Genomic DNA, 57671 nt, shown 5'->3' on the forward strand with positions numbered 1-57671 from the left:
CGGCGCGCCGGTGGGCTCGGTGCTCGTCGGGCCCGGCGCGCTGATCGCCAAGGGGCGGCGCCTGCGTAAGCTGCTGGGCGGCGCGATGCGTCAGGCAGGCGTGCTCGCCGCCGCGGGGCTTTATGCACTCGAACACAATATCGCGCGGCTCGCCCTCGATCATGCGAACGCCAAGACGCTCGCACGCGGCCTGGCCGCATTCCCCGGAATCTCGGTTGTCGATCCGCACACGAACATCGTCTTCGTCGAAGTCGACCCTCGATATGCCGCGGCATTTTCGGCACATCTGGCGGCTCATGGCATCGGCATCACCTCGGCGTACGGCGCAACGCGGCAGCGCTGGGCGACGCATCTCGACGTCGACGGCACGGCGGTCGAACGCGCACTCGCGGTTGCGGCCGATTTCTTCGCCCACCACGCCTGAACGAACGCACGGAGCGCGCCATGCTCGCCGACAATTTTTCGCTTCGCGCGTACCTCGCGCGCATCGGCTACGACGGCCCGCTCGATCCGACGATCGACACCGTGCGGGCGATAATGCGCCGGCAGTTGCGCAGCGTACCGTTCGAGAACCTCGACGTGCAGGCTGGCAAGGTCGTCTCGCTCGTGGCGGAGGATATCGTCGAGAAGATCGTCGAGCGTCGCCGCGGCGGCTACTGCTATGAAGTGAACGGCATCTTCGCGATGGCCCTGCAGGCGCTCGGCGTGACTTATCGTTTCGTCGCAGCCCGGCCGATGACCTATCCGCAACGGCGGCCGCGCACGCACATGGCGCTCGTGGTGACGCTCGGCGACGAACGCTGGCTCTGCGATCTCGGCTTCGGCAGCCATGGCATCCGCGCACCGATGAACTTCTCGGCACTCGACACCGGGATCGCTCAGGATACCGAACGATATTCGCTCGCGCGCATCGGCCCGGACGTCTATCTGCTGCGCACGATGATCGATGGCAATTGGGCGAATCAATACGAATTCGATCTTTCCGCGCAGGAGTGGGTCGACTTCATACCGGCCAACTACCTCAATTCGACGCATCCGGACTCGATTTTCGTCAAGAACCTGATCGTCGTGCAGCAGACCGACGCCGGGCGCAAGATTCTGTTCGCCGATACCTTCAAGGTCATCGCCCACGGCCGCACCGAGCAGCACCGGCTCAAGCCGCCCGAGCTCGGCGCATTGATCGAACGCGAATTCGGTCTGACGATGCCACGATAGGCGAAGGCTGTCACAAACCGCGCGGCTCGGCCGTCTTGGGACGTCGTCACCCCGCTTTCGATTCGCCGAGGCCCGCCATCATGAATGCCGATTCGCCCCACCCGTCGTCCACTGTCGCGTCTGCCTCCTCGTCCGATCGGACTGACCCGCTCACCGCGTTCGGTGCGGTTCGCCCGCGCCTTTTCGCCATCGCATACCGCATGCTCGGCACGCGCGCCGATGCCGACGACGTGCTCCAGGACGCCTGGCTGCGGTGGCACCAGACCGACCGCGCCGTCGTGCAATCGGCCGAGGCGTGGCTCGTGACCATCGTCACCCGCCTCGCGATCGACCGGCTGCGGGCGGCCAAGACCGAGCGCGAACATTACGTCGGCTGGTGGCTGCCCGAGCCGCTCGTCGAAGCGGACGAGCGTACGCCCGAATCAGCCGCGGAACTCGCAAGCGAGTTGTCGATCGCGTTGCTCTGGGTGCTGGAAAGGCTCGCGCCCGAAGAGCGGGCCGCTTTTCTGATGCGTCAGGCTTTCGACTGCGATTACGACGAAATAGCGACGCTGCTCGGCAAGAGCGAGGCAGCCTGCCGGCAGATGGTCCACCGCGCCACCGAGCGCGTGCGGGAGCAACGTGTGCGTTTCGACGTCTCGAAGGATGCGCACCGGCGCGTCGTCGAACGCTTCCTGAAGGCGGCGCAAAGCGGCGCCCGCAACGAAATTCAGGCGCTCTTCGCCGACGACATCGAACTCGTCAGCGACGGCGGCGGCAAGGTGCCTTCGATCGCGAAGATCCTGCACGGCGCCTATCGCATCGCCAATCTTTATTGGGCGACGTACCGGCGCCTGGGCGCACGGGCTGTCTACCGGCCTGCCCGCGTGAACGGCGAGGCAGGGCTGCTGCGATACGTCGACGGCCAGCTCGAATCCGCGCAGGCTTTCGTGACGGACGGCGAACGCATCGTCGCGATCTACAGCGTGCGCAACCCCGACAAGCTCGCGCGTATCCCGGCTCTACTCCGTTGAACCGAGCCGGCGCTGTCACAACATCGGTGGCCGCGCCGTCTTGATGGCATGGAGGCCGCATGGGGCGGCGCTCCGTTTCTACCGAAGGACCATGCCATGACACAGACCGCTCGCGTCGATTTTCCCAAACTTGCGCCGAAGGCATACCAGAACCTGCGGCAACTCTCCACGGGGCTGCGCCGGGACCTGCTGAGCCCGCGGCTCATCGAACTCGTGTTCCTGCGCGTCTCGCAGATCAACGGCTGCGCGTTCTGCATGGACATGCACTGGCGCGATTTGATGAAGCTGGAGATGGATCCGCGGCACGCAAATGCCGTGGCGGGCTGGCGCGAAGCGCCGTTTTTCGACGAGCGAGAGCGCGCGGCGCTCGAATGGGCCGAGATCGTCACCGCGATTCCGGCCAGCCACCCGGGCGACGAAGCATTCGCCCGCCTGCATGCGCGGTTCAGTGACGAGGAAATCGCCGAGCTGGCATTCGTCATTTCGACGATCAACGCATGGAACCTGATCTGCGTCAGCTTGCGCAATCCGATTCCGGCGAAAGCTTGAATCGGATTCGATCGGATTTCGACCGGGCCGAGCGCTTTCGCACCCGGCCCGGGCATGGCGCCTCGACGCTTATTCCGTTGCCGATGCGTCAGCCTGATGGTGGTGGGTCATGCCGGGATCATGCACCGCCATCGCATCGTGACCATGATCGGACAGCTGGGCGTCGAACCATTCGTGCAGGGCGGAGACAAGACGAGGATTATGCGTGCTGTAGGCAATTTCTCCGCCATTCGGCAGATCGCGATAGCGGATCTCCAGTTCGCCCGGATGAGCGGCACGCAGCGACGCAAGACCGGGCATGTCCTTGCCATGAATCCGCTCCGGGGCCCCGAAATCCCCCTCCGAGAATCGGTGAGCGATTTCGGCCAAATGTTTGCGGATCAGCGCGACCTGCTTCGGGTCGCGATGCTTGGCGACGACCTGCTGAATGCCGCCGGCCGTCGTCTTTGTAAAGACGTGGGTGGTAGCGGCAAGAGAGAACGGCATCACGTCCGTACCTCGACGCGCTACCTCCGTCTGGCGCGCCGTTGTTGCATCGGCGCCCCCGGGGGCGCCGAGCACGATCGCGGCGAACGTGGCAACCGAGGCGAAGGTTGAAAAGCGACTCATGAGCGACTCCAATCGAGCAAGCGCTCGCAGTCTAACGCCGGAGACTTTTCGGCGCCACGAGCGCAATCTTCGTAGCTGCAGGTTCTCAACGCGCCGATTCGCGCCACATCACGACGAGCGCCGTCATCAGCGACGGCCCGATGAAAAGCCCGATGAAGCCGAAGGTCTGCGCCCCGCCGAGAATGCCGAACAACACGAGCAGGAACGGCAGGCGCGCGGCACTGCCGATCAGCAGCGGTCGGACGAAATGCTCCGCGACGAACACGACGATCGAGCCCGTCGCGAGCACCGCGACGGCGCCGCCCGTGTCTCCTTGCGCAAAGAGCCATAGCCCCGCGGCGCCGAACACCACGGGCGCGCAAAACGGCACCATCGCCGCCACCGCGGTTAGCAGACCAAGCGCCGCCGCATGCGGCACGCCCGTCAGCACATAGACGATGCCGATCAGCACGCCTTCGCCGAGCCCCACGACGACGAGCCCCGTCACCGTACCGCGCACCGCGGCCGCCATGCGCACGGCCAATTGCTCGCCCGAGCTGCCGAACATGCGCCGCACGCCTTTGCGCGACTGATCGGCGAGCCGTGGCCCCGCCTTCAGGAGTACGAACAATGTCAACAGCATGAAGCCGAAGTGCAGCAGGCTGTGCAGAGCGACCAGTCCGAAGCGCCGGCTCACCTTCACGACGTTGGCGGGGCCATGCAGTTCTTCCACGGCGGGGGAGCCTCGCAGCCCATGTGCGAGATTCGTATCCCACCACTGCGCGATCTGCTCCCCGAACGGCACATGCGCCAGAAACCCCGGCACCGCGATGCCGCTCGCCTCCGCCTGCTTGATCCAGGCAATCAGGTCGTGCGCCTCGCGCACGGTCTGCGCGAATACGAACAAGATCGGCAATGCGACGAAAAGCCCGACGCCCAGCGTCAGCAAGAGCGCAATAGCGGCGGCGCCGGCCGGGCTGTGCCGCGGGCTGGCCACGCGCAGCAGCAACGGCCACAAGGCAATCGTAATCACACCGGCCCAGACGATCGGCACGAGGAAATCGCGTATGACCCAGAGGGCCAGCACGATCAACGCACTATTGAGGGCAAACCAGGCGATGCGCTGCGCCCTTTTGGCGTCGGGGACCGGCGGCGGCGAAGGAACGGGGTGACGGGTTGGCATAGGCTTGCATGAACGGCACTGGCGTGCCCTCATGGTAGCCCATCGCGCGAGGCGCACGGCCGGATTCGCGATTGACTTCGCGGGCCGCATTGCGAAGAATCGAGCGCATCGCCTCCGAGGCATTGCCACCGATCAGATTCATGCCCACTCGCCCTTCTCTCTTTTCGTCGATCTCGAGGCCGCGCTTCGCTTGCGGGATATCGTCCACCACATCGGCCGCGGTGCTGAGCACCGCCATCGCATTGACGGCATTGACGGCACTGACCGCGATGCCGACTGCCGCGCTGGCTGAAGAGGAAACGCCGGAGCACGCGAGCGGCGTACCCGCGGACGACCCTCACGCGTCGCTGTCCGCACCATCGTCGGGCGCCGCCGCCGCGCAGGGCGCATCCGCTTCCGTGGCTGTGGCTGTGCCGCCCGAAACCTCGTCCACCACCGAGCATGCCGTACGCGTGGGCGGCCGACGCATCGCGTACACGGCAACGGCGGGCACATTGCTGCTGCGCGACGGCAAAGGCAAAGCCGATGCAAGCGTGTTCTACGTCGCCTATACGGCGCACGCGAACGATCCGTCCCGCCGCCCGATCACGTTTCTGTTCAACGGCGGCCCGGGTGCGGGCAGCATCTTCCTGCTCATGGGCTCGGTAGGCCCGAAGCGCGTGAACACGTCGAGCCCCGCGCCAACACCGCCTGCCCCCTATGCGCTGCGCGACAACCCCGACAGTCTCATCGACAAGACCGACCTGGTGTTCGTGGACGCGGTGGGCACGGGTTTCTCGCGGCCGCTCGATGCGGCAGCGGCCAAGCGGTTCTATGGCGTGGACGGCGACCTCGACGCGTTCGGGCGTTTCATCGACCGCTATCTGACGGTGAATCAGCGCTGGAACTCGCCGAAGTTCCTCTTCGGCGAATCGTACGGCACCACCCGGGCGGCGATGCTGGCCTACAGCCTGGGCCAGCGTCACATCGCGATCAACGGTGTCGTGCTGCTTTCCTCGGTACTGAACGCGAACGTGCATGCCCCGGGCTACGACCTCATGGACGTGCGTTTTTTGCCCTCGTATGCCGCCGTGGCCTGGTATCACCACAAGATCCCGGACGTGCCCGCGGGCGGCCTGCCGGCACTGCTCGACGAGGCGCGCGCATTCGCGGCCGGGCCCTACGCCACGGCGCTTGCCAAGGGCGACGCGCTGCCCGACGCCGAGCGCGACGCCGTCGCGGAGCAGCTCGCGCGCTACACGGGACTCGGCAAGCGCTTCGTGATCGAGGCGCGGCTACGCATCCCGCCGTCGCTCTTCAGGAAAGAACTGCTTCGCGGCGAAACGCGCAGCGTGGGCCGCTACGATGGCCGATTCGAGGGCATCGAGGCTAACGATGCATACGACTCCCCCGACTACGATGCCTCGGAGAAATATGTGACGAGTGCATTCAACGCCGCCTTCCACGATCACCTCGCGCGCGATCTGCATTACACGGCGCAGTCGCCATACCGCATTTTCAACGATGCGGTGCTCAGCGCATGGAACTGGAAGCATCACGCATGGTGGGGCGAATCGCTCGAACTGCCTTACGCCGCTGGCGATCTGGCCGAAGCGATACGCCGCAACCCTCGCCTGCGGGTGTTCTCCGCCAATGGTTACTTCGATCTCGCCACCCCGTTCTTCTCGACGGAGTACGATCTCGCCCACATGGGCCTCGAACCGTCGCTGCGCGGGAACCTGACGATCGCCTATTATTCGAGCGGCCACATGGTTTATCTCGACAATGCGGCTTTGCACGCGCTCAAAGCCGACCTCGCGCGCTTTTACGATGCAGCAGGCGCCTCGATGAGCGAATAGCTCCGATCCCAACGCCGACGCGGCATGGCGGCGGAACCGGCACAGCCGGCATTGTCGGCGTCGCGCGGCCCCGCTTGCGTGCGCGCCCGTCCGGGTCGAGCGATCCGCACCCGGCACATGCCCCTTCTCCATGCGCACGAAAGACCGCCCGCCGAGTCGCATACGATCGCTCCCGGCAGGCCGATGCCGAAAGCACAATGACACAATAGGAAATTCGCATTCCGGCATATTTCCGCGTTCAAATATTTTCGACCTCGGACGTTTAGTAGCTATACGCGCTGTTTTTTGTCTTATACGTTGAACCCGGCCCATTACCGATACGGGCAATGTGATTGAGCGGAACGACAACAACGGCTCAAAAGACGGCAGGACGGCGCGCCGGCGTGCGCTACGGCCATTTTCCGGCTGACGCCATTCTTCCCGCATATTCATCAGGAGGTCGAATGAAGTCGAGAACGATTTTTAAGTTCAAACCCCAACCGCCGGAAAAAATCCGGAATTCATTACTGAATCGGCATAAACAGGTCATTTTTCTTTTTCCCTTGCTCGCAACGCTCGCGCCGGCCATAGCCGGCGCAACCGCGGCCGCCGCTACGAAATGGGTTGCCACGGAAACGAAAGCATTCGTTCCGCCCCCCCGCGCGCACGCGCTCGCGGCACCGCAAATGGAGGTTGCGTCGGGCGAAGTCATGCATATCGTCGTGAGCATGAAGATTCGCGATTTCGGCAAGCTGCGCGACCTTGCCAATACGGTGACGCGGCACGGCCACCCCAACTATCACCGATTCCTCACGCCCGAGACGTTTCTCGAGCGGCATGCGCCCACGCCACGGCAAATCGAGCGTGTTACGGCGTACCTGCGGCAAAACGGCTTCGTCAACATCACCGTTTCGCCGAACCGTCTGCTGGTTTCGGCCGACGGCACGGCCGGGACGGTCAAGGCAGCCTTCAATACCCCGCTCGTTCATTTCCAGAGCAACGGCCGCACCGTCTATGCAAACAGCGCGCCTGCACAGGTGCCCGAAGCACTCGGCCACTCGGTGCTGTCGGTACTCGGCTTGCAAAACGTCGCGCGCGCTCGGCCGCTCGCACGCATCGGCCCACGCACGAACGCGTCGTCCACAGCCGTCGATATCGTCATGGGCCATTACCCGCATGAATTCCCGGCGCTGTACGGCGCAAGCGGGCTTGCGACGGCTTCGCAAACCGACATCGGCATCGTCACCCTCGGCGGCACCCGGCAGGCCACCGCCGATTTGAAGGACTTCATCCAGTACAACGCGCTGCCGGACGTCGCGGTCTCGACCATACCGACCGGCACGGCAAACGGAGATTACAGCGACGACCTGGAAACGCAACTCGAATGGGACCTCGATAGCCAAAGCATCGTCGGCGCAGCCGGAGGCCGCGTCAAATCGCTGACGTTTTACGCGGCCGATCTGGCGGCCCCAGGCAATACGGGCCTCACGCAGGCGCTCAACAAGGTCGTCACCGACAACGTGGCGCAGGTCATCAACGTGTCGCTCGGTTGGTGCGAAGCAGACGCATACGCGGACGGCACGCTCGCCGCCGAGGAACAGATCTTCACGACGGCCGCGGCGCAAGGTCAGACGTTTTCGGTCGCGTCGGGCGACGAAGGCGTGTACGAATGCAGCAACCGTGGCTATCCGGCCGGCAATCGCTACTCGCTGTCGTGGCCCGCATCGTCGTCCTACGTCATTGCCGTGGGCGGCACCACGCTTCATACGCACCCCGACGGCAGCTACGCGCGCGAAACCGTCTGGAACGAAGGGCTGGACAGCGACGGCAAGCTCTGGGCATCGACCGGCGGATTCAGTGCCTTCGTGCCGGCCCCCGAATGGCAACGCGCATTGGGAGTGAGCCCCACACCCACCGGCCGCGCCGTTCCCGACATCGCTTTCGACGGCGCACAAAGCACGGGAGCGCTCATTCTCGTGGCGGGCAATTGGTTTCAGGTCGGCGGCACGAGCCTGTCCGCACCGCTTTTCGCCGGCTTCTGGGCGCGTCTGCAATCGACGCATGGGAATGCGCTGGGCCTGCCCGCACCGAGCATTTATCGTGCGGCCGCCGCCGACCCACGGCTCGTGCGCGACGTGACCGCCGGCAAGAATGGCTATGGCGGCTACGGCTACCGTGCAACCAAGGGCTGGGACTACCCGACCGGCTGGGGTAGTCTGGACATGGCCCGGCTCGCAGCCTACGCGAGCCGGGTGCCATTCGCGAGGTAACGCCCGAGTAGATAGCGATTCGTTGCATGCGCAACCGGTTCCAGGCGAGCGGTTGCGCACACACCCGCGGAATTGAGCGCATAATCTGCGTTTTAGGCTCGCCGCCGCAGCGCCGCTTGTCCATGCCGCTCGCCATCCACGCATTCATTTCGCCGCTGATCGTCGCCTGTGCGCTGTTCATGGAAAGCGCGGATGCCAACATCATCGTTACCGCCCTGCCCTCGATGGCACGCGATTTCGGCAGCGATCCAGTGGCGCTGAAAGTCGCGATCACGAGCTATGTCGTGAGCCTCGGCGTGTTCATTCCGATCTGCGGCTGGCTCGCCGACCGCTTCGGCGCCCGCACCGTCTTTCGCACGGCGATCGGCATTTTCATTGCAGGCTCGCTGCTGTGCGCCGCCTCCCGCTCGCTGCATCTATTCACGTTCGCGCGTTTCGTGCAGGGAATCGGCGGCGCCATGATGGTCCCGGTCGGGCGGATCATCATTTTCCGTTCTGTGCCGAAAAGCGAGTTCGTCCGGGCGATGAACTACCTGAGCCTGCCCGCCATGTTCGCGCCGGCGGCCGCGCCGATGCTCGGCGGCTTCATCACGACCTACCTGCACTGGCGCCTCATTTTCTTCATCAATGTGCCGATCGGCATACTCGGCGTCTATTTGACCAACCGGTACATCGCAAACACACACGAGCCGCATCCCGGCCCGCTCGACTGGACCGGCTTCGTCCTTTCCGGGCTCGGCGCCTCGCTCGTCCTACTCGGGCTCTCGCTCGTAGGTGACGACATCGTGTCCGATCGCACGGCCTACGAGATGTGCATCGGCGGCGCGTTGCTGCTCGCGCTCTATGTGCTCTACGCGCAACGGGCCGCCCGGCCCGTGCTCGATTTGCGCTTCCTGCGCATTCCCACTTTTCGCGCGAGCGTGCTCGGCGGCTCGCTCTTTCGCATAGGCCTCGGCGCCGTGCCGTTTCTGCTTCCGCTCGCGCTGCAAGAAGGCCTCGGCATGTCGGCGTTCCAGTCGGGGCTGATCACCTGCGCCTCGGCGTTCGGCAGCATGTTCATGCGCTCGCTCACGTCGTATGTGCTGCGCAAGTTCGGCTTCAGGACCGTGCTGATCTATAACGCCGTTTTCGCCGGTATCGCGATCGCCGCATACGGCACGTTCACGCCGCAAACGCCGGTTTGGCTCATCTGGGTCATCGTACTTTTCGGCGGTTTTTTTCCCGCGCTGCAATTCACGAGCCTCAATTCGATGATCTACGCCGATATCGCCGGCACCGACGTGGGCCGGGCCACAAGCCTCGGCAGCGTCGTGCAGCAGATGTCGCTCGGCCTCGGCGTAACGGTCGGCGGCATCGTGCTGCAAATCGCGCGTGCGGCGCACGGGCATCCACAGATCATGTGGTCCGACTTCTGGCCAGCGTTTCTCGTGGTGGGCATGTTCTCGCTCGGCTCGATACCGGTTACCCGGCGCCTTGGCCCGCACGCCGGCGATGAAATCGCGCGAGGCACTCGCGGCTGAGCGCTTCGGCCCGCGCATCGGATCCGACGGCCATCGCGCTTCTGCGCAAAGCGTTTCATCCACGGGCACGGGCGCATCGATGCACGACGCGCATCCGCAGTATTTCAGCCGCCGCCGCGCGCTACGGGTTTACGTTCTCTTGGCGTTCGCGCTGCAAGTTCTATTACTGAGTCACCACACGATCTTTCAGAATGCTTTCTTAATTCTGAGGAATCGCTTCATTCGCGCCGACACAACGAAGCGGAGGCTCCCGTGACTGAATCAGCGAACCAGGCGATCGAAGAACTGAAAGGGATGCTACGCGGGCAAGTACTGCAATCGGGCGATGCCGGATACGAGGCTGCGCGCCAGGTCTGGAATGCGATGATCGACCGGCATCCGGCCTTGATCGTGCGTTGTGCCGGCGTGGCCGATGTCCGGCACGCCGTGCGGTTCGCGCGAGAACATCGGCTCGTACCCGCGGTACGCGGCGGAGCCCACAATATCGCGGGCAGCGCCGTATGCGATGGCGGGCTCGTCATCGATCTTTCGCCGATGAAGTCGGTCCGCGTCGATCCGCGCGCGGCGCGCGCCTACGTGGAGCCCGGCGTGACCTTGGGCGAATTCGACCATGAGGCTCAGTCCTTCGGGTTGGCCACGCCGCTCGGCATCAACTCGACGACCGGTGTATCAGGGCTCACGCTCGGCGGCGGATTCGGATGGCTGAGCCGCAAGCATGGCATGTCGGTCGACAACCTGTTGTCAGCCGATATCGTCACGGCCGACAGCGAACTGCTTCATGTGGACGCACAAACGCACGACGATCTTTTCTGGGCCATTCGCGGCGGCGGCGGCAATTTCGGCGTCGTGACGATGTTCGAATTCGCACTGCATCGTGTCGGCCCGCAGATCTTCGGCGGGCTCGTGGTCGTGCCGATGGAGCAGGCGCGCGAGGCCTTCGCGCGGTATCGCACCGCAGCCGAGAGCATGCCCGACGAGCTTTCGGTATGGGCGGTATTCAGACTCGCCCCGCCCTTGCCGTTCCTGCCGGCGCAAGTGCACGGCAAGCCCGTGTTGATCTTCGCCGTTTGCCATGTCGGCGAACCGGAGCGCGGTGAACGCGCGGCCGAGACTGTACGCGCATTCGCCCGGCCCTATGGCGAACATCTCGGGCCGATGCCGTACGCGATGTGGCAGCGGGCATTCGATCCGCTGCTTGCGCCCGGCGCACGCAACTATTGGAAATCGCACAACTACGACGAACTGCCGGACGATCTGATCGAAACGGTGCTCGCCGCGATGGAAAAGCTGCCCTCGCCCCACTGCGAGATCTTTTTCGGGCAGGTAGGCGGCAGAACGTGCGATATCCCGATCGACGCCACGGCGTATTGCGGCCGCGACGCGAAGTACGTCATGAACGTGCACGCTCGCTGGACCGATGCGAGCGACGACGCCTCGTGCATCGAATGGGCCCGTGCGTTCTTCGCCGCTTCCGCCCCATTCGCGCTCGGCAGCGTCTACGTCAATTTCCTGACTCAGGAAGAGGGCGCGCGCATAGGCGAGGCTTATGGGCCCAACTACAGACGGCTCGCCGCGATCAAAGCCCGCTACGATCCGCACAACCTCTTTTGCCACAACCAGAACATCCAGCCGTCGGCGTGAGCATATCCGCGCCCGACGACGGCCTTCAAGTGAGGAGCGATGCCATGACCCGCAAATACATCGACTGCCGCGAGTTTCCGAGCGACATGAACTGCACCGTCGCGCTCTCGGCGGATTCCGAACAGGAACTCATCGAAGCGGCCGTACAGCACGCGGTGAGCGTTCACCAGCATGTGGATTCGCCCGAATTGCGCGCGCAACTCGCGACGCTGTTTCATGAAGGCACGCCGCCCGTGGAGGCACCGCGGCGCTCGTGAAGCGCACTGAAGAAGAAAAGCCGCCGGTCGTGCCGGCCATGCGCCGCTGTCATTGCGGGGCCTGCACGCGCGCAGGCATCGCACCTGTGCTTCGCCATGCGCATCCCCGCATGCGCCCAGCATGCATCACGCCGCTTTGCCGAGGGGCTGCGCTTGAGCTCGTACCGCATCGAGCATGATCGACGCCAACTGCTCGACGGGCGCAGCCGCCCCGTTCGCCGCATGCACGAGCATGAGCGAGACGCTTGCCAGTGCCGGCAGGCCCCAAGTCTTGGGCTCGAGCGCGTGCACGCTCGCAGGCAGCCCGTAGTGCGTACGAACCGTCACGCCAAGCCCCGCCGCAGCGGCAGCCCACAGACCTGCCAGACTCGGGCTCGTCAGCGCGATGCGCCATGCAATGCCCGCTCGATCGAGCGCCGCGGTGGCCATCGCGCAAAGCATGCAATGGCCGTCGAACACCACGAGCGGCAGCGGCTCGCCGCAATGAGGGTCCCACTGCAACGCATCGGAGCCGATCCAGCGCACGCGCGGCTGATCGACTTTCAGACACAGCCCTGACGCACGGCGCGCCTGCAGCGCCAGGCGCGTATCGTCCCAAACGAGCGCAAGGTCGAGTTCGCCCTCGTCGAGCCGCTCGAGCAGCTCGATATTGCGGGCGACGCGCGCTTCGATGCGCACCTTCGGATGCGCACGCGCGAATCGTCCCAAGACACCGGGCAACAGCGCTTCGCCGAAGTCCTCCTGCAATCCGAGCCGCACCCGGCCTTCGAGGCCCGCACCGCGCGCCGCCGATATCGCCTCGTCGTTCAACTCGACGAGGCGCCGCGCGTAACGCAGCAGCGAATCGCCCGCGTCGGTGAGCGCGAGCCCCCGCCCCGCGCGGCGAAAGATCGGCGTACCGGTTTGCTCTTCGAGCTTGCGGATCTGCGCGCTGACCGCGGAAGTCGAACGCCCCACCTTGTCGGCAGCCTTGGCGAAGCTGCCCAGGTCCATGCCCAGCACGAAGCTGCGCAACGCCGCCACGTCGAAATTGATTTGGCTCATGGCTCCGTGAACATCCTATTTTTCAGGACAGTTACCCACAAATTATTTGATTTTCCGAATGATCATAGAGTGCGAGACTGGCGACGTCAAACCTCGGGAGAACGTCAATGGATATCGAATGTCTCGTGCGCGGGGGACTGGCCGCTCAGCCGCTTGCGGCGTCGCGCCACCGCTGGAAAGTACTCGCCGTCGGCGTCATGGCCAACGCGAGCTTTTCGGCCGCCGCCGCAGGCATCCCGACAACGGCCGTGTGGATGCGCGCCGATTACCGGCTCGATAACGCCAGCCTCGGGTGGGTGCTCGGTTGCATGGGGCTGGGTCTCGCCTTATCGGAGCTGCCGTGGGGCGTAGCCACCGATCGGCTCGGCGACAGGCCTGTGCTGCTGACTGGCCTGCTCGCAACCGCGCTTGCGCTCTTTGCGATGGCGTTCGTCGTCGTGCCGACCGGTGCCTTCGTTCCGGCTGTGGCGGTACTTGCCGCTGCGATGTGCGCAGTCGGCCTGCTGGGTGGCAGCGTGAACGGATCGAGCGGGCGCGCCGTGATGAGCTGGTTCGGGCCGAGCGAGCACGGCCTTGCAATGAGTATCCGGCAAACCGCCGTGCCGCTGGGCGGTGGCCTCGGCGCGGCTTTGCTGCCATGGCTCGCATCGGCGCACGGCTTTGCCGCCGTTTTCGCCACGCTGGCCTTCATGTGCGCCGCATCTGCATGCTTCGCGTGGTACTGGCTTAAGGCGCCGCCCCTTACCGATGCCGCCTTCACGCGCGCGCACGCCGTGGCGCCCGCTTGCGGACCACTCGCCGATCTCACGATCTGGCGCGTGGCATTTGGCATCGGCTCTCTGTGCATCCCGCAATTCGCCGTCCTGACTTTTGCGTCCGTGTTCCTGCATGACTTCGGCCGTCTCGGCACCGCCGGCATCAGTGCGACGATGGCCGCGATCCAGATCGGCGCAATGGGCATGCGCGTATGGAGCGGACGGCACACGGACCGGCACGGCAATCGCCGCGCTTATCTGCGCGCGTCGACGCTCGTGGCCGCCGCATCGTTCGCGGGGCTCGCATTCGTCGTAGCGGCGGTACACCCCGCACCCACCGGCTTGCTCGTGGCGATGATCATAGCGGCCGGCATCTGCATATCGGCGTGGCACGGCGTGGCTTACGCGGAACTCGCGACGCTTGCAGGCGCGCAGCGCGCCGGAACCGCGCTGGGCATGGCCAATACCATCGTCTATGCGGGACTGTTCGTGGCGCCTTCGGCCATTCCGCCTCTGCTCGACGCTGGATCGTGGGGCACCGTATGGTTGTCCGCGGGCATCGTGGCGTTGGCCGCTCGTCCGCTCTTTCCCCGCTAGCAACACGGGCCGCATGCCCCGGCATTCCGATGCATGCGGCCCGCGCGAGGGTGTGCGTGCGTGCAAGCCGATATCGGCCCCTATCAGACCATCTCAGCCCATGTCAGCCCATTACGGCTTCCATCGATACATCAGCACCTTGGCCCGCGCGTCTTCCTCGGCGAGCAGCACATACTCGCCCGTGGGCAGCAGGGCTGCGCTGATGCCCATCTGGGTATCGATCCAGCCGCTCGTATTGCCCACGGTGGCATCGGGCGCGATCGCACCGACCTGCTGCCCCGTACGCGCATCGTAGACGTCGAGCCTGGCGGTCGGCGCCTCGCCGACGAACACGTAGTTGCCCGCCTGCGCAACGGCGACCGGAAACAGCGCCGGGCTGGACGCCGGATTGAACGGCAGCGGGACGACATACTGCAGCGCGGGCGCGCCGGAACTCCAATTGTCGTAGCGCGCGAGCACGCGGCCGACCGATTTCCAATAGCTGGAGTTGTACGGCGCCGTGCTCGTATAACCCGTGACGTACATGACGTCGTGCGCCGAATCGTAGACGATGCGCGCGATCTTCGTGAACGGCTGCGGCATCGGGTACATCTTCGACGAGCTGTAGGAGTAGATCGGATTGCCGAACGAGTCGAGGCCCTGCAACGGCATCTCGCGAATACCGCTATTGCCTGTCGCAAGCCAAACGTTCGCGGCATCGTCGACCCACCAATAGGCGTTGTAGACCGAGTTGCCCGTCGAGGAATTCGAGGTGATTTCGGCCGCCTGCACGGCACCGTCACCGCTCACGTCGCGCCACATCCACTCACCGTAGGTCGGTTGCCCCGACGGCCAGGTGCCCGGAATCGGGTTTTGCGAGATCAACCCTGAGGGAACGGCAACTTCGCCGTCCGTGCTCGAATTGAAGCGATAAATGCTGAGGTAGTGCGAGTACATGTCCTGGGTGAACATGAACCGCGCGCCGTTGATGCGGCGAACGAGCGGCTGGCCGCGCACATTGCGGGTGGTGTGCAGTGCAGGATCGTCCGGATAACGGAACCGGTTGAGCGTGAAGCCCGCATAGGTCCAGTCCTGTCCGGCCGACGCCGAGTAGTTCATCTTGAAGTGCTTCGAGCCGCTGAAGACGTCGGTCGGCGAAGCGGGATCGATGGCGGCTCCGTCGACGAACAGCAGCCCCTGCACACGCCAGTTCAGCGCCTTCGAGTACCAGTTGTAGCTCTCGATGACCGTGCCCTCGCCCGTATAGCCCGAGCCGAACGGACGCGGCCCAGCGCCGTTCTGCGCGACATAGAAGTTGCCGCTCTTGTCGAAGCCGATGCCGGTCGTGCCATTGAAGCGCCAGTTGCCGGGCACGCCCACGGTCGGCGCGAAAATGCCGTAACGCGCGCCGATACCCGTCACCGGTGTAACGGTGCCCGAGGCATCCCGGCTGTAGACGAGAATCTGCTGCGAAGGGCCGCCGTCGGCAATGAACAATTGCCCCGAGGGCGAGAGTGTGATGTCGACAGGAATCGCACCGCGCGGCAGCGAAACCGTGCCGGGCAACGCCGCGCCCTTCGCGGAGTAATGCGCGATCGTGCGGCCGGACGCCGAAGTCAGGTTCTGGATCACCCACAGCGATCCATCCGTATCGACGAGAATGCGGCCCGGCGACGGCGCGCTCCACGAACGCAGCGGCGCCATCGTGTTCGCATCGAACACCTGGATCTGGTTCGTATAGGTGTTCGCGACATAGAGTTCGGTGCTCGTGGCTGCGAGCCCCCGCACGCCGGCATCGGTGCCCGTCGGTACCACGTTCAGGGTGAGGAAGCTGTTCTTGGCCGGATTGTTCAGATTGCCGACGCCGGTCGCGAACGGCGCACCCTGCGTAATGTTCGCGATGTTGCGGCGCGTGATGCCGAACCAGACCGACCCGTTCGGCGGATACCCGCTGCCCACGAGCTTGCCGCTTTCATTGCCGATGGAAGCCGCTGCGTACAGGTAAGAACCGTTCACGGCCACCGCGTCGCCGCCCGTGTTCCCCCATCCGTGCGTCTGCCCCGCATAGGCGGTCTTGTTGCCCGCCTTATAGGCGCTGATTTCGCTGCCGCTCTCGTCCCACGGCGAATTGGTGTACACCGTGCCGTCCAGCCCGACCGCGATCGCTTCCACGTCGAGCTGCACCCATTTGCCGTCGCCGAAGCCGAACGTGTTGCCGATCCAGGTGGTCTTGTACGAGAGAGTGGTTGTTTGGGCCATCGATGCGGCAGGCACCAAGGCCGCAAGCATGAGTGCCGAGGCGCATGCCCTGCGCGCCTTTTGGACAAAAGCGTCCCCGCGCCGCGCTTTTGCGTGGCGAATATTGTCTTTCATGGTCTTCCCGCGTAACCGGCGTCCCGCGCATCCAATTGCTTAGGACTGCCAAACGTTTGCTCTTTGTCTTGACCCGTTCTCGATCGGCAACGACGAATCGAAGCCGAGCACCGGCCCGATCCATGGGCTCGAGCAACGATCGAAGTTGAGCTTGAAACCGTGAACGCGCCGGTGGAGATCACCGGAAGAGCACGCCCGTCGCGAGGATCCACTGGGCCAGTGGTGAGACGACGGTTTGGCGTATCGGATACAGCTTGGACGCGAAGCCCGGTAAAGCTTACAACCGAGAGCGGATCATCCCTTTCGGTAACAGAGAGTATTACCTGTTAGTTTGTGTAACAGAATCGGCACGGGCCGCAACGTCACGTCAGATAAGGCAACGTTCGGTAGGATTTATCTGACATAACCGATGCAATCGGTCATTGTTGCACGCATGGCGCGGCAAGGCTTGCACCCGCCGCGAACGGCGGGATGTGCTTGCGGCAGGTGCAATAGAGAGGCGTTCAGCCGAGCGGTTTCACGCCGATCAGCCAGCCGTGAAGCAGGAATGCGAAGGCGGCCCATGCGAGCAGGCCAATCACCACCGTGCGGACATCGGCGGACATGGTTCCAACGGGATAGCGGACGCCCGCGACGCGGTCACGACGCCGCCAGACCAGATAGCCGGCGGCCGCCCAGACGAGAAAAGCGCCGAACAGCACGACAGCCTGTGCGGCCCCATTCGCGAGCAGATGACCGAAAGCCCACACGGCAACGCCCGCGTACATCGGATGGCCGACCATCTGCTTGATCCGATTGCGCGGTATATACGCGGCCGCGATGAGAATGAACGCAACGAGCACCAGCAACGCCGTCAGGTGACGCACACCGGGCGGCGGCACCCAAAGCCAATGCGGGCTGTGGCGTGCGATGCCGTACCCCCAAACGATCAGCGCGAAACCGATTGCGGACGAAAGGGAGTAAATGCCTTTCCAACGCTGCTCGCCGAGGCGTGCAAACTGCGCATCGCGCCAGGGAGCGGCCACGAGCCGCACCGAATGCGTACCGAGGAATATCAGCAACCCGAGAATCATCGTCCCCACGTCGGCTCCTTTTTTTCGTTCTACCCGCCGCTCTTCAGGCAGTCGGCGGGGCATACGGTATCGTGTACGACGATTTCGGGCAAGGCTCAAGGCGCCGCAGCAATCACCTGTGCCATTGCTGCCGTGAGTCGCTTCGCGAACGGCACGTGCAAAAACTCGTTCGGCCCGTGCGCGTTCGATTTCGGGCCGAGTACGCCGCACACGACAAATTGCGACTCCGGAAATCCGGCCTGCAAAACGTTCATGAGCGGAATCGTCCCGCCCTGGCCGATGAAGGCGCACGATGCACCGAAGTGCGCCTGCGACGCATGCTCGAGCGCATCGGCAAGCCATGGCGCCAGTTCCGGCGCATTCCAGCCGTTGGCCGCGCTCGCATCGGGCTTGAACGTCACCTTGGCGTTGTACGGCGGATCGAGTTCGAGCAGCGCCTTCAACTCGCCAACGGCCGATGCCGCATCGACGAGCGGCGGCAGCCGCAGGGAGAGCTTGAACGCCGTGCGCGGCCGCAAGACGTTGCCGGCATTCGCGAGCGAAGGCAGGCCCTGTGCGCCGGTGACCGAAAGCGAGGGGCGCCATGTCGCGTTCAGCAGCGCCTCGCGCGGGTCGGCCGTGACGGGCAGCACCGGCTTGCCGTCCTGCCCGCACGCCCAGGGCGCCGGCTTCCAGACGCTTTCGCCGAGAATGCGCGCCGTCACGTCCGTCTCGCGCAGCCGTTCGGCGGGAATCGGGCAGTGGAACGCGGCAGGCAACAGGCGGCCCGAGCCGGCATCCTCCAGACGCTCGAAAAGCTGCCGCATGATGCGGAAACTCGACGGTACGATGCCGCCGTATGAGCCGGAATGCACTCCCTCGTCGAGCACTTCCACCTCGAGCGCACCGGCCACCAGCCCACGCAGCGACGTCGTGAGCCACAACTGATCGTAATTGCCGGCCCCCGAGTCGAGGCAGACGACGAGGCTCACGTTACCGAGCCTGTCACGCAGTGCGTCGACGTAAGGCAGGAGGTCGCCACTGCCCGACTCCTCGGAAGTCTCGATCAGCCCCACGCAGCGTGGCCGCTCGATTCCCTGGGCGTCGAGCGCCGCCAATGCGCACACGCTCGCGTAGACGGCATAGCCGTCGTCGGCCCCACCGCGGCCGTAAAGCTTGCCGTCCTCGTATTTCGGCTGCCAGGGGCCCAGGTCGCTACGCCAGCCCTCGAACTCCGGCTGCTTGTCGAGGTGGCCGTAAAGTACGATCGTGTCGCCGCTGCCGGCGCGCGTGGCCGGCGTTTCGAAAAAGATCACCGGTGTGCGGCCCGGCAGTTTCACGATTTCGACTTTCAGGCCTTGCACGCGCTGAGTTTCGGCCCAACGAGCCGCATCGGCCACAACGCGATCGAGATAACCATGCCGGGCCCAGTCGGCATCGAACGCAGGACTCTTGGCGGGAATGGCGATGTAGTCGGTCAGGGCCGGGACGATCTCGTCGTCCCACTTGCGCTCGACGAACGCGGCAAGCGCGTCCCGGTCCAGTTGCTGGTGCATCGCGGCAGCGTCAGTCATGTCCCAAACCCAATCGGTCAAAGCGACATGATAGTGCGGAGCCTCACCCTCTGCAGAGATGCGTCAAACGCGCGACAATCGCAACACCTGTCGACAGGAGTGCTCATGTCCGACGCCATCGTAATGGAAGTGGTCGAAGTGCTGGCCGCCCTCGCGTTTTATTTCCTGCCCGCCATCGTGGCGGATCACCGCCATCGGCACGACATGCTGACCCTCGCGCTGTTCAATGCCTGCCTCGGCTGGACGGTGTTCGGCTGGATCATCGCGCTCTACTGGGCCTGGCTGCCCAATCCGCCCGCCGATATCGCCGGAGACATCGTACGCAAGCAGCGCTTGCTCAGCATGCGGATATTCTCCGAGGGGCTTGCCGCGCGCGTCGCACGCCGCGCCGCCGGCCGGCGCGCCGAACGACCGGGTAAAGCCGGCTGAGGCAGCCGGCCTTTCCTGCCCGATTCAGGCATTCGTGCCGGTTGCACCGACGTAGCCGCGCAAACGGACGAGGCCCGGCGAGATCGATCGCGGCTCGCGCGCGAGCGCGTCTCTCAGAAACTGTTCCTGGCGCAATTCACCCTGTTCGTCGAACCATTGACACAGCAGCCAATCGCCACCGCCGTCGTTCGCGGCGCCCACAAATGTCACGGTCATGCGTGCGCCGCCGGTCTTGAGTGTAACGACGTCACCCGCACAAAATTGGTCCTGCCGATCAAAAGTGCCCGTAAGCATGTGTGCTCCGTCGAAAGCATCGAATATCGCTCATACCGGAATGTGCGCCGGCGAACGGAAACGGCTTTTATCCCCGTTGGCCCATCGAGTTAATCATCGATGGCAGGTAGAGACTAACAATAGAATTTTTATTCTACAAGCGGTTTCAGGGAAAACCACAGCCAGCGCTTGCGCATTCGGACTTATTCGACGTTAGCCCGTCTGTTCGCGCCATAATCCGCGATGCTTGATATGGAAACAGGGCCGGAGCTTAACGAAAGCGAAACAATAGCACTTTTGGGGCTCCGATCTCGACCATTTCAGATACCTGTGCAGTCGGATCATATGCAGACACGCATATTCACGCCTCGAAAACGATCCGCCATTTAAAAAGGATACGCAGATCCATTACATTTGTTTTGATCGAGATCAAATGCCCGGGGACGACGTTTTCACAGATAAACGAGCAATTCACCGTTGCAGCCGATGTAAACGTTCTCATCTGGATTACTGGCCGAATTGGCCATCCGATTCGGCCATCCGACTCGCCATTACCGCCGCGCACTTGCCTGGGTACCCCCTTTTATTCAGTCGGCTAGTCGCAATTGCGTTGCCGCCCGCTGCGACGCAACGACGATCAGCTTCATCGCCGCTCGCGTCGCGCCGACGAAAAGCTTGCGGGCCGTGCGCTCGTCGAAGACGTCGAAATCGACCTCCGTCAGCACCACGCAGGGCGCCGACTGCCCCTTGAAGCGGTAGATCGATTCGAGCAGCACATCCCCGTCCCTATATTCGGGGTTGCCGAACAGGTCGTACTTGCCCGTGAAACTCTTCACCCGGTGCGGACCCAACTGCTCGACGGACGTGAACGCCGAGGCCTCCCGCCCGCGAAAGGACAGCACGGCAATGTCCTGCTTCCGGAAGCCGAACGCCAGCGCCTGCGTGATTGCCCGCTTCGTGGCCTCGATCGCGCCACCCGGCACGGTTTCGTCATAGCTCGTGACAACCATCTGCGAACCGCCGAACGGACTTCCCGATGCAAGTCCTTGCGCATACGGTACCGCTGCACCCACCTTGTCGCGTACGTAATCGAGAATGTCACGCGGGCTTCGGTAATTGGTCGTCTCCGTCAACACGGTCCAGCCCGGCAAGGCGACGGGTTCGCGCATATAGAGATTCTGCAGCGGATCCTCGAGCCACCACCAGGCGCCGTCCGGCCGCAGGAGCCGGCCCAGCGCGTCCACCCACGGTTCTTGAAAGTCCTGACCTTCGTCGACGATGAGCACATCGAAACGCAAGTTCTCCCCGATCGGGGCACGCGCGAATTCAAGCTCGAGCTGCGCGAAAACGCCGGCCGACTGGAAATCGGGTGCCCGGCCCACGTCGCGGGCCACCCAGTCGCAGAGCTGGTGATAATTGGCCACCTTCACGCCCTCCGGCGCGACACGCGCGATGTGGTCCGCCAGCGGCCGGTTGAAGCAGACGTAAAGCGCCCGCTTGCCGGCGAATGCCGCATCCTTCATGACCTGGATGGCAAGCTGGGTCTTGCCCGAGCCAGCCGTGCCGATCACGCGCAGCCGGAACGGCTCGAACTGCAGCCGGCGCGCCCAGGTGGCCAGGCCACCCGAGAGCCGCGTCACGAGCGTACCGGCCTGCCCCACGAGCGCACTCGCATCGGGCGTGAGCGATAGCTCGTCGGCCAGGAAATGATGAATCTTGGAAGCGGACGCCAGCCGCGGCTCGTCGGGCGGCAGCGCCTCGACGATGGCCGCCACGAGCTGGTCCTTGCGCGTGGCATCGATGATCCGCTCAGGCGCGACACCGGCGATCGCCGCGTCTCTCACCACGTAGTCGGGGCAGTACAGCAACGCTTCGATGCCGTAAGTGCCCGCACCGAACGCGGCCGTGAAGCGGCGGTGCAGCGATTCGGTCGTTCGCGCAAGTCCGATCGCGACATTGCGCTCGGTCTGGAGGTACACCTTGACGAGGCCCTTCGGCGTCTCGCGCAAAAAGCCCGCTTTCTGCTCCACGAGCAGGAGCCGGCCCGCGGGACTCACCACAACGAAATCCGCTTCGCCGAATACGGAAAAACTCCCATTCAGACGGGTCCAATGCACGCCGTGATAGACGGTATAGTCTGCCGGCAACCCGGCTTCGAGCACGGCAAGCGTTTCGCGCTCGCGCTCGGCCGCGCCGGTGCGCTCGGCAGTGCCGGCGGCGGCCACGTTCTTCCAGTCGTCGGGGATGAGGCGGGCCATGGCGATCGATTCCTCGCGGTGTGTTTTCGATTCGGCGTATTGTACAAACCGCGCGCGCTCGTCACCCATTTATGGCGAGGCGCTTTGATCCATCGGAGGAAAGATCAAGATGTTGAAGATTTGGGGACGAACGAATTCGGTCAACGTGCAAAAGGTGCTCTGGTGCTGCGACGAACTGGGTCTGCCCTTCGAGCGCATCGACGCGGGGTTGCAATTCGGCCGTGTCGCGGATCCCGAGTATCTGGCGCTCAATCCGAACGGCCAGATCCCCACGCTCGTCGACGGTACCTATGTGTTGTGGGAGTCGAACTCGATTCTGCGATATCTCGCGATGCAGTACGGGGCATCGAGTACGCTCTACCCTGCGGATCCGAAAACGCGGGCCAGCATCGACCGCTGGCTCGACTGGTCGCTCTCCGTGCTGCAGCCGGCGGAGCGCCCCGTCTTCGTCAGCGTCGTGCGCACGCGTGCGGAAGAACGCGACACGGCCAAGCTCGAAATGGATCTGCAGGTGCTCGTGAAACGTTGGAAGTTGCTCGACACGCACCTGCAGGGCCGCTTCCATGTGGAAGGCGACAAATTCACGCTCGCGGACATCGTGCTCGGTGCGTTCGCAAAACGCTGGTTCGGACTCGAGGGCGTCGAACGCGCGCCGATGCCGAGCCTCGCGCGCTGGTACCAGTTGCTCTCGCAGCGCGCATCGTTCAAGAAGCACGTCGATTATCCGCTGACGTAACGGACCATCGGATCGTCGGACCATCGGGCCGTCGGGCCCGCGGCCCGAGCCACCTCGGACCAGCCAATGACGGGCGCGGTGCGGTCAGTGCGCCGCGCGCCGCTCGGCCGCGCGCTCGAGCAGCGTATCGATGAGCGATAACTGAACGGGTTTCGTCAAGTGCGAATCGAAGCCCTCTTCGAGCGAACGCGCAATATCGCTCTCCTGACCGAAGCCCGTCATTGCGGCGAAAACCGTCTGCTGCAGCGCTTGCGTTTCCTTGAGCTGGCGCAGCACCGTGAAGCCATCCGCGCCGGGCATGGCAATGTCGATGAGCGCGACGTCGATGGGGCCCGCGTCACGCGCGAACGTCAATGCCTGCGCTCCGCTGTACGCGACGAACACACGGTGCCCCTTCATTCGCAACAGCATCGCCATGCTGTCCGCCGAATCGCCGTTGTCGTCGACGATCAGAACGAGCAACCCCTGCTCGTGCCCGGTGTCGGGCTGAGAACGCAGCCTGTTTTCATCGTCGTTGGCCGCAGGCTGCGCGCCGAATAGCGGCAGGCGCACGGTGAACGTCGCCCCCCGGCCGGGCCCGCCACTCGTGGCCACAATGAAGCCGCCGTGCATTTCGACCAGCCAGCGGCATAGCGTAAGCCCAATGCCGAGCCCGCTCTCGCGGCGCTCCAGCCGGTTGTCGGCCTGCACGAAGAGATCGAAGATCGAATCGAGCGCGGCGGGTTCGATGCCGCAGCCGTCGTCAGTCACCCTGATCAACGCGAAGGAATGGCTTTCCTCGGCGATCGTCACGGAGATACGGCCGCCGTGTTCCGAAAATTTCGATGCGTTGTTGAGCAGGTTCTGCACGATCTGCACGAGCCGCGTCATGTCGCCATTGACGATCACGCCCGCGTCCGGGGCCAGCACCTCGACGTTCTGCTGACGCAGTCCGAGGTGCGGACGAATCATTTCCAGGCCTCGATCCACGATGTCGCGCAGATCGACCGGCGCGAGGCGCAACGCCACTTTGCCTGTCGTGATGCGCCCCGCGTCGAGCAGATCGTCGACAAGCCGCGTCAAATGCGAGATCTGACGGTCGATCATGTCGCGGCACTGCCGCAACGTGGGGCTCACGAGCGGCTCGAGCATCATGACGCTCAACGCATTCGTCACCGGCGCGAGCGGATTGCGCAGCTCATGAGCCAGCGTAGCGAGGAATTCGTTCATGTGGTGGCTCGCGGCCTCGAGGTCGCGCAGCCGCTTGCGCTCGGTCATGTCGCGCGTGACCTTGGCGAAACCGCAGAGGGTGCGCTCACCGGCCACCGTCGCATAGACTGCCGTGATGACGACGTTCGCCCAGAACATCGTGCCGTCCTTGCGCACGCGCCAGCCTTCGTCCTCGATTCTGCCGTCGCGCGCCGCCACGACAAGTTCCATCGCCGGCTTGCCGCCGACGATATCCTCGGGCGGATAAAAGACCGAAAAATGGCGGCCGATGATCTCGTCTGCCGAATACCCCTTGATCTTCTGCGCGCCGATGTTCCAGCTCACGATGTGGCCGCTGGTGTCGAGCATGAAGATCGCGTAGTCCTGCACAGACTCGACGAGAATCCGGAAACGCTCCTCCGGAGACGCAACCTGCCCCGACGGCTGAGGAAACGACCGAGTGTCCCAGGCGGAAGAATCCGAATGCATAAACGATCGCCATTCGTTGAAAGTGGCGACATCGATTGCCGCAACAAGCGCTTTTCCAAGCACGATGCATGCCCGCGAGGGGCCCGGTCAGGAGGTTCCGCTATGGGCAATCCGCAGGCGCTGCTGCCATGGCCGGAGCGCACGGTGGCAGCCCCCGCGCGGCGGCCCCGCTACCTTGCCTCGCTCAACCCGGAGCCGCAAGGGGGTATATGCGAAACGCAACTTTGACAGAGGAATTTGCAAAAACTACTGAATACGAGTACTACGACGATTCTCCCTTCGCGCTGCGACCATGGCGGCTCGGTGCGCTCAGCCCGGCTCGCCGGCGTCGATCGCCTCCCCTAGCAGTCCGATCAGTCTGTCCGGCGCGGCGGGCTTCGTCATGAAATGCTGAAACCCCTCGCCGATGCTGCGCAGGCGGTACGCCTCATCGGTGTGCCCGGTGATCGCAACCGCAACGGCAGGCGGCCGGTTGCGTCGGATTTCGTCTTCGCGCATGCATTGGACCAGGTAAAAGCCGTCCATTCCGGGCAAATCGATGTCGCAGACGAGCGCGTCCGGCGTCATGCCGAGGACGGCCTCTACCCCCTCTTCCGCGTCGCGTGCCACTGTGACGCACGCGCCCTCCGATTCGAGCATCGTCGCGAGGGACTCCCTCGTGAACGGATCGTCGTCGACGACCACGATCGTCATCTGCTCCAGTCTTCGAACACCGTTCATACTTATCAGCGCAGCCGTCCATGTCCTGACTGTGCGTCGGACTGCGGCACCGCGCGCGAGTTGCATTTCATCCTGCATTTGCCCGTCGCGTGTTGCGCTGTCCGTCGGCTCGTCCATGCGAGCCCGCCATGATAGCAGCGGTTCTTTTCCCATTTATGAGGAATCGCACGACGGCGGCCGCCGCATTGGAACGCGCCCGCCACTGCGCGCTCAAGCTAAAATTCCGCGCATGCCGAAACAGCCTCCTCTTTCGCGCGACAAGCGCGCCGACTCAGCCCTATCCAACGAATACACCGTGGACGAACTCGCGCACGTTGCCGGTACGACGGTGCGCAACGTGCGGGCATACCAGGACAAGGGGCTGCTTGCCCCGCCCGTGAAGCGCGGACGTATCGTCGTATACGACGACACTCACCTCGCTCGCCTCAAGCTCGTGCATCATCTGCTCGCGCGCGGGTACACGCTCTCCAATATTCAAGATTTGATCCAGGCAGTCGAGGAAGGCCACGACCTGCGCTCGATCCTCGGGTTGGAGACGGCAATCGGCTCGCGCTGGTCACACGAAAGGCCGCAGTCCTATTCGTTGACCGAGCTGTGGAAAATGTTCGGGGGTCCGTCGCCAAAGCGCGTGCAGCAGGCGCTGGAACTGGGCTTCATCGAGCGCGACGGGTTGAAGTTCGTCGCGACGAGCCCCGCATCGCTCAAAGCAGGCGCGGCGCTCGTAAAAGAAGGCATTCCGGTCGACGATCTGCTCGAAGGTGTTCGTATTCTGCGGCCGCATTTCGACGCCGTGGCGAAAGCGCTCGTCGACCTCGTGGTCCGGCGGCTCGACCGATACGAAGCCGACGCACTGCCGCCGCCCGCCGACGTGCCCGCGCTCGTCGACGCCATCTGGCGTTTACGACCGCTCGCGATGGTGCTGGTGGAAAGCGAAATGAACCGCGCGCTCGAGGAGGCATCGGGCGACTACCTCGTGAATCGCGTCGCTTCCATTCTCGAATCGCGCATCGGTGAGGCGCTCGATACCGAAACGGATACGGATACCGCCGTCGACCGGCCGGTGAAGCGCAAGGCGCCGCCGAAGGATGCCGCGCCACGCGTGCGCGCAGTGGCGGGCGCTGGCACGCGGCGCACGCGTACGCGCTGACGAAGCATGGGCTGCACGCGCACCAGCCACCCGGAGCCGAGCGGCGCGGACGAAGCAACGGCACAACGGCGCGGTAATGATGCGCCGCGGCACATCCGCGCGCGTCCTGGACCGGAGGATTGACGCGCGCGCCGGCTCGTATCATCCTGGAAGCGATCCGTTCATCGGCCCATGCGCGCGTCCATTCGGCGCGCGATGTGGTCTGTCGCGATGCGGCGACGCCCATGCATGACATCGACGAATTTCTCAAGAAGCACCACATCACCGAAATCGAGGCGATCATCCCCGACATGGCGGGTATCGCGCGCGGCAAGATCATTCCGCGCAGCAAGTTCGAATCGGGCGAATCGATGCGGCTGCCGCAAGCAGTCATGGTGCAAACGGTAACGGGGGATTACCCAGCCGACGGCAGCCTCACCGGCATGAGCGATCCGGATATGGTTTGCGTGCCCGATCCGTCGACTATCCGCCTCATTCCGTGGGCGGTCGACCCCACCGCGCAGGTGATTCACGATTGCGTGCATTTCGACGGCACGCCGGTCCAGATCTCGCCCCGCTACGTACTACGGCAAGTACTGCAACGGTTCGCAGCCCAGGGTTGGAAACCCGTCGTGGCCCCGGAGCTCGAGTTTTATCTCGTCGATATGAACAAGGACCCCGATCTGCCGCTGCGTCCGCCCGTGGGTCGCACGGGCCGTGCGGAGACCGGCAGGCAGGCTTATTCGATCGAGGCCGTCAACGAATTCGACCCGCTCTTCGAAGACATCTACGACTATTGCGAAGTACAGGAGCTCGAAGTCGACACGCTGGTACACGAAGTGGGCGCGGCGCAAATGGAGATCAACTTCCGCCATGGCGACGCGCTGAATCTGGCCGACCGCGTGTTCCTCTTCAAGCGGACGGTTCGCGAAACGGCGCTGAGACACCAAATGTATGCGACGTTCATGGCCAAGCCGATGGAGCACGAGCCCGGCTCCGCCATGCACATTCATCAGAGCCTCGTCGAGGTCGAACACGGAAGCAATTTGTTTACGGCTGCGGACGGCTCGCCTTCGCCGATGTTCTACGCCTACGTTGCGGGGCTGCAGAAATACACCCCGGCACTGATGCCGATCTTCGCCCCCTACATCAACTCCTACCGCCGCCTGTCACGCTTCATGGCCGCGCCGATCAACGTGCAATGGGGTTACGACAATCGCACCGTGGGCTTTCGAATCCCGCATTCGGCTCCGCAGATGCGGCGGATCGAAAACCGTATACCCGGCGTGGACTGCAACCCTTACCTCGCGATCGCAGCCACGCTCGCGGCCGGCTATCTCGGCATCCAACAACGCCTCGCGCCCAGCGACCCGATCGTGTCCGACGGCTATTCGATGCCGTATCAACTGCCGCGCAACCTCGAGGAGTCGCTCACGTTGATGAGTGCTTGCGAGCCACTTGCTGAACTACTCGGCGAACGTTTCGTGAAAGCCTATCTCGCGCTGAAGGAAACCGAGTATGAAGCGTTCTTTCGCGTTATCAGTTCGTGGGAGCGCAAGCACCTGCTCCTCAATGTGTGACGCTTCGGGCAGCCGCAGCCTGAGGCTGTCAGACGCTCGCCGGGGCCCGAGGCACGACGTTCAAACGCACGCCGAGCGCATCGAGCAGCTTGAAAATCGTCTCGAGACGCGGCTTCGATCCCGGCGCGAGCGTCTTGTAGAGACTTTCGCGACCGAGCCCCGCCTGCAGCGCCACATTCGCGATACCGCGCGCCTTCGCCACATCGGAGATGGCCGCAACGAGCACGTCCGGGTCCTCCTCTTCCAATGCGGCATTGAGATAGGCCGCGATCATTTCCTCGCTATCGAGGTATTCGGCCGCATCGAAGCGAGCAGTCTCGACGTTACGCATGTTCTTTCTCTCCTGATCGTGCGCCATAGCGCCTTTGCAAATGCGATATCGGCGCGCTGGCCGGCCTTGCTCCCGCCCGCCAGCAACAGGTAGGCGACCCTGCCCTCGCGAACGAAATAGATACGGTACCCGGGGCCGAAATCGATGCGCATCTCGCACAGCCCATCACCGAGCGCCTTGCAGTCGCCCCAATGCCCAAGCTCCGCCCGCTTCAGCCGAACGAGCACCTTGGCCCGCCCCTGAAGATCCTTCAGCCCACCCAGCCAGGCGTCGAATTCCGCAGTGCGGTTGATGGCGTTAACAGGAGATATTGTATCCATGTAGATACGACAAGGCAAGAAGAAGTATCCAAGATTCGTGCATTTGGACCCGTTCGTCATGTCGGCCAAACGGGCAATGGTCGCCAACGCCCCGGCTCTCCCCCCGTTTTCATCGAGTCCCCCCTCTAACGCGGCACTTGATGCGTTCCGCCGGAGCCCCTATCGTTACATCCAACAATGTAACGATTAAACGCGGGCAATCAGGGAGCCCCACGGATGAACAAAGTCGACGTCGCGATCATCGGCTCGGGCTTTGCCGGCCTCGGCATGGCAATCAAGCTCAAATCGGCCGGCATGCACAACTTTCTCGTGATGGAGAAGGCGGACTCGATAGGCGGCACATGGCGTGACAACCATTACCCGGGTTGCGCCTGCGATGTGCAATCGCACGTCTATTCGTTCTCGTTCGCGCCGAATCCGCGCTGGACGCGCATGTTCGCCCCCCAGCCGGAAATCCGTGAATATCTGCAGACATGCGCCGCGCAATTCGGCATCGAGCCGCACCTGCGCCTCGGGCGCGCGCTCGTGCATGCCGCGTATGACGAAGCGGCGCAACGCTGGCAACTTCGGTTCAGCGACGGCAGCGAACTGTCCGCGCGTGTGCTCGTGTCAGGGATGGGAGGGCTTTCGCGGGCCGCGACGCCCGATATTCCCGGGCTCGAGACGTTCGCCGGTAAAACGTTTCATTCGCAGCAGTGGGATCACGGCTATGCGCTGGAAGGCAAGCGCGTGGCGGTAATCGGAACGGGGGCGAGTGCGATCCAGTTCGTGCCGCGTATCGCACCGCGCGTGGCAACGCTCGCGCTCTTTCAGCGCACGCCGCCGTGGATCATGCCGAAACCCGACCGCGCGTTGAAACGATGGGAAAAGTGGCTCTTCGAGCACTTGCCCGTCACGCAGCGGTTGACGCGCGCCGCACTCTACTGGCAGCTCGAATCGCGTGCACTCGGCTTCGTGGTCCATCCCGCGCTGATGAAATCGGTACAAAAGCTTGCATTCGCCCATCTGCGCAGACAAGTGCCGGACCCGGCTTTGCGCCGCATTCTCACGCCCGATTACACGATCGGCTGCAAGCGGGTACTGATGTCGAACGACTACTACCCGGCCCTCTCGCGAGCGAACGTCGCAGTCGTCACGTCCGCCATCGCCCGCATCGAGGAGGATGCGGTCATTACGGCCGACGGCCTCCGTCACGCGGTCGATTGCATCATCTTCGGCACCGGCTTTCATGTCACCGATCCGATGCCGCGCGGCATGATCCATGGGCGCGGCGGCAGCGATATCGTCGATGTCTGGCGCAACGGCGCGCATGCTTATCTGGGCTCCACGCTGCCGGGCTTTCCGAACTTCTTCATGATCATCGGCCCCAATACGGGCCTCGGTCACAACTCGATGGTGTACATGATCGAAGCGCAGGTGGATTACATCGTGCGCGCGTTGACCACGATGCAGGCGCATCGCGCCCACGCGATCGAAGTACGAGCGCCGGTCGAGCAGGCGTACAACGCGCGGATCCAGCAGAAGCTCTCGCGCGCCATCTGGTCCATCGGCGGCTGCAAAAGCTGGTATCTCGATCCAAAGACCGGCAAGAACACCACGCTCTGGCCTGGCTTCGCGTGGCGATTCCGCCAGGCGACGCGGCGCTTCCGGCTTGACGACTATCACGCTTATGCAGCGACCGATGCAACGCGCGCGTCGGCAAGCGCGAATCCGGACACGCGCGACGTCGCCCGGCAATCGCCGGCCGAAGTGGCTTGAAGCGGCTTGAAGCGCCTTCAAGCAGCCGCACACGAAGGCAGGATCGGACAGCGAGCCTCCGAGTAGCCGAGACCGAACGCAAGGAGCGAAACATTGAAAAACTTCACCGGGAAAGTCGCCGCCATCACCGGCGCCGGCTCGGGCATCGGCCGCGCACTGGCACTCGCACTCGCGCGAGAAGGATGTCACCTCGCGCTGGCGGACCGGGAACCGTCCACCCTCGACGATACGGCGCAACTCGTAAACGCCGCTGCCGGCGCGAGCGAAGCACGACCGGTGCGCATGACCACGTCGGTGCTCGATGTGGCCGACTGCGCGGCCGTCGAATCGTGGGCCGCCGAAACGGCCGAACATCATGGACAGGTCAATCTGGTTTTCAACAACGCCGGCGTTGCATTGTCCAGCACCGTCGAGGGCATGGACTACGCGGATCTGCAATGGATCGTCGGGGTCAACTTCTGGGGCGTCGTTCATGGAACGAAAGCATTCCTGCCGTACCTGAAAGCGGCCGGAGACGGCCATATCGTGAATACGTCGAGCGTATTCGGACTCTTCGCGCAGCCCGGCATGAGCGCATACAACGCGACGAAGTTCGCCGTGCGCGGCTTCACCGAATCGCTGCGGCAGGAGCTCGATCTCATGCGCTGCGGCGTATCGGCCACCTGTGTGCATCCGGGCGGGGTGCGCACCAACATTGCCCAGGCCAGCCGCATCTCGTCGAACATGCTCGGCTTCCTTATCGAAGACGAGCGCCAGGGCCGCGACGATTTCGAGCGATTTTTCATCACGAGCCCCGACGACGCCGCGCGCGTCATTCTCGACGGCGTGCGCCATGACAAGCGGCGCGTGCTGATCGGCCGCGACGCACGGGCGGCGGACCGGCTCGTGCGATTCATGCCTGCCGCTTATCAGGCTGTCGTCGCCTATGCCGCGGGCCGCCTTCGGCGGCAACGCGCAGCGCGGCACGGCCGCGCTGCCGGTTCAACCCTATCCTCGATCGGAGAAAAGCGATCATGACGATGCCCGTTCGACGCGACCTGCGCTTTGCGCTGCCTGCCGAGCGAGCCTGCAACTGGCACGCGCTCGGCCCACACGTCACGCACTTTTTCAACGCCCTCTCGCTGCTCTTCCCCGCCGGCGAACGCTACTTCATCGACAGCGTGCGCTACTACCGAGATCGCATCGAAGACCCCACGCTCAAACAGCAGGTGGTCGGCTTCATCGGACAGGAGGCTATGCACACGCGCGAGCATATCGAGTACAACGCGCTGCTCGATGCAGCCGGACTGCCGGCATCCAGGCTCGACAAGTGGATCACGGCACTGCTCGATTTCGCGCGCAAACGGCTGCCGCACTCGGTTCAGCTCGCGCAGACGGTTGCGCTCGAACATTACACGGCCATGCTTGCCGGCTTGTTGCTCGAAGACGCATCGCGCATCGAAGGCTCGGTGCCGAGCTATGCCTATATGTGGACATGGCATGCACTCGAGGAAACGGAACACAAGGCCGTATCCTTCGACGTATGGAACGCAGTCATGAAACCCGGCATGAAGCGCTACCTGATCCGCACGCTGACCATGCTGCAAATCACGGCCATGTTCTGGGCCATCGTATTCACCTTCCATATGAAGCTGCTCTCCGCCGAGCGGCGTCAGCGCGGCCGGCAGCCTGGCATGTGGGCGCTCGTCAAGTTTCTGTTCGGCAGGCGCGGCGTCTTTCCCTGCATCGCGTTCGAATGGCTGAGTTTTTTCAAGCCGGGCTTTCATCCATGGGACCATGACAACCGCGCCGAATTGCAGCGTATCGCGGCGCTCGTCACGGCCGTCGAAAGCGATCAGCGCGAGGGCCCTCCCGCCCGACGCGGCTTCGCGCGCGTGCGCGCCCCCGCATGACCTCGACCGTCCAGACGTTGCGCGTCTCATCGCGCGGGCTCGGTCTGGCGGTCTATGTAAGCGGCCCGTGCGACGCGCCGCCTGTCGTATTCGTACACGGGTATCCGGACTCGGCGACGGTTTGGAACGCCGTGCGCAGCCGGCTCGACGCGCGCTTTCGTGTCATTGCATACGACGTTTGCGGTGCCGGGCACTCCGACGCGCCCCGCGAGCGACGAGGCTATCGCCTCGAATGTCTCGCCCAGGATCTCATGGCCGTGGCGGAAGCGACGTGCGGCACGCGCCCGTTTCATCTCGTCGGCCACGACTGGGGCTCGGTCCAGAGTTGGGAGGCCGTCACGGCGCCGGAACTGGCTGGGCGGATCGCCTCCTTCACGTCGATTTCCGGGCCCTGTCTCGACCATGCGCTGCTGTCGCTTCGCGAGCGGGAAGGCCGGCCGCGCCACGGACGCTGGAAGCAGATGCTCCGGTCCGCCTACATTCCGTTCTTTCATCTACCGTTGTTGCCCGAGGCGTTCTGGCGCAGCATCGGCGCGCGTGCGTGGCCATTTTGGCTTCGCCGGACCGAGCATCTTCGTGTCGAAGCCGACCCGCTGCGCGTGCGCAACGCCGTGAACGGCCTCGAACTGTATCGCGCCAACTTTATCGAGCGCCTGCGGTTCCCGCGCCCACGGCAAGCGCAGGCAGCCGTGCAATGGATCGTCCCCTTGCGCGATCATTACGTCGGCCCGGATCTCGCCACGAGCGGCGAGCGTTGGGTGCAGACGTACGTGCGCGCGGAGCTCGATGCGGGCCACTGGGCGATCCTGAGCCACCCCGGCGACGTTGCCGACGCGATACGCCGGTTCGTCTCGCGCTGCGCGCAATCCGATCCAAAGCGCTCGACGGTGCTGTCGAGGCACCCGGCACGAGCGGCGGCGCATCACCCGCCGATTTCGTCGAAGAGCCCGTAGTGCAAGGCGTAGCGAATCAGCGCGGCATCGTGTGGCAATTCCATTTTTTCGAGGATCCGCGTGCGATGCGTGCTCACCGTCTTCGGGCTGACGCCGAGAGCCTCGGCGATACGCGAGACAGTCAGGCCGTCGACGATCAGACGAAATATCTGTGCCTCGCGGTTGGAAAGCCGTTCGTGCGGTAACGCGTCTAGCGGCTCGTCGAGCCGCCCCGCCATGCATTCGGAGATCGCAAGCCCGACATACACGCCGCCGCCGGCGACGCTCTCGACGGCGGCAGCCAGTTCCGAACCTGCCCGCTCTTTCGTCAGATAGCCCGAAGCCCCTGCTCGGAGCGCCTGGATCGCGTACCGTTGCTCCGCATGCATGCTCGACACGAGGATTCGGAGCGCAGGCGCGTCCCGCCGCAATCGCCTGATCAACTCGAAGCCGTTGCTGCCCGGCATCGATAGATCCAGCACGAGCACGTCCGCGGGCGTCGCAGTGGCGAGAGCGAGCGCGGACGCACCGTCGTGCGCTTCGGCCATCACGATCATCCTCCCCGTCGACTCCAACACCCGCCTTTGGCAATCTCGCAGCATGGCGTGATCGTCTGCAAGCAGCACTCGAATCATGGCCGGCCTCGCGCCAAAGACTTCAGCGCCCGCCATTCGGACGCGATTCGTCTTGGTCGCGAATTATCCTAGCGACACGAATCCCCGCTTTCCATGACATTTGCTCGCTTCGCTGCATATTGGCGAGCTCAATATTGGCAAGCCCAAGCGAGAATGCTATTTCGATGCCTGTTCTTGTTCTCTATATCGCGAAAGTCGATTGGCAACGTGCGGTCACGCTCAGATGCCTATCTTGCTTGTGCGCCATAGTTCAGATGATCGGAAGACTCGGATATGTCCTACGCAATCATGTCAGCCGGCCTACAGCTTGACGGCATGTCCGCCGATTCCCGCATCCCGACGAATGCCCGAGACTTTCATTACGTTGCGGGAACGCGCAAAACCATCAATCAATCCTGCGTTTCCACTCGCATCCATTCCACCGAGGAGACAATCTGATGTTGACGCCCCACCAGATCGCCGCGCTCATTATTGCAGCCAATGCTCCCGAAACCGTCGATACAGGCAATCCCGACTTCAAGCTGCTGGAGGAAAAGCAACTGATTCACTACGTGTGCGATCCCAGCGGAGCGGCGCGCGTGCGCGTCACACCGCTCGGCGTCGAAACCGTAAGCCGTCTCAGTTACATTGTGCGTGCGCCGGCGAACGGCGATCGCCGCTCCTGACAGATTGCTCCCGCTCCCGCGCCGCACGGCAGGTTCGACGGAGGGCGCGTTCGCGGACTCACGGCTGTTTCGCCCTTTTTACCCCATGCGGCACGTGGCCATTGCTGGAGGCCGCACGCAGCCGGTGACGCATCGTCATCGACCGAATCGACGGCTGCACAAAGCTGCGCCGCGTCTGGGCAAACGATGCCAGTCTGGCGCACACGCGTCCATTCACGCTGTCGGCGGGGAAGCAGCCCTGCGCGTCCGCTACGCCGGCGGCTATCCCGGTCAGTACCTCGACGGCTTCGTCCACCGATTCGACGGCGTAGATGTGGAAGCGGCCAGCCGCGGCCGCCGCGACGACATCCTCGCGCAACATCAAATGCTTGATATTGGCGCGCGGAATGACGACGCCCTGGTCGCCGCCAAGCCCCCTCGCCTGACACAGGTCGAAGAATCCTTCGATCTTCTCGTTGACGCCGCCGATCGCCTGCACGCTGCCGTATTGATCGATCGATCCCGTTACCGCCAGCGTTTGCCGGATCGGCACATCCGCCAGCGATGAAATCAGCGCGCACACTTCTGCAACCGACGCGCTATCGCCCTCGACTTCACCGTAGGTCTGCTCGAACGTCAGGCTCGCGGACAGACAAGGCGGCTGGCCGCTGCTGTAACGAGCGGTGAGAAACGAGGCGATCGTCATGACCGCTTTCGAATGAATCGCACCGCCGAGCCTGGCTTCGCGCTGGATATCGACGACTTCGCCGTCTCCCAGGCGCGTGCGTGCCGTGATGCGCGCCGGCTGGCCGAACATGACGCCGCCCATCTGCGTGACCCAGAGCCCATTGACCTGCCCGCTTTTCGCACCCGACGTGTCGATCAGCACGGTGCCTCTCAACGTCTCTTCCTGCAAGCGGCGGCGGACGCGATCGGTACGCGCGCGCTGCGCGTCGACGGCCGCCTGCACGTCGGCATCGGTAACGACCTTGCCTCCACGCTGACGTGCCTGGAACTCGGCTTCGCGCAACAGATCGGCCAGGGAGCGCATATGCAGAGAGATCTTCTCGGCATCGCCGGCACTGCGCGCCTGCTGCTCGACCACGCGCATGACGGCGCCGCGATCGAGCGGAAGCAGGCCGTGGTGCTTGACGAGCGATGCGACGAGACGCGCATAGCGCCCGTGGTTGGCCGCGTCGCGGCTCAGATCCTCCTCGAAATCGGCCGGCACCTTGAAAAGTTCGCCGAAATCCGGGTCCATTTCATAGAGGAGGTAGTACAGCCAGCGTTCGCCGAACAGTACGACTTTCACGTCAAGAGGCACGGGCTCCGGCTCGAGCGAAACGGTACTGACCATACTGAACATTTCGGCGAGCGACTCGATGCGTACTTCGTGACGCAAAAGCGCGCGCTTGAGCCCCTCCCAGGCGAACGGCTGCCGCAGCACCTTGTCGATCTCGAGCAGCAGATAGCCGCCATTGGCACGATGAAGATCGCCCGGCTTGATGAGACTGAAATCGGTCACCAGCGTGCCGAGCATCGCGCGATGCTCGACGCGTCCGACAAGGTTCTGATACGACGGAAAGTCCTGATAGACCACCGGCGCCCCCTGCCCTGCCTCGTGATCGAGCAGCACGTTCACCCGATAGCGCACGAATGCCGAGGCATCGGGAACCGGCTGACCATCGCTGTCGGGAAGCTTGCGAAACGCGTCGACATTGTCGAGAACGTCCACCCGCACCGCGCGCAGATACTCCGCGACGGCAGGCAGATCGTCGTACGCCTTCTCGAGCGCGTTCATCGAAGCGCCGACCGCCGACATCGCCATCTCGCGGTTCAGCGCGCGCAGCCGCTCCCGGCGCTCCTTGTGCCAGACCGGCACCTGATGCAGCAGTTTCTCGAGACGCTCCTTGAGCGAGGCGATCGCCTCTTCGAACGCCGTGCGCTTGTCGGCCGGCAGCGCATCGTAGTCCTTCTCGCTCATCGTCTCGCCGTCGCGCATCGGCATCAGCGTCAGACCGACGGGCGTCCGCACGAGTGCGACATCGTGCAATGCCGCGTCTTCTCCAAGTTCGGCGAATGCTTTTTCCTGACGAGAAGAAAACTCGGCATCGAGCTGCTCGGCGCGCGCGCGATAAGTCTCGCCCTCGAACGTAGCCGGGACGGCTACCTTCAGCTCTTCGACAAGCTCGTCCATATCCTGGCGCAGCTTCGTCGCACGGCCCGGAGGCAAGCGCAGCGCGCGCGGCTTGTGCGGGTGCGCGAAATCGTTCACGTAGCACCAGCCGTCGGGAGACGCCTGCGATTTCGCCCTGTCGGCAAGCAGCCTGGCGAGCATCGTTCGCTTGCCGGCCCCACTGCGGCCCAGCACAAAGAGGTTGTAACCGTCGTGCGTCATGCCTACGCCAAAGCGGATTGCCTCGACGGCGCGCGCTTGTCCAACGATCTCGTCCAGTTCGGGAAGATCGCTCGTCGTTTCGAAATCGAACTGCGCGGGATCGCATTTTCGACGTAACAGATCGGCGGATAAGCGAAGCGATGGCGTCATCAGAACCTCCTCTGGATCTTGCAGGCGCCTCCTATCGTGCCCGACCATGCGAAACGGGCCTTGACCGGGGTCAACGCAAGTCCGCGGCGCCGCCGCGCGCGGTTATTGACATTGGTCAAAGTCCGCGGCGCACGTCGTTCTTACGATGCATACGGGGCGCCCTGCGATAAGCGCGCGTTGCGCATGCCACTCCGGTATCTGCCTTCATCGGCATGCCCCGTCCGCGGGAGGATCTCGTCATGAAGGACGCATACGAACGCCGTGCGCTGCTCGTGCATCTCGGCGTTGCGCTGCAAATGCTAAGCCGTATCGTCGAGTACGAGAAAAGCGACGAGACGATCGGCGAACTCCTCGCACGCGAGCCGCTGCTCGCAGACGTGCCTTTGCTCGAATACCTCTTCGATCGCATGAGCGTGCGTGAGCTCGGCTCGAACGTCCTTCATGCGTTTTGCCTCTGGCCCCGGCTGCTGCTCGACGACGAACTCGATCGAAACGCGCTGGCCGATCCGGTGCGCACGCATCTCTTCGCCGGTAATCCGCGCGGGTGGAATGCGTATCTTCAGGCCATGCAGCGCGAGGTGCAATGGTTCGGCGAAGGACTGCCGCTCGCGAACGGGCACGCATGGTCGGACGGTGCCGAGATACATCCAGTCTGAGCACAGGGAGCTCGCCATGCCCGGAAAAACGCTGATCTTCCATCAGGACGCCAGGCAATTGCTCGTCAAGGGCGTCAACGCCCTCGCCGAAGCCGTCAAGGTCACGCTCGGGCCCGGCGGACGGAACGTGATCGTCGAACGGCCCGACGAGCGGCCGCTGGTGGCCAATTCCGGCGTCATCGTCGCCAACTCCGTCGATTTGATCGATCCCTTCGAGGAAATGGGTGCGCGCCTCTTGCGCGAAGTCGCGACGAAGACGAGCGAGGTAGCCGGGGACGGCACCACGACCGCCACCACGCTTGCGCAGGCCATCATCGTCGAAGGAATGAAGTGCGTGGCCGCCGGGCACGATCCGATGGAACTCAAGCGTGCCATCGAGCAAGCCGGGCGCTGCGTGATCGACGAGTTGCGCCGGATCTCGCGTCCGTGCACCACCGTAGCCGAGATGCGCCAGATCGCAACGATTTCCGCGAGCGGCGATGCCAGCATAGGCGAACTCGTCGCACAGGCCGTCGAACGGGTGGGCACGGACGGTGCGATCAGCATCGAAGACGGCTCCAAGCTCGACGACACCATCGAACTCGTGGAGGGCTCGCGGGTCGAGCGCGGCTATCTGTCGCCGTTGTTCGTCGAATCGGAGAGCCGGCAGGTGATTCTCGACGAACCGCGCATTCTCCTTGCCGACATGGCCATTTCCTCGCTCGCGAACCTGTTGCCGATTCTCGAAGCGGTGAGCGCAAGCACGAAACCGTTGCTGATCGTGGCGAACGAGGTGGAAGGCGAAGCGCTCGCCACGCTCGTCGTCAACCACCTGCGCGGAACGCTCAAGTCCTGCGCGATCCGCTCACCGGGTTTTGGCGACGCGCGCACGGCGCAGCTCGGGGATCTGGCGGCACTGACGGGCGCCACGGTCATTTCTCCGAAAGCAGGCCGTACGATCGAGCATGCGACCCTCGACGATCTCGGATCGGCTCGACGCGTGGAAATTACAAGCGACGCAACCATGATCATCGCCGGCAACGGCGAGAAGGCCTCTATCGAGCAACGCATCGCCAATCTGCGCGCGCAGCTCGCCGCCGCGGGTAGCGACTACGATCGCGATCTGCTGAAGCGGCGCCTGGCCAAACTGGCTGGTGGCGTGGCCGTCATCGAGGTAGGCGCCGCCACCGAGGCCGCCCTCAAGGAGCGCCGCAACCGCTTCGACGACGCATTGCATGCCACGCGGGCGGCCGTGGAGGAAGGGATCGTCGCAGGAGGCGGCGTGGCGCTGCTGCGCGCACGCCGTGCGCTCGCACCGCTCGAACTCGGCACGGAAGTCGAGCGGCTCGGCGCGCGCATCGTGCACGACGCGCTCGCCTGGCCGTTGCGCCAGATCGCGCAAAACGCCGGGGCCGATGGGCAATCCGTGGTACATGCCGTGGCTGCAGCCGAAGGCGCTTACGGATACGACGCCAAACGGGCCACGTACGGCGACATGATCGAATTCGGCATCGTGGACCCGGTGAAGGTCACGCGTTCGGCTCTGCAAAACGCGGTTTCGGTCGCCTCGCTGATGCTGACCACCGACTGCATGGTTGCCAACGCGCCGCTCCCCGGCGCGCCAGGCCACGCCCCGAGCGCGGGCGCGACATCGTACGATGGGCTCGCCGCCCGGTTTTGACTGCAAGCCGATGCGGCGCGCGCGCCATCTTCCGCTCCAACGCGCCGATCATGCCGGGAGCCGGCGGGCTTCGCGCAGGCAGTGGCGGTGCATGGATCTCGCGATGCGACGCGCTGCCAGCTATCCGCATCCGGCCGGCGCCGTCAAACGCATCGAAACACACATTTCCGTCGTCTATCTCGCCGGCCGCTATGCCTACAAGATCGCGAAGCCCGTCAACCTCGGCTTCGTCGATTTCACGACCGCCCGCGAGCGGTGCCGCTGCGCATTTGCCGCCCTGCGGCTCAACCGGCGCCTCGCACCCGCGATCTACCTCGACGTAGTGCCCATACGCCGCATCGGCCGGACGTTTACGATGCGCCGCGCGCGTGGGGCATCCATCGTCGACCATGCGCTCAAAATGAGGCGCTTCGACGAGCGCGATGTCTTCTCGAATCTGCTCGCAAGCGGCCGGCTGCTTGCGAGCGATGTCGAGCATGCCGCCACGAGCATCGCGTCGTTTCATCGGCGCGCTTCGCGGCACGTGCCGGCTCATTCGCTGGGATCGGCGCAACGCGTGGTCACCGATATCGAAACGGTGCTTCACTCCCTCGTACGCGAGGCACCGACGCTCGTCGATCACGATCTGCGCCACTGGTGCCGCGAGGAGACGGCCCGCCTTCGGCCGCACTTCGCGCAGCGCCGCGCGGCCGGATTCGTGCGCGAGTGCCACGGCGATCTGCACCTCGAGAATATCGTGCGACTTCCCGGTGGCGTCGCCGCTTTCGATTGCATCGAGTTCGACGAGGGACTGCGGTGGACCGACGTCACGGCCGATATCGCGTTCACGGTCATGGATTTTCTTGCTTATGGGCATGGCGAGTTCGCGACGCGCTTCTTGAATCGCTGGCTCGGTGCGACCGGCGATTTCGACGGGCTGGCCGCGCTGCGGTTCTATATCGTCTATCGCGCGCTCGTGCGTGCGCTCGTCGCACGGCTCAAGGCACGGGATGACACCGCCACCGGCACACGCTACCTGACGCTCGTCCGAAACGTTATCGCCGCGCCGCGCCCATTTCTCGTGCTCTGCCATGGCTATTCCGGGTCGGGCAAATCGGTGGCCGCGCAGGCGCTCGCACCGCTCGCAGGCGCGATACGCATCAGCAGCGACATGGAGCGCAAGCGCGAGAAAGGCACGCTGGCCGACGTGGAGTCAACGCGGCTGCCGGCAGCCGCCTACACGCATCAGTCGATCGATTCGAATTACGTGCGACTGAGCGAAATCGCAAGCCGGCTGCTTGCAGCCGGATTACCGGTGATCGTGGACGCCAGCTTTCTCGCTCGCGAGCACCGCGCACACTTCATTTCGCTCGCGCAACGCGCTCGCGTAGCGCTTCTTATTGCGGACTTCAACGCCGACACGAACGTCATGGCATCGCGCCTGGCCCGACGGGCAAGCGATCGCAGCGAATCGTCGGACGCCGGCGCCGCGGTGCTGATGCAGCAAATGGCCCAGGCCGATGTCCTTACCCATGAAGAGCGTTCCCTGACTATCCCCTTCGATACCGACGTCGCACGCGAAGCGTTGGAACATCGAGACTACTGGTCACCGCTGCTCGATCGCCTGCCGCATGGCAGTTGGCTCTCGGGAACCCCGCATCGCGCGCAATAGCTTGCCGGGAAACGGGCATTTCCGACCGGGGTTCGCGCCTGAATTCGTTTTAAAACGACGCAGCTAATTCACATCGTTCGCCAATCTGGCAAAATCGCCGTGCCCGCATAACGGGCGCGACTACGGACTACGAAAAACAGGAGACCAAGCGCGATCATCCTTATCGATCAGGAGGAGCAATGTTCGTATCGCCCGAATCCCGTTGTCCTCGTCCGCAATCTCCGTTCCTGCGCCAGCGCGTCATTGCCCGGTTCGCCCGCGCGCTGATTCTCGTCGGCCTGACAGGCACCGCACTCGCCCGTGCCGACACGCTCGCCACATTGCCGCCACCGCCCTCGGAGCTTTACGGCGATCTCTTCGTGGCCGTGCAAACGCAGCAGATTTTCGACGATCAGAAAACGTTCGTCGACGCCGTGCCGAACAGCACCCCCGCCACGATCCTGCAACTTTATTCGCAGCAGAAAAACCAGCCGAACTTCGATCTGAAATCGTTTGTACTCGCGAATTTCACGTTGCCGACCGAACCGGTGATCACCCCGCCAGCCGGACAGACGCTGCGCGAGCATATCGACTGGCTCTGGCCCAAGCTCACGCGCACGACGACGACCGCCCCACCCTACAGTTCGCTCATCCCGTTGCCGAAGCCTTACGTCGTTCCGGGCGGACGGTTCCGCGAAGGTTATTACTGGGACACCTACTTCACGATGCTCGGCCTGCAGGAGTCCGGGCGGGAGGATCTCGTCGACAACATGCTCGACGATTTCGCCTACGAAATCGACCAGTTCGGCCATATTCCCAACGGCAATCGCACGTATTACCTGAGCCGTTCGCAGCCGCCGTTTTTTGCGCAGATGGTTACGCTCGCAGCGGACAAGGAAGGGCCGCGCGTGTATCAGAAGTACCTGCCGCAGTTGCGCAAGGAATATGCGTACTGGATGCGCGGCGAAACGACGACGGCGCGCGGGCAGGCGATGCGAAACGTCGTGGTGCTGCCCGACGGCACCGTACTCAACCGCTACTGGGACGAGCGCGATACGCCGCGCGACGAGTCGTATCTCGAGGACGTCAAGACGGCGCAGCTCGTTCCCTCCAGGCCCGCCAACGAGGTATATCGCGATTTGCGTGCCGCGGCTGAATCGGGGTGGGACTTCAGTTCGCGCTGGTTCGGCGACAACGCCACCCTCGCGACGATCCGCACGACGTCGATCGTACCGGTCGACCTGAACAGCCTGCTCTTCGGGCTCGAACTGACGATCGTGAAGGGCTGCGGCGTCGCGCGCGATATCGGCTGCGTGACCGAGTTCATCGGGCGCGCGAAGCGCCGGGCCGAAGGGATCAATCGCTATCTCTGGAATCGCAACGGCTATTACGGCGACTACGATTGGCAACTCGGCAAACCGCGAGACAACATTTCGGTTGCCGCCGTCTATCCGATCTTCTTCGGAACCGCCTGGCCGGGCCGCGCGGAACGCACGCTGACCGCCGTACGCGGCGCGTTGCTCAAAGAACGCGGGCTCGCGACAACGACATACCAGACCGGACAGCAATGGGATGCGCCGAACGGCTGGGCACCATTGCACTGGCTGGCCGTCGAAAGCGCGCGCCGATACGGCCGAGCCGATCTCGCGAGAGACATCGGCACGCGTTTTCTCGCCGACGTCAAACAAGTCTATGCGTCCGACCAGAAACTCGTCGAGAAGTACGTGGTGGAAGGGCCGAACGCTGGTGGAGGCGGCGGCGGCGAATACCCGCTGCAAGACGGCTTCGGATGGACCAACGGCGTGACGCTCAAGCTGCTCGACCTGTACGCGCCGGGCGAATGAAGCGACAACCCGTGCGTGCGCAACGCCGCACGGGCTTTTCGCCGCGAGCCTCTATCTCAGCCGGCCTTCACCTCGATACGTCGCGGACGCGCTTCCTCGCGGCGCGGGATGGTGAGTTTCAGCACGCCGTCGCGCAGTTCGGCCTCGATCTTCGACGTATCGAAGTCGGGGCTGATCTGGAACGTGCGCGCGAAACGCGGCTCGCGCACCTCGATGTGCTGCACGCGCAACGCAGCCGGCGTGGGCACGACCGCTTGCGCCTCGATGGACAGATTACCGTCGTGCACCTTCACGTCGAGGTTCTCCCGGCTCACGCCCGGCAGATCCGCCCATAGCGTGATGCCCTGACTGTTCTCGAAGACGTCGACCGCGGGCGCCAGCGTCGGCGCGCGCCGCGCTTCGCTTCCCTCCTGGCCCGCGACGGGTGGCTGAGCTTGTTTCGTCAGTTGGGTCGTATCGCTCATGATGGACCTCCTTCCCGTTACCCGTTATTGCACCGTGACGACGCGTGGCTTCGACGCTTCGCGCTTGCCCACGCTGACGACGAGACATCCGTTCTCATAGCGCGCCGCCACCTTGTCCGGATCCGCCGACTGCGGCAACTCGACCACGCGCCGAAAACTGCCCGTAAAGCGCTCCTGCGCGTAGACGCGCGTATCTTCGCTCGTCTGCGCCTGCACGGGCTTGCGCTCGCCGCTGATCGTGAGCAGCCCCTTGTCGATGGATACGTCGAGCTGAGAAGCATCGACGCCCGGGACGAACGCGACGATTTCGATCGAATCGTCGGTCACGCCGATGTTGATTTGAGGGAAAGTGCCGAAGCGGCTCGCCCGGATGCTCGACGGAAAACCGCCGAACAGACTCATCATCTGCCGCTGCAAACGGTCGAAATCGTTGAATAGATCGGTGCCGAAATACAGATCGCTCATGGTCAGTCCTCCTTCAATGCCGACTGCAGGCAAGGCTGCATCGAGCACACCCGCGCACTCGCCGACAACCCGGCCGATAAGGCTCGAGGGTCAGCGCACGTCGCGCCGCCCGAGCGACACGAAGATAGGAACCGCCGCGACGATTTCAAGACCCCGGCGCACGAGCACCGGGCAGCGCTCAGGCAAGCAGCAAACCGAGCTCGCGCGCGCCGTCGCGCAGCACTGGCAAGAAGCGGCTTTCCATTTCCGCCACGGAGATGCGCGCCGCCTGCACGCCTACGTTGAGCGCCGCCACGACGCGACCGTCAGGCGCCTCGATCGGCACGGCGATCGAGCGCAGCCCGATTTCGAGTTCCTGATCGTTGATTGCGTAGCCATTGCGGCGCACCGAATCGAGCGCTTCGCGCAGCCCCTCATCCGAGACGATCGTGCGCGGCGTGTGCTGGATCAGCTTGACGCGGGCGAGGTAGGCATCGAGCGCCTCGGGCGTCAAATGCGAGAGCAGCATGCGGCCCATCGAGGTGCAGTACGCAGGCAGGCGGCTACCCACGTGCAGATCGATCGTCATGATCCGCGACGTAAAAGCGCGGGCGATATAAAGAATTTCGTCGCCGTCGAGGATGGCCACCGAGCTCGATTCGTTCAGCGTCTTGCTGATGTGGCGCAGCACAGGTTGCGCGGCGTTCGCGAGCGGCGTGGAGGCCAGATAAGCATGCCCCAGTGCCAGGATGCGCGGGCGCAGCGCGAAATTGCGGCCGTCCTCCGCGCTGACGAACCCGAGCTTGCCGAGCGTATGCAGGCAGCGCCGGACGGCGGCGCGCGGAATACCCGTGCGCTGGCTGATCTGAGAGATCGTCAGGAGGCGGCGCTGCGGAGAAAACGCCTGAATCACGGCAAGCCCGCGCGCGAGCGACGTCATGAAATCGGGGTCGCTTTCCGCCGCCGTGCTTTCTTCCGCGCTCGCGGCGGATGAGCCATCGTGGCCTGCTGACTTGGACGGCTGCGGCTCGGACGGGGGCTGGGGGTGGTGTTCGGCCTGCGCAGCCAAATCGAGTGGGTCCGGCATGTCGGTCTCCTGATTACGTTTGGCCGATACTACACGATTTGTTCGATTACCGAACAAAAGATGGTATGCAATGGCGCTTTGTAAGCGTGCCACGGGCTAATTTGTTCGATTATCGAACCGCATTTCGATAATCGCCATTGACGCTGCATGCCGCGCGTCCTACATTGGCGAACGACCCGACAGCGACGAGCGCGTTCCCAGGAGCGCCACCAGCCCACATGATCGACAAAACCGTTTCTTCGCTCGAAGACGCCGTAGCGGGCATCTTCGACGGCGCCACCGTGATGATCGGCGGCTTCGGCACGGCGGGGCAGCCCGCCGAACTCATCGACGCCCTGATTGCGCAGGGCGCGAAAGATCTCACGATCGTCAACAACAATGCCGGCAACGGCGAGATTGGCTTGGCCGCGCTGCTGAAGGCGAAACGCGTGCGCAAGATCATCTGCTCGTTTCCGCGGCAAGCCGATTCGCAGGTGTTCGACGGGCTCTATCGCGCCGGGGAGATCGAACTCGAACTCGTGCCCCAGGGCAATCTCGCCTTGCGCATCCAGGCGGCCGGTGCCGGGCTCGGTGCCGTCTTCACGCCCACCGGCTACGGCACGCTGCTCGCCGAGGGTAAGGAAACCCGCGAGATCGACGGCAAGCACTACGTGCTCGAATACCCGATCAAAGCCGACTTCGCGCTGATCAAGGCACACCGCGGCGACCGCTGGGGCAACCTCGTCTACCGCAAGAGCGCGCGCAATTTCGGCCCCATCATGGCCATGGCCGCCGCGACGACGATCGCACAGGTGGGCGAAGTCCTGCCGCTCGGGGCCATCGACCCGGAAACGGTCGTCACGCCCGGCATCTTCGTTCGGCGCGTAGTCGCGGTGCCCGCCAGTCGGGCCGCCGCCGCGTAGCAAAGTGAGAGGGAGCGAGAGAATACGATGAACGCATCGAACAAATGGAGCCGGGACGACATGGCCCGGCGCGTCGCGCGGGACATTCCCGAAGGCGCCTACGTGAATCTCGGCATTGGCTTGCCGACGAAGGTCGCGAACTATCTGCCCAAGGACCGCGAGATTTTCCTGCACAGCGAAAACGGCCTGCTCGGCATGGGCCCCGCGCCGGCGCCGGGCGAGGAAGACCCTGAACTCATCAACGCGGGCAAGGAGCCCGTCACGTTGCTCGAAGGCGGATGCTTCTTCCATCATGGCGATTCGTTCGCGATGATGCGTGGCGGACACCTCGATATCTGCGTACTCGGCGCATTCCAGGTTTCGGCGCGCGGCGATCTCGCCAACTGGCATACCGGTGCGCCCGATGCGATTCCCGCCGTTGGCGGCGCAATGGACCTCGCGATCGGTGCGAAACAGGTGTTCGTCATGACCGATCACCTGACGAAAAGCGGCGAATGCAAGATCGTCGAGCGCTGCACCTACCCGCTCACGGGCATCGGCTGCGTCGATCGCATCTACACCGACTTGGCCGTGATCGACGTCACGCCGCGAGGGCTCGAGGTGATCGAGATCGTCGACGGCGTTTCTTTCGATGCGCTGCAGGCCGTCACGCCGGTGCCGCTCATTGCGCGGCCGCTGCCTGCCTCAGCCTGACGCTGCGGCGCGATACCGAACCTCTCATCAGGACTCCTAAATGAACGAAGCCTATATCTGCGACGCCGTACGCACGCCGTTCGGCCGCTACGGCGGCGCATTGTCGAACATGCGGACCGACGATCTCGGGGCCGCGCCCATCCGGGCGCTGATCGAGCGTAACGGCTCGGTGGACTGGAGCGCTATCGACGACGTCATTTACGGCTGCGCCAACCAGGCCGGCGAGGACAACCGCAACGTTGCCCGCATGGCGGCGCTGCTGGCCGGGCTCCCGGTGGAGGTGCCCGGCAGCACCGTCAACCGTCTGTGCGGCTCCGGCCTCGATGCGATCGGCACGGCCGCACGCGCGATCAAGACCGGCGAGACGGGCCTCATGATCGCCGGTGGAGTGGAAAGCATGAGCCGTGCGCCGTTCGTGATGGGCAAGGCTGAGAGCGCATTCAGCCGTTCGATGAAAGTGGAGGACACCACGATCGGCTGGCGATTCGTCAACCCGGCGATGAAGGCGCTGTATGGTGTCGACTCTATGCCGGAGACGGCGGAAAACGTCGCGGGCGACTTTTCCGTGAACCGGGAAGATCAGGATGCGTTCGCGTTGCGCAGCCAATTGCGGACGGCGGCAGCGCAGGAAGCGGGCCGCTTTCGCGATGAACTGATCGCCGTGCATATTCCGCAGAAAAAGGGCGAGCCGATCGTCGTCGAGAAAGACGAGCACCCGCGCGCGACGTCGTTCGAAGCGCTCGCGAAGCTCAAGGGCGTGGTACGTCCCGATGGGACGGTGACGGCGGGCAACTCGTCGGGCGTCAATGATGGGGCTTGTGCGCTGCTTCTTGCCAATGAGCAGACTGCGGCGCGCTACGGGCTGCGACCGATCGTGCGCGTGGTGGCACTGGCAACCGCAGGCGTAGCGCCGCGCATCATGGGCTTCGGTCCCGCGCCGGCGGTGCGGAAAGTGCTCGCGAAGACCGGGCTTTCGCTCGACCAGATGGACGTGATCGAACTCAACGAGGCTTTTGCCGCGCAGGCACTCGCCGTCACGCGCGATCTCGGGCTCGCCGACGACGATGCGCGCGTGAACCCGAACGGCGGCGCCATTGCGCTCGGCCATCCGCTCGGCGCCTCGGGCGCACGGCTCGCGACCACGGCCGCCTATCAACTTGCTCGTACGGGCGGACGCTATGCCCTTTGCACGATGTGCATCGGCGTTGGGCAGGGCATCGCCGTGGTACTCGAACGCGTATGATGCACGCGTGCATGAACTGAAGGAACGATATCGATGGCAACGCTCCATTACCAGCTGGCCGGCCCCGACGATGCCCCCGTGGTCGTGCTCTCGAACTCGCTCGGCACCACACTCGAAATGTGGGAGCCGCAAATGCAAGCGCTCACGCAGCAGTTTCGTGTGCTGCGATATGACGCGCGCGGCCACGGGCGATCGGCGTTGCTCCCTCCCCCGTATTCCATCGACGATCTCGGTAATGATGTGGTCGTACTGCTGGACAAGCTCGGTATCGAGCGAGCCGATTTTGTCGGCATTTCGATGGGCGGATTGATCGGGCAATGGCTCGCGATTCACAAACCTGAGCGGATCGGCAAACTGATCGTGAGCAATACCGCCGCGCGTATCGGTACCGCGGACGGCTGGCGGGCACGTGCGGAACTCGTTCGCGCACAGGGGCTTGCCGAGGTGGCGGGAAGCTCACCTGCGCGCTGGTTTACCCCGCGTTTCGCGGCGGAGCAGGTAGCCCGGGTCGAGCCGCTTGTCGAACGGCTTCGCACGCTCTCGCCCGAAGGGTACGCGGCCTGCTGCGACGTGCTCGGCGCCACGGATTTGCGCGATGCCATTGGGAAGATTACGGCGCCTACGCTCGTGATTGCCGGCGAGCATGATCCGGTGACGACGGTTGCCGACGCACGGTTCATCGTGAGGCAGGTTGCCGGTGCCACGCTCGCGACGCTGCCTGCATCGCATTTGTCGAATATCGAAGTGCCGGAAGCGTTTAACGAAGCCGTGCTCTCGTTTCTTGCCGGTTGAGTCGATGTCGCCGGATGGCACGAGCTTGCGCTGACGAGACGTGCCTTCGTTTCACTCGACGTCACGAGACGACCCTGTCGCGCTCGTGACGTTTTGCATTGTGCCTTCGTCAGGCCACGTGCTTAGTAACGCACCTGCAAATTATCGAGAACGGATACCGCGCCCCACTTGAACGAGCACGAACGGCCTACTTCGATTCCCACCTTCTTGCCGTCAATGTCCTGTTGTTCCGAGATCGGCGTGCAGCCGCCGGTTATCGACACGGTGGGCGTGCCCTGCTTCGATAGCGGGAACTCGATCGCGGCATCTTCCGGAATGCGGTGAGTCAACGTCACGCTTTCGATGTAGTCGTCCGGCAGCGTGAAGATCGGCGCGCCATCCACCCACAAAGTGTAATAGTCGTGCTGAAACGGCGTTTGGCTCACGCACAGCTTGCTCGTGTGGGCGCCGTTCGTTTGGCTTTGGCACTTCGGCTCAGCCGCGTGTGCCACCCCGACGGAGGCGAGGCATAGAAGGAGGCTTGGCAGTATTTTTTGATTCATCTTCGTTGTGGTTATCAGGTCCCATCGATATCGAGCATTCCCGCTCGCCGAGACGAGCAATTTCACCTTCGAATCAACACATTATGGCGAGGCATGCCGGATTCTTTCATGAATTCCGACACCCTTCGATAGGTGAAGGCTATAGCATAAATGAAATATTTTGATTGGTCACGCGCTCGAATGCCCACCGATACTATCCCCCGCCGAATATCAATACCAATCCGAGGGCATTAAAGTGAAAAGAGATTCCGTACGTCTGAAAAAGTATTCAGCTGCGATCATGGCCGCCATGACGCTAGGTGCAAGCGCTATGCCGGCGTGGGCCGACGGCTCGCCACGATCGAACGGCTTCTGGTGGCCCGAGAGACTCGATCTTTCGCCGCTACGTCAGCACGACGCCGAGTCGAATCCTTACGGCGCTGACTTCAATTACGCCAAGGCATTCAATAGCCTCGACCTCGACGCGGTGAAGAAGGACATCAAGTCCGTCCTGACTACGTCGCAAAGCTGGTGGCCGGCGGACTACGGCAACTATGGGCCGTTTTTTATTCGAATGGCATGGCATGGTGCCGGCACGTATCGCACGTATGACGGACGTGGTGGCGCATCTGGCGGCCAGCAGCGGTTCGAGCCGCTGAACAGCTGGCCGGACAACGCCAACCTCGATAAGGCACGGCGGCTATTGTGGCCGGTGAAGAAGAAATATGGCGAGAAGATCTCGTGGGGCGATCTGATGGTGTTGACTGGCAACGTCGCGCTCGAATCCATGGGCTTTCAGACCTTCGGATTTGGCGGTGGGCGTGAAGACGATTGGCAGTCCGATCTGGTTTATTGGGGCGCCGGCACCAAATTCATGTCGAACAACCGGGATAAAAGCGGCAAGCTCGAAAAGCCGTTGGCCGCTACCCAAATGGGATTGATTTATGTCAATCCGGAGGGGCCAAACGGCAAGCCTGACCCTGTAGCCGCGGCAAAGGATATTCGCGAGGCATTTGGCCGCATGGCGATGAACGATGAAGAGACGCTCGCACTCATCGCAGGCGGTCACACATTCGGAAAAGCGCATGGTGCCGCGTCGCCCGATAAATGCGTTGGCCCCGCCCCCGCCGGAACGGCAATCGAACAGCAAGGGCTCGGCTGGGTCAACAAGTGCGGCACAGGCAAGGGCGACGACACGATCACGAGTGGTCTCGAAGGCGCATGGTCAGCCGACCCCGTGCACTTCACGATGCAGTATCTCGACAATTTGCTTGGGCACGAGTGGGTACTCACCAAGAGCCCGGCCGGTGCTCATCAATGGAAGCCGAAAGACGCCGAGAACATCGTCCCTGACGCGCATGATCCGTCGAAACTGCATCCTTTGATGATGTTCACGACCGACATTGCTTTGAAGGTCGATCCATCCTACAGCCGAATCGCAAAGCGGTTTCAAGAGCATCCCGAAGAATTCAAGCTGGCGTTCGCCAAGGCGTGGTTCAAGCTGACGCACAGGGACATGGGGCCGAAGGCACGTTATCTCGGCAAGGAAGTGCCGAAAGTCGATCTGATCTGGCAAGATCCGCTTCCCGCCGCCAATTACAAGATGATTGACGAAACGGATGTGGCGGCCTTGAAGAGCAAGATACTGGCATCGGGGCTGGCCAAGTCGGCACTGGTCGAGACTGCGTGGGCATCCGCCGCGACTTTCCGTGCGACCGACTATCGGGGTGGCGCAAACGGCGCTCGCATCCGGCTTGCGCCGGAGAAGGCATGGGCCGTCAACGATCCGGCAGAGCTGGCCGGCGTGCTGAAGACGCTGGAGGGCATCCAGACCGAATTCAACCGGGATAGAACGGACGGCAAGAAGGTATCGCTGGCCGACCTGATTGTGCTTGGCGGTAACGCGGCCGTTGAAGACGCGGCCAAGAAGGCCGGATACGACATCAAGGTACCGTTCTCGCCGGGTCGAACGGATGCCACGCAGGAGCAGACCGATGTCAGTTCCTTTGCCGTGCTCGAGCCAACCTCCGACGGGTTCCGCAACTACTACGCGAAGAGCAACGACAGGTCGCCGGCCGAGTTGCTCGTGGACCGGGCGAGCAAGCTCGATCTCACCGTACCCGAAATGACGGTGCTTGTCGGCGGCCTACGCGTGCTGGATGCCAATGCCGCGCACTCCAAACTCGGTGTACTGACTGACCGCCCGGGAACCTTGAGCAACGACTTCTTCGTTAATCTGCTCGATATGTCCACCAAATGGGTGAAGGCCCCGAACGCGGACGGGGTGTACGAGGGGCATGATCGAAAAACGGGCAGTCTGAAGTGGAAGGCGAGTCCTGTGGACCTAGTGTTCGGATCGAGTTCCGAGCTGAGGGCGGTCGCCGAAGTCTACGCGTCGGATGATGCGCATGAAAAGTTCGCGCGTGATTTCGTCGTTGCATGGACGAAGGTCATGAACCTTGATCGCTTTGATTTGAAGCGTAACTGATGCCGCTCTCCCGGCCGAGGACCTTGTCTCTCGGCCGGCGCGCAGGAGAAACGTATGCACCACCAGTCCGGGCTCTCCGCACTGATTCTGGGTGTGGGTTTGTTGTCGTCAATAAGCAGCTTTGCGGCCGATGTCGAGGTCAAGATGTTGAACCAAGCCTCAAACGGACAGCGAGGATTCGAACCCGCGATTGTCCACATCAGCCCGGGGGATAGCGTTCATTTCGTGGCTGTCGACAAGGGGCATAGTGTTCAGGCCATTCCCGGCATGATTCCGGAAGGGGCCAAGCCTTTTTCCGGAAAACCCAGTGACGATTTGGTCGTGAAGTTCGATCGGCCCGGCGTCTATGGGTATCGCTGCGTTCCGCATTACATGATGGGCATGGTGGGTCTGGTCGTGGTAGGGGATGCCGTGAACGAGGCAGCAGCCCGCCGCGTCGCGCAACCCCGCGATGCGAAAGCCAGTTTCGATCGGCTTTTCGCTGAACTCGATGCGAAGCGGAATGCGTGGAAATGAGGGGGGGCGTACCAATCTGACCTGCCCCCTTCGGTAGGGCCAATCGGCTTCTAGCAAAGTCCTTTCAAACCAGCCCCTGGGAAGCGGTAAGAGAGCTTCGTGAAAACGATGAAGCGAGACTATGTGAGCTTCATGCCGAAGCCCGACGCTGCAACGGCGGCACGCAATCTTGCAGTCGCCTTCGAGCGCTGAAGCCTCCACCCGCACTCGACTGGTGTGCCGCGCTCACCGTCATGTCCTGCACGCTCGCGATGGTCAGGTTTCCGCCAATGTCGGCTACCACCCGATTGGCGTTGACACCGGCCCCGACGATGTTCGTATCACCGCCACTGATGATCGTCGCCGAGTTACTCGCGTTGATATGCGTATTGTTCTGCATGACGGCATCCGAGTTGCCGTCACCATGCGCGTTCTGCATCGACGCCGAAATCCCGAACCCGTTCGTGCCGAATGACACGCCCACGCTCGCACTCGAAGACGAATTCGAGCTCCGCGTGGAATCGGTGTTCGTTGTGTTAAGCAGATTTACTTGGTTCTTTGCAATCAGCGCAACGTCGCTCGCGGTCACATCCGAACCCGCGATAGTCACGTTCCCACTATCCGGTGCGCCGGTTCCGGTCGCGATAAACGTTGCCGTACCGCCCGCTTGAACCGACGAGCCGCGCTGCATCGTCTGGTCCTCCGACGATTGGCTGGAGCTGTGACTCGAACCGACGCTGACTTGAATGGCAATGCTCGGCGTCCCGCCCTTCATCGCGCCCGCCGCAGCTAACCCTACTGTCGCGACATCCCCCGCCGCCGCAATCGCGTGGAGCGCTGCAGCCCGATCGTTGCCGCCACCGGCAGAATTGCGCACGGCCTGCGTCTCGCTGATCGCGTTGTTGATCGCGTCGCCCACCGCGCCCGACAGGCCAAGCGTCACACCGCTCTTGCTCGTCTGTTGCGTTTGCGATTGATGCGATGTATCCGTCGCCGAATCGATCGTCACATTCGCGGCTATGCCAGTCACATTCTTCGCAGCAATCAGATCGCTGCCCGTCACGTGCAGGTTGTTGCCCGCCTGGACGGTTAGATTGCCGCTAAGCGAACCGATCGTGCTTGCGTTGTTTGTGACACTGGATTCCTGATCCGTCCGCGCGAGCTTGCTACTCCCAACCGAAACGGCAATCCCTCCGCCCGCCATCAGCCCCGAGTGATGCTCTTTGCGTATTTCGGTCCAACGTGACCGAGCGTTTCGGCATCGTGACCGGCGATTTCGGGAACGTGACCGAGGATTTCGGCAACGTGACCGGTCGGACCGACATGCAGGTTTGGCGTTGCGCGTGACCCCAACCACGCGGGCTATGCTCGACGGCTTTGGCCGGAGAGACGATGCCCGCGCACCGGATGAACACGCGCATGATCAAGGACGTTTTACGACTGAAGTTCGACGGCGGTTTCTCGCATGATCGAATCGCCGCGTCGTTGGGCATTTCCAAGGGCGTCGTCACGAAGTACGTTGGCCTTGCCAAGGCAGCCGAGCTCGACTGGGCGAGCGCCTGCGATATGGATGAGGGCGAGCTCGAGCGGCGTTTGATGGGCAAGCCCACGGGGCCTGCGGCCTACGCCCAGCCCGACTACGGGCGCATCCACCAGGAACTGCGCCGCAAGGGCATGACGCTCACGCTGCTCTGGGAGGAGTACCAAGCCGAGTTCGCCGACCGGCAGACCTATCGTTACACGCAGTTCTGCGAGCACTACAAGAGCTTCGCCAAGCGCCTGAAGCGCTCGATGCGCCAGATCCACCGCGCCGGCGAGAAGCTGTTCGTCGACTTCGCCGGACCCACGCTGCCGTTGACGACGGGGCGACGCGCGCACGTGTTCGTCGCTGCGATGGGCGCCTCGAGCTATACGTTCGCGTGCGCCACGCCTGCCGAGACGATGGAGGACTGGCTTGGCGGCATTGCGCGAGCACTGACGTTCTACGGCGGCGTGCCGCAACTGATCGTGCCCGACAACCCACGCGCCATGATCGCTGACCCCGATCGTTACGAGCCTCGCGCTGGCGACACCGTGCTCGATTTCGCGCGGCATTACGGCACGTCCTTCCTGCCAGCGAGAACCTATCGACCGCAGGACAAGGCTAAGGTCGAGTCAGCCGTGCAAGTGGTCGAGCGCTGGATCATGGCGCGCTTGCGTCATCACGAGTTCGGCTCGGTGCAATCCGTCGATGACGCAATCAGCCCATTGCTGACGTATCTGAACGAGCGTCCCTTCCAGAAGCTGCCCGGATGCCGAGCCAGTGCGTTTGCCCAGCTCGACGCGCCCGCCTTGTTGTCGTTGCCGGCCCAGCCGTACGAACTCGCACGCTTCAAGACGGTGACGGTGCACATCGATTACCACGTCGAGGTGGGTAAGCATCGGTACAGCGTGCCGCATGCGCTCGTCGGCTTGAAGCTCGAAGCCCGCATCACCGGCGGCGCCGTTGAGCTCCTGCATCGCGGGCGTCGTGTGGCGAGCCATGCACGCAACGAGCACGTGGGCGGCTACACGACCGTCGTCGAACATATGCCCGCGGCACACCGCGCACACCTGGAGTGGACGCCGCAGCGTCTGATCCACTGGGCGCAGCAGATCGGCTCGGCAACGGCGGTGCTTGTGACGCGATTGTTGGAAGAACAGCGCCACCCCGAACACGGCTATCGGGCATGCCTGGGGCTGCTCTCGCTGTCGCGGCGCTACGGCCGGGACCGACTCGAAGCCGCGTGTGCGTTGGCACTCGAGCTCGGTGTGCATCGTTACCGACATGTGCGCGAGATCCTGCTCAACAACCGAGACCGCGCCGTCGCGATGGCGCCGGCGGACTGGACGAGCCCGAGTCATGCGCACGTGCGCGGCCCCGGCTATTACCAATAAGAAGGCACACGGCGATGATGATGCAACAAACACTGACACAGTTGCGCACGCTCAAGCTCGACGGCTTCGCCGACGGGCTCGAAGAACAACTCGCGCAGCCGGGCAGCGCCAAGCTGGGCTTCGAGGAGCGCCTGTCGTTACTGGTGGACCGCGAGACGAACTGGCGCGACGACCGGCGTCGCACACGGCTGCTCAAACATGCGCACTTGAAGTATCCGCAGGCCGCGATCGAGGATCTCGATACGCGCTCGGGCCGTGGCATCGATGCTCGCGCGCTCATGAGCCTGGCGCTGGGCGACTGGGTTCAGTCGGGCTACAGCCTGCTCATCAGTGGCCCCACCGGTGCGGGCAAATCGTGGCTCGCCTGTGCGCTGGCGCAGTACGCCTGCCGACGCGGGCACTCGGCACTGTACCTGCGTGTACCGCGACTGACTGAGGAGCTTCGGATCCTGCACGGCAACGGCGGCTTCACGAAGTGGCTCATGCAAGTGGCGCGCGTCGACGTCTTGCTACTCGACGATTGGGGAATGGCTCCACTGGACGCGATGGTGCGCAACGACTTGCTGGAGATGATCGACGACCGCGCCGCCGGCAAAGCCACAATCGTGACCAGTCAATTGCCCATCGAGCACTGGCACGGCTGGATCGGCGACGAAACGATTGCCGATGCGATGCTCGACCGACTCATGCAGCGACATCACCGCATCACGCTCAAGGGCGAGTCGCTTCGAAAAGTCGCTCCGAACCCTCAAACAAAGGAGGTCGTACTCGACGAAAGCTGATCCAGAAACCTAGAATCAACCCCGCGCAACATCGAACCCGCCAAATCGGTCACGTTCCCGAAATCGGCGGTCACGTTCGCCGAAATACGCACTCTTCGTAGCTACACGAGGACTGCATCGTGTCCTGCGAGTGATCACCGTCCCGCGCTCGTGAAAAATAACGAGATACCCCCTTCATTACTGAGCGATAACTTTAAAAACCGCAAAATCATCGGGAAATAGCTGCTTATCCGGAATAATTTTCAAAATGAGCAATCGGCCAATTTCCGCCTGCGCTTCACGCGAAAATCCCACCAAGCGTATATCACAAGTCGCGCCACCAACAGACTGATCGGTAAAAATGGTTACAAATATATCATCATCTCCACGCCACCATTGAATTCCCATAGGCATCTTCTCAGAGGACACTTCCGTTATGAATTGCTCACTCACCAACGAACAATCTCCCTCTTCACTCCATAAATGACACATACCGGACGTCGAATTTATAATCGAAAATCCGATTCCATCGAATAAAATCTTCAACTCCTCCAAGACTCTTGTTGCAGACTCATTTGACCAAACCGAATACACAAATGACGCCATATCTCACCCTTACGGAATAGGTTAACGAAATTTGAGTCTAAAACCTTCGCAGCCGCACTAATAACGGACTGCGGCGTGCCAGGCGTATAATAGAAATACGCATCGACACCACGCGCCACCGCTGTCTCGGAGTATTTTTTCAAAGACTGTACAAAAGCCCCAAAGTTTTTTTGCCTTAGCGGGTCCTCCGACCGCATAGAAGTTACCAGCTGCATCCGTTACGTCAACGTCCGTCTTCCCGCTCGATGTCTTAATAATCTCCCCGAACGGGTGCCGCTGACCGCATCCGCAACGGCCTGCTCGCGGGCGGCACCGACAGCATTCGCCGCGGCCCCTCCAGTCGAACTCGTCCCACTGGGCTCGGTCAGTCGGTTTCCTGCCGGCGCGCTCTCATCCGAGACCTGATTGCCGTTCGGCGAATGACTGTCCTCACCGCTTCCATTCGATAGAGTTGCATTGGGCGGCGCACCAGCATTTGCGCCCAGCGACGCGGTTGCCCTCTGTACTGCTCCGGAATTTACCAGAACGGTGCCCCCGCTCGGACTGAACGGACCGCCGCCCTCGAAGAATGATATGCCACCCAACCCGTTCCTGATGCCCTGCAGGATCAGGTCCGTCCTCGACTGTGAGAGCGGGCTCGTGCTCCTGCTAGCGCCCGTCAGGACATCGGCATCGGTTCCCGAGCCCTGCCCCTGCGGCAGCGAGAACTTAATGCCGAAAGCGTATTCGACTGAGTCAATCGGATGGGCCATCGTCTGCACAAGGGCATCCTTGATTTTCTCAGCTATGTCCTTTGCTTTTTGCACCGCGCTCTTTTCGCCGGTGTCATTGCCTTAGTTGTAAAGATTGACGTTCGACGTCATCGCCGCGCCGGCACTACCGCCGATCAACCCTCCCGCGAGCCCCGAGGCGATATTTCCGCTGATGTTGCCCAGCAGCGAAGATCCCGTCGCGTTAGCGATGCTGTCGCTCAATTCCTGCGTCTCACCGGCCAGCTTCGACGACAACGCCGCACCAGCCGCTCCACCGAATGCCCCGAGCGCTCCACCGCCAAGCCCCCCGATCAGCGCGCCACCCGCCGCCTGAAGCGCGGCACGACTGTCGCCTCCATCCTTCCAGTTCTGGCACTCGGCCATCGCAGCTTCCGCACCAGCTATATCGCCACTGTCCACCGCTTTCTTCG

The 57671-nt window shown here is 63.4% G+C and carries 51 protein-coding genes and 2 pseudogenes (2 of these 53 running past the window's edge); 31 read left to right on the forward strand and 22 right to left on the reverse strand.

The features are described from left to right. The 4 genes from ltaE to U0034_RS22575 form a co-directional block, all read left to right on the forward strand. Positions 1-424 carry the end of a low-specificity L-threonine aldolase gene (gene ltaE, locus U0034_RS22560; protein ID WP_085224596.1) on the forward strand. The gene continues 611 nt to the left of window position 1, outside the view, so only the last 424 of its 1035 coding nucleotides appear in the window; the start codon falls outside the window, past its left edge; it ends in the stop codon at positions 422-424. Positions 425-444: 20 nt separating this feature from the next. Then, positions 445-1215 (forward strand): arylamine N-acetyltransferase family protein, encoded by a 771-nt coding sequence (locus U0034_RS22565; protein ID WP_085224594.1) that lies wholly within the window; start codon positions 445-447, stop codon positions 1213-1215. Positions 1216-1295: 80 nt separating this feature from the next. Next, on the forward strand, positions 1296-2228 hold the full coding sequence (locus U0034_RS22570; protein WP_085224592.1) for an RNA polymerase sigma-70 factor: 933 nt from the start codon (positions 1296-1298) through the stop codon (positions 2226-2228). A gap of 96 nt (positions 2229-2324) precedes the next feature. After that, positions 2325-2777, forward strand: coding sequence for a carboxymuconolactone decarboxylase family protein (locus tag U0034_RS22575; RefSeq protein WP_085225397.1), 453 nt, complete (start codon positions 2325-2327; stop codon positions 2775-2777). 69 nt (positions 2778-2846) lie between these two features. Here U0034_RS22575 and U0034_RS22580 read toward each other — a convergent pair whose 3' ends face one another. The 3 genes from U0034_RS22580 to U0034_RS22590 form a co-directional block, all read right to left on the reverse strand. Next, positions 2847-3386: an aspartate carbamoyltransferase gene (locus U0034_RS22580; protein ID WP_085224590.1), complete on the reverse strand. Its 540-nt coding sequence runs from the start codon at positions 3384-3386 to the stop codon at positions 2847-2849. Positions 3387-3471: 85 nt separating this feature from the next. Next, complete coding sequence (locus tag U0034_RS22585; RefSeq protein ID WP_085224588.1) at positions 3472-4548, reverse strand: AI-2E family transporter; 1077 nt, start codon at positions 4546-4548, stop codon at positions 3472-3474. Further along, the gene (locus U0034_RS22590; protein ID WP_162800991.1) at positions 4463-4786 is read right to left on the reverse strand and encodes a hypothetical protein; all 324 of its coding nucleotides are present in this window, start codon (positions 4784-4786) and stop codon (positions 4463-4465) included. The genes U0034_RS22585 and U0034_RS22590 overlap by 86 nt, the downstream gene beginning before the upstream one ends. 13 nt (positions 4787-4799) lie before the next feature. Between U0034_RS22590 and U0034_RS22595 the strand changes: the two genes are divergently transcribed. The 5 genes from U0034_RS22595 (at position 4800) to U0034_RS22615 (ending at position 12053) form a co-directional block, all read left to right on the forward strand. Next, on the forward strand, positions 4800-6386 hold the full coding sequence (locus tag U0034_RS22595) for a S10 family peptidase (RefSeq protein ID WP_407702977.1): 1587 nt from the start codon (positions 4800-4802) through the stop codon (positions 6384-6386). Positions 6387-7051: 665 nt separating this feature from the next. Beyond that, positions 7052-8635: a S53 family peptidase gene (locus tag U0034_RS22600; protein WP_386092418.1), complete on the forward strand. Its 1584-nt coding sequence runs from the start codon at positions 7052-7054 to the stop codon at positions 8633-8635. A 122-nt stretch (positions 8636-8757) separates the two neighbouring features. Then, positions 8758-10155, forward strand: coding sequence for an MFS transporter (locus U0034_RS22605; protein ID WP_085224584.1), 1398 nt, complete (start codon positions 8758-8760; stop codon positions 10153-10155). A 252-nt stretch (positions 10156-10407) separates the two neighbouring features. After that, the gene (locus tag U0034_RS22610) at positions 10408-11796 is read left to right on the forward strand and encodes an FAD-binding oxidoreductase (protein ID WP_102622877.1); all 1389 of its coding nucleotides are present in this window, start codon (positions 10408-10410) and stop codon (positions 11794-11796) included. Positions 11797-11840: 44 nt separating this feature from the next. Continuing rightward, complete coding sequence (locus tag U0034_RS22615) at positions 11841-12053, forward strand: DUF1059 domain-containing protein (RefSeq protein ID WP_085225391.1); 213 nt, start codon at positions 11841-11843, stop codon at positions 12051-12053. A 126-nt stretch (positions 12054-12179) separates the two neighbouring features. Here the strand turns inward: U0034_RS22615 and U0034_RS22620 are convergent, their stop codons facing one another. Continuing rightward, positions 12180-13097, reverse strand: a complete 918-nt coding sequence (locus U0034_RS22620) for a LysR substrate-binding domain-containing protein (RefSeq protein WP_085224580.1) — start codon at positions 13095-13097, stop codon at positions 12180-12182. A gap of 107 nt (positions 13098-13204) precedes the next feature. On the opposite strand from U0034_RS22620, the gene U0034_RS22625 reads away from it, so the two are divergent. Further along, on the forward strand, positions 13205-14449 hold the full coding sequence (locus tag U0034_RS22625; protein ID WP_085224578.1) for an MFS transporter: 1245 nt from the start codon (positions 13205-13207) through the stop codon (positions 14447-14449). 111 nt (positions 14450-14560) lie between these two features. Here U0034_RS22625 and U0034_RS22630 read toward each other — a convergent pair whose 3' ends face one another. The 3 genes from U0034_RS22630 to U0034_RS22640 all read right to left on the reverse strand — a co-directional run bounded on the left by U0034_RS22630 (position 14561) and on the right by U0034_RS22640 (position 19427). Then, positions 14561-16687 carry an NHL repeat-containing protein gene (locus U0034_RS22630; protein WP_233211835.1) on the reverse strand — a complete coding sequence of 709 codons (2127 nt, stop codon included), beginning with the start codon at positions 16685-16687 and terminating at the stop codon, positions 14561-14563. 617 nt (positions 16688-17304) lie between these two features. Further along, on the reverse strand, positions 17305-17883 hold the full coding sequence (locus U0034_RS22635; protein WP_102622892.1) for an NnrU family protein: 579 nt from the start codon (positions 17881-17883) through the stop codon (positions 17305-17307). An 86-nt stretch (positions 17884-17969) separates the two neighbouring features. Beyond that, positions 17970-19427 carry a M20/M25/M40 family metallo-hydrolase gene (locus tag U0034_RS22640; RefSeq protein WP_085224571.1) on the reverse strand — a complete coding sequence of 486 codons (1458 nt, stop codon included), beginning with the start codon at positions 19425-19427 and terminating at the stop codon, positions 17970-17972. 105 nt (positions 19428-19532) lie between these two features. On the opposite strand from U0034_RS22640, the gene U0034_RS22645 reads away from it, so the two are divergent. Next, positions 19533-19856 carry a superinfection immunity protein gene (locus tag U0034_RS22645; protein ID WP_085224569.1) on the forward strand — a complete coding sequence of 108 codons (324 nt, stop codon included), beginning with the start codon at positions 19533-19535 and terminating at the stop codon, positions 19854-19856. A 24-nt stretch (positions 19857-19880) separates the two neighbouring features. Here the strand turns inward: U0034_RS22645 and U0034_RS22650 are convergent, their stop codons facing one another. Together U0034_RS22650 and U0034_RS22655 are read right to left on the reverse strand one after the other, a co-directional pair. Beyond that, complete coding sequence (locus U0034_RS22650) at positions 19881-20150, reverse strand: YodC family protein (protein WP_085224567.1); 270 nt, start codon at positions 20148-20150, stop codon at positions 19881-19883. 566 nt (positions 20151-20716) lie between these two features. Then, positions 20717-22387: an ATP-binding domain-containing protein gene (locus U0034_RS22655; protein WP_085225389.1), complete on the reverse strand. Its 1671-nt coding sequence runs from the start codon at positions 22385-22387 to the stop codon at positions 20717-20719. Between the two features lie 109 nt (positions 22388-22496). Here U0034_RS22655 and U0034_RS22660 point away from each other — a divergent pair, with 109 nt between their 5' ends. Further along, positions 22497-23123 (forward strand): glutathione S-transferase family protein, encoded by a 627-nt coding sequence (locus U0034_RS22660; RefSeq protein WP_085224564.1) that lies wholly within the window; start codon positions 22497-22499, stop codon positions 23121-23123. Between the two features lie 84 nt (positions 23124-23207). On the opposite strand, the gene U0034_RS22665 is transcribed toward U0034_RS22660, so the two are convergent. Further along, the gene (locus tag U0034_RS22665; RefSeq protein WP_085224562.1) at positions 23208-24800 is read right to left on the reverse strand and encodes an ATP-binding protein; all 1593 of its coding nucleotides are present in this window, start codon (positions 24798-24800) and stop codon (positions 23208-23210) included. Positions 24801-25109: 309 nt separating this feature from the next. Next, positions 25110-25520 carry a response regulator gene (locus tag U0034_RS22670; protein ID WP_233211850.1) on the reverse strand — a complete coding sequence of 137 codons (411 nt, stop codon included), beginning with the start codon at positions 25518-25520 and terminating at the stop codon, positions 25110-25112. Positions 25521-25749: 229 nt separating this feature from the next. Here U0034_RS22670 and U0034_RS22675 point away from each other — a divergent pair, with 229 nt between their 5' ends. Together U0034_RS22675 and U0034_RS22680 are read left to right on the forward strand one after the other, a co-directional pair. After that, entirely contained in the window at positions 25750-26667 is a 918-nt protein-coding gene (locus U0034_RS22675) for a MerR family transcriptional regulator (RefSeq protein ID WP_085225387.1), read from the forward strand. 224 nt (positions 26668-26891) lie between these two features. After that, complete coding sequence (locus U0034_RS22680; protein ID WP_085225386.1) at positions 26892-28226, forward strand: glutamine synthetase family protein; 1335 nt, start codon at positions 26892-26894, stop codon at positions 28224-28226. Between the two features lie 28 nt (positions 28227-28254). Here the strand turns inward: U0034_RS22680 and U0034_RS22685 are convergent, their stop codons facing one another. Together U0034_RS22685 and U0034_RS22690 are read right to left on the reverse strand one after the other, a co-directional pair. Further along, a complete protein-coding gene (locus tag U0034_RS22685) occupies positions 28255-28557 on the reverse strand; it encodes an addiction module antidote protein (RefSeq protein WP_085225381.1) in 303 nt (100 codons plus the stop codon). Further along, a complete protein-coding gene (locus tag U0034_RS22690; protein WP_327197076.1) occupies positions 28497-28937 on the reverse strand; it encodes a type II toxin-antitoxin system RelE/ParE family toxin in 441 nt (146 codons plus the stop codon). The genes U0034_RS22685 and U0034_RS22690 overlap by 61 nt, the downstream gene beginning before the upstream one ends. A gap of 156 nt (positions 28938-29093) precedes the next feature. On the opposite strand from U0034_RS22690, the gene U0034_RS22695 reads away from it, so the two are divergent. The 4 genes from U0034_RS22695 to U0034_RS22710 all read left to right on the forward strand — a co-directional run bounded on the left by U0034_RS22695 (position 29094) and on the right by U0034_RS22710 (position 33480). After that, complete coding sequence (locus tag U0034_RS22695; RefSeq protein WP_085224558.1) at positions 29094-30635, forward strand: flavin-containing monooxygenase; 1542 nt, start codon at positions 29094-29096, stop codon at positions 30633-30635. A 93-nt stretch (positions 30636-30728) separates the two neighbouring features. Beyond that, positions 30729-31652 (forward strand): SDR family NAD(P)-dependent oxidoreductase, encoded by a 924-nt coding sequence (locus tag U0034_RS22700; protein ID WP_085224556.1) that lies wholly within the window; start codon positions 30729-30731, stop codon positions 31650-31652. Further along, positions 31649-32527: a metal-dependent hydrolase gene (locus U0034_RS22705; protein WP_085224554.1), complete on the forward strand. Its 879-nt coding sequence runs from the start codon at positions 31649-31651 to the stop codon at positions 32525-32527. The genes U0034_RS22700 and U0034_RS22705 overlap by 4 nt, the downstream gene beginning before the upstream one ends. Further along, the gene (locus tag U0034_RS22710; RefSeq protein WP_085224552.1) at positions 32524-33480 is read left to right on the forward strand and encodes an alpha/beta fold hydrolase; all 957 of its coding nucleotides are present in this window, start codon (positions 32524-32526) and stop codon (positions 33478-33480) included. The genes U0034_RS22705 and U0034_RS22710 overlap by 4 nt, the downstream gene beginning before the upstream one ends. On the opposite strand, the gene U0034_RS22715 is transcribed toward U0034_RS22710, so the two are convergent. Continuing rightward, positions 33450-34094, reverse strand: a complete 645-nt coding sequence (locus U0034_RS22715; RefSeq protein ID WP_085225379.1) for a response regulator — start codon at positions 34092-34094, stop codon at positions 33450-33452. The genes U0034_RS22710 and U0034_RS22715 overlap by 31 nt on opposite strands. Positions 34095-34531: 437 nt before the next feature. On the opposite strand from U0034_RS22715, the gene U0034_RS22720 reads away from it, so the two are divergent. Beyond that, a complete protein-coding gene (locus U0034_RS22720; RefSeq protein ID WP_085224550.1) occupies positions 34532-34759 on the forward strand; it encodes a hypothetical protein in 228 nt (75 codons plus the stop codon). A gap of 58 nt (positions 34760-34817) precedes the next feature. On the opposite strand, the gene U0034_RS22725 is transcribed toward U0034_RS22720, so the two are convergent. Further along, the gene (locus U0034_RS22725; protein WP_085224549.1) at positions 34818-37286 is read right to left on the reverse strand and encodes a Lon protease family protein; all 2469 of its coding nucleotides are present in this window, start codon (positions 37284-37286) and stop codon (positions 34818-34820) included. A 239-nt stretch (positions 37287-37525) separates the two neighbouring features. Here U0034_RS22725 and U0034_RS22730 point away from each other — a divergent pair, with 239 nt between their 5' ends. The 4 genes from U0034_RS22730 (at position 37526) to treA (ending at position 43076) form a co-directional block, all read left to right on the forward strand. After that, positions 37526-37942, forward strand: coding sequence for a hypothetical protein (locus U0034_RS22730; RefSeq protein ID WP_085225377.1), 417 nt, complete (start codon positions 37526-37528; stop codon positions 37940-37942). A gap of 16 nt (positions 37943-37958) precedes the next feature. Next, a complete protein-coding gene (groL, locus tag U0034_RS22735; RefSeq protein WP_085224547.1) occupies positions 37959-39602 on the forward strand; it encodes a chaperonin GroEL in 1644 nt (547 codons plus the stop codon). 103 nt (positions 39603-39705) lie between these two features. Beyond that, positions 39706-41253: a bifunctional aminoglycoside phosphotransferase/ATP-binding protein gene (locus U0034_RS22740; RefSeq protein WP_158243479.1), complete on the forward strand. Its 1548-nt coding sequence runs from the start codon at positions 39706-39708 to the stop codon at positions 41251-41253. 179 nt (positions 41254-41432) lie between these two features. Further along, positions 41433-43076 carry an alpha,alpha-trehalase TreA gene (gene treA, locus U0034_RS22745; protein ID WP_085224543.1) on the forward strand — a complete coding sequence of 548 codons (1644 nt, stop codon included), beginning with the start codon at positions 41433-41435 and terminating at the stop codon, positions 43074-43076. A 56-nt stretch (positions 43077-43132) separates the two neighbouring features. On the opposite strand, the gene U0034_RS22750 is transcribed toward treA, so the two are convergent. The 3 genes from U0034_RS22750 to U0034_RS22760 form a co-directional block, all read right to left on the reverse strand. Continuing rightward, positions 43133-43540 (reverse strand): Hsp20/alpha crystallin family protein, encoded by a 408-nt coding sequence (locus tag U0034_RS22750; RefSeq protein WP_085224541.1) that lies wholly within the window; start codon positions 43538-43540, stop codon positions 43133-43135. Between the two features lie 24 nt (positions 43541-43564). Continuing rightward, on the reverse strand, positions 43565-44005 hold the full coding sequence (locus U0034_RS22755; RefSeq protein WP_085224539.1) for an Hsp20/alpha crystallin family protein: 441 nt from the start codon (positions 44003-44005) through the stop codon (positions 43565-43567). A 178-nt stretch (positions 44006-44183) separates the two neighbouring features. Continuing rightward, positions 44184-45071 (reverse strand): IclR family transcriptional regulator domain-containing protein, encoded by an 888-nt coding sequence (locus U0034_RS22760; protein ID WP_085224537.1) that lies wholly within the window; start codon positions 45069-45071, stop codon positions 44184-44186. A 218-nt stretch (positions 45072-45289) separates the two neighbouring features. On the opposite strand from U0034_RS22760, the gene U0034_RS22765 reads away from it, so the two are divergent. The 4 genes from U0034_RS22765 to pcaD are packed head-to-tail and all read left to right on the forward strand — an operon-like array spanning position 45290 to position 48701. After that, positions 45290-45973 carry a 3-oxoacid CoA-transferase subunit A gene (locus U0034_RS22765; protein WP_085224535.1) on the forward strand — a complete coding sequence of 228 codons (684 nt, stop codon included), beginning with the start codon at positions 45290-45292 and terminating at the stop codon, positions 45971-45973. Between the two features lie 27 nt (positions 45974-46000). Further along, complete coding sequence (locus U0034_RS22770) at positions 46001-46666, forward strand: 3-oxoacid CoA-transferase subunit B (protein ID WP_085224533.1); 666 nt, start codon at positions 46001-46003, stop codon at positions 46664-46666. 40 nt (positions 46667-46706) lie between these two features. Further along, positions 46707-47909 carry a 3-oxoadipyl-CoA thiolase gene (gene pcaF, locus U0034_RS22775; RefSeq protein WP_085224531.1) on the forward strand — a complete coding sequence of 401 codons (1203 nt, stop codon included), beginning with the start codon at positions 46707-46709 and terminating at the stop codon, positions 47907-47909. Between the two features lie 33 nt (positions 47910-47942). Then, a complete protein-coding gene (gene pcaD, locus U0034_RS22780) occupies positions 47943-48701 on the forward strand; it encodes a 3-oxoadipate enol-lactonase (protein WP_085224529.1) in 759 nt (252 codons plus the stop codon). 122 nt (positions 48702-48823) lie between these two features. Here pcaD and U0034_RS22785 read toward each other — a convergent pair whose 3' ends face one another. Continuing rightward, entirely contained in the window at positions 48824-49243 is a 420-nt protein-coding gene (locus U0034_RS22785; RefSeq protein WP_085224527.1) for a hypothetical protein, read from the reverse strand. 289 nt (positions 49244-49532) lie between these two features. On the opposite strand from U0034_RS22785, the gene katG reads away from it, so the two are divergent. Both katG and U0034_RS22795 read left to right on the forward strand, forming a co-directional pair. Continuing rightward, positions 49533-51710, forward strand: a complete 2178-nt coding sequence (gene katG / locus U0034_RS22790) for a catalase/peroxidase HPI (protein WP_199187033.1) — start codon at positions 49533-49535, stop codon at positions 51708-51710. Positions 51711-51764: 54 nt separating this feature from the next. Beyond that, positions 51765-52226, forward strand: coding sequence for a pseudoazurin (locus tag U0034_RS22795; protein ID WP_085224523.1), 462 nt, complete (start codon positions 51765-51767; stop codon positions 52224-52226). A 187-nt stretch (positions 52227-52413) separates the two neighbouring features. On the opposite strand, the pseudogene U0034_RS22800 reads toward U0034_RS22795, so the two are convergent. Next, positions 52414-53430, reverse strand: a pseudogene (locus U0034_RS22800) (hemagglutinin repeat-containing protein); the annotation flags it as partial. A gap of 167 nt (positions 53431-53597) precedes the next feature. Between U0034_RS22800 and istA the strand changes: the two are divergent. Next, positions 53598-55121: an IS21 family transposase gene (gene istA / locus U0034_RS22805; RefSeq protein WP_143795496.1), complete on the forward strand. Its 1524-nt coding sequence runs from the start codon at positions 53598-53600 to the stop codon at positions 55119-55121. 14 nt (positions 55122-55135) lie between these two features. Then, positions 55136-55903 (forward strand): IS21-like element helper ATPase IstB, encoded by a 768-nt coding sequence (gene istB / locus U0034_RS22810; protein WP_085227224.1) that lies wholly within the window; start codon positions 55136-55138, stop codon positions 55901-55903. 177 nt (positions 55904-56080) lie between these two features. Here the strand turns inward: istB and U0034_RS22815 are convergent, their stop codons facing one another. Together U0034_RS22815 and U0034_RS29275 are read right to left on the reverse strand one after the other, a co-directional pair. Beyond that, complete coding sequence (locus U0034_RS22815) at positions 56081-56488, reverse strand: hypothetical protein (RefSeq protein ID WP_139831246.1); 408 nt, start codon at positions 56486-56488, stop codon at positions 56081-56083. Positions 56489-57324: 836 nt separating this feature from the next. Further along, positions 57325-57671: pseudogene (locus U0034_RS29275) on the reverse strand (cell surface protein); its annotated part runs 619 nt beyond the window's last position; the annotation flags it as partial.

This window comes from Trinickia caryophylli (genome assembly GCF_034424545.1).
Classification (GTDB): Bacteria; Pseudomonadota; Gammaproteobacteria; order Burkholderiales; family Burkholderiaceae; genus Trinickia; species Trinickia caryophylli.

Excerpts from the sequence above, each read along its gene's own strand:
- istB (WP_085227224.1), top strand. The coding sequence starts at position 55,136 with ATGATGATGCAACAAACACTGACACAGTTGCGCACGCTCAAGCTCGAC.
- U0034_RS22725 (WP_085224549.1), bottom strand. The coding sequence starts at position 37,286 with ATGACGCCATCGCTTCGCTTATCCGCCGATCTGTTACGTCGAAAATGC.
- U0034_RS22795 (WP_085224523.1), top strand. The coding sequence starts at position 51,765 with ATGCACCACCAGTCCGGGCTCTCCGCACTGATTCTGGGTGTGGGTTTG.
- U0034_RS22625 (WP_085224578.1), top strand. The coding sequence starts at position 13,205 with ATGGATATCGAATGTCTCGTGCGCGGGGGACTGGCCGCTCAGCCGCTT.
- U0034_RS22705 (WP_085224554.1), top strand. The coding sequence starts at position 31,649 with ATGACGATGCCCGTTCGACGCGACCTGCGCTTTGCGCTGCCTGCCGAG.
- U0034_RS22770 (WP_085224533.1), top strand. The coding sequence starts at position 46,001 with ATGAACGCATCGAACAAATGGAGCCGGGACGACATGGCCCGGCGCGTC.
- groL (WP_085224547.1), top strand. The coding sequence starts at position 37,959 with ATGCCCGGAAAAACGCTGATCTTCCATCAGGACGCCAGGCAATTGCTC.
- U0034_RS22600 (WP_386092418.1), top strand. The coding sequence starts at position 7,052 with ATGGAGGTTGCGTCGGGCGAAGTCATGCATATCGTCGTGAGCATGAAG.
- U0034_RS22740 (WP_158243479.1), top strand. The coding sequence starts at position 39,706 with ATGCGACGCGCTGCCAGCTATCCGCATCCGGCCGGCGCCGTCAAACGC.
- U0034_RS22690 (WP_327197076.1), bottom strand. The coding sequence starts at position 28,937 with ATGACGAACGGGTCCAAATGCACGAATCTTGGATACTTCTTCTTGCCT.
- istA (WP_143795496.1), top strand. The coding sequence starts at position 53,598 with ATGCCCGCGCACCGGATGAACACGCGCATGATCAAGGACGTTTTACGA.
- U0034_RS22670 (WP_233211850.1), bottom strand. The coding sequence starts at position 25,520 with ATGAACGGTGTTCGAAGACTGGAGCAGATGACGATCGTGGTCGTCGAC.
- U0034_RS22620 (WP_085224580.1), bottom strand. The coding sequence starts at position 13,097 with ATGAGCCAAATCAATTTCGACGTGGCGGCGTTGCGCAGCTTCGTGCTG.
- pcaD (WP_085224529.1), top strand. The coding sequence starts at position 47,943 with ATGGCAACGCTCCATTACCAGCTGGCCGGCCCCGACGATGCCCCCGTG.
- U0034_RS22655 (WP_085225389.1), bottom strand. The coding sequence starts at position 22,387 with ATGGCCCGCCTCATCCCCGACGACTGGAAGAACGTGGCCGCCGCCGGC.
- U0034_RS22765 (WP_085224535.1), top strand. The coding sequence starts at position 45,290 with ATGATCGACAAAACCGTTTCTTCGCTCGAAGACGCCGTAGCGGGCATC.
- U0034_RS22695 (WP_085224558.1), top strand. The coding sequence starts at position 29,094 with ATGAACAAAGTCGACGTCGCGATCATCGGCTCGGGCTTTGCCGGCCTC.
- U0034_RS22630 (WP_233211835.1), bottom strand. The coding sequence starts at position 16,687 with ATGGCCCAAACAACCACTCTCTCGTACAAGACCACCTGGATCGGCAAC.
- U0034_RS22590 (WP_162800991.1), bottom strand. The coding sequence starts at position 4,786 with ATGGCGGTGCTCAGCACCGCGGCCGATGTGGTGGACGATATCCCGCAA.
- U0034_RS22585 (WP_085224588.1), bottom strand. The coding sequence starts at position 4,548 with ATGCCAACCCGTCACCCCGTTCCTTCGCCGCCGCCGGTCCCCGACGCC.
- U0034_RS22715 (WP_085225379.1), bottom strand. The coding sequence starts at position 34,094 with ATGATTCGAGTGCTGCTTGCAGACGATCACGCCATGCTGCGAGATTGC.
- U0034_RS22685 (WP_085225381.1), bottom strand. The coding sequence starts at position 28,557 with ATGCGTAACGTCGAGACTGCTCGCTTCGATGCGGCCGAATACCTCGAT.
- U0034_RS22605 (WP_085224584.1), top strand. The coding sequence starts at position 8,758 with ATGCCGCTCGCCATCCACGCATTCATTTCGCCGCTGATCGTCGCCTGT.
- U0034_RS22760 (WP_085224537.1), bottom strand. The coding sequence starts at position 45,071 with ATGCCGGACCCACTCGATTTGGCTGCGCAGGCCGAACACCACCCCCAG.
- U0034_RS22680 (WP_085225386.1), top strand. The coding sequence starts at position 26,892 with ATGCATGACATCGACGAATTTCTCAAGAAGCACCACATCACCGAAATC.
- U0034_RS22730 (WP_085225377.1), top strand. The coding sequence starts at position 37,526 with ATGAAGGACGCATACGAACGCCGTGCGCTGCTCGTGCATCTCGGCGTT.
- U0034_RS22665 (WP_085224562.1), bottom strand. The coding sequence starts at position 24,800 with ATGCATTCGGATTCTTCCGCCTGGGACACTCGGTCGTTTCCTCAGCCG.
- U0034_RS22815 (WP_139831246.1), bottom strand. The coding sequence starts at position 56,488 with ATGGCGTCATTTGTGTATTCGGTTTGGTCAAATGAGTCTGCAACAAGA.
- U0034_RS22755 (WP_085224539.1), bottom strand. The coding sequence starts at position 44,005 with ATGAGCGATCTGTATTTCGGCACCGATCTATTCAACGATTTCGACCGT.
- U0034_RS22720 (WP_085224550.1), top strand. The coding sequence starts at position 34,532 with ATGTTGACGCCCCACCAGATCGCCGCGCTCATTATTGCAGCCAATGCT.
- U0034_RS22565 (WP_085224594.1), top strand. The coding sequence starts at position 445 with ATGCTCGCCGACAATTTTTCGCTTCGCGCGTACCTCGCGCGCATCGGC.
- pcaF (WP_085224531.1), top strand. The coding sequence starts at position 46,707 with ATGAACGAAGCCTATATCTGCGACGCCGTACGCACGCCGTTCGGCCGC.
- U0034_RS22750 (WP_085224541.1), bottom strand. The coding sequence starts at position 43,540 with ATGAGCGATACGACCCAACTGACGAAACAAGCTCAGCCACCCGTCGCG.
- U0034_RS22710 (WP_085224552.1), top strand. The coding sequence starts at position 32,524 with ATGACCTCGACCGTCCAGACGTTGCGCGTCTCATCGCGCGGGCTCGGT.
- U0034_RS22675 (WP_085225387.1), top strand. The coding sequence starts at position 25,750 with ATGCCGAAACAGCCTCCTCTTTCGCGCGACAAGCGCGCCGACTCAGCC.
- U0034_RS22570 (WP_085224592.1), top strand. The coding sequence starts at position 1,296 with ATGAATGCCGATTCGCCCCACCCGTCGTCCACTGTCGCGTCTGCCTCC.
- U0034_RS22580 (WP_085224590.1), bottom strand. The coding sequence starts at position 3,386 with ATGAGTCGCTTTTCAACCTTCGCCTCGGTTGCCACGTTCGCCGCGATC.
- katG (WP_199187033.1), top strand. The coding sequence starts at position 49,533 with ATGACGCTAGGTGCAAGCGCTATGCCGGCGTGGGCCGACGGCTCGCCA.
- U0034_RS22615 (WP_085225391.1), top strand. The coding sequence starts at position 11,841 with ATGACCCGCAAATACATCGACTGCCGCGAGTTTCCGAGCGACATGAAC.
- U0034_RS22640 (WP_085224571.1), bottom strand. The coding sequence starts at position 19,427 with ATGACTGACGCTGCCGCGATGCACCAGCAACTGGACCGGGACGCGCTT.
- U0034_RS22785 (WP_085224527.1), bottom strand. The coding sequence starts at position 49,243 with ATGAATCAAAAAATACTGCCAAGCCTCCTTCTATGCCTCGCCTCCGTC.
- U0034_RS22650 (WP_085224567.1), bottom strand. The coding sequence starts at position 20,150 with ATGCTTACGGGCACTTTTGATCGGCAGGACCAATTTTGTGCGGGTGAC.
- U0034_RS22645 (WP_085224569.1), top strand. The coding sequence starts at position 19,533 with ATGTCCGACGCCATCGTAATGGAAGTGGTCGAAGTGCTGGCCGCCCTC.
- U0034_RS22575 (WP_085225397.1), top strand. The coding sequence starts at position 2,325 with ATGACACAGACCGCTCGCGTCGATTTTCCCAAACTTGCGCCGAAGGCA.
- U0034_RS22660 (WP_085224564.1), top strand. The coding sequence starts at position 22,497 with ATGTTGAAGATTTGGGGACGAACGAATTCGGTCAACGTGCAAAAGGTG.
- treA (WP_085224543.1), top strand. The coding sequence starts at position 41,433 with ATGTTCGTATCGCCCGAATCCCGTTGTCCTCGTCCGCAATCTCCGTTC.